Here is a 57,671-nt window from a genome sequence, read left to right as displayed (position 1 = left end):
GGCCAAGGCTCATCAAACCGATGATTACCAGGCTCGGTAGCCAGCGGCCGCCATAGAGACGGGCCATCGGTACGCCGATCAGGATGCTGGACACAATGAATCCCAAGGGTTCGAAGGTGCCGGCGAACACCACCAGCAGGGCGATGCAGATGCCGATCTTGGTCAGGGTTTCGCGATCCAGCGGCGGTTCGTCTTCGCTGTGGATGATCGGGGTCGGGCGAAACGCCATGTACAGCAGGGCGATGCCCATCAGGGCCAGCAACAATAATGGGAAGGCTCTTGGGCCGACGGGTTCATAGGAGAACGCTGCCTGGTACGGCCAGGCCATCATGGCCAGGCCGATGCAGGCCACCAACAGCGTGGAGGCAAAAATACGTTGTAAGAGCATGACAAACTCCTGGGCCACACCCCGGATAGCGCAAGGGCATGGCCACGAGACAGAGAGGCGATTACTGAATCAGGCCGAACTCTTTGGCCAGCATCTTGTAGTCGGCGACCTGTTTCTTCACATAGGTGTCCAACTCCGGCCCGGTCATGGCGAACGGGAACAGTTCACGCTGGTCACGCAGCTTGGCGAAGTCTTCGGAGGCCAGCAGTTTGTCGAAGGCGTCTTTCCACCAGGCGTATTCGGCATCGCTGACTTTTGGCCCCAGGTAGAAGCCGCGAACCACCGGCCAGACGATGTCGTAGCCTTGCTCCTTGGCGGTCGGGATGTCCTTCATTTCCGGCTCGTCGAGACGCTCGTTGGCAAACACGGCCAGCAGGCGCATGTCACCGCTCTGGATGTGTGGCATGGAGTCGGAGATGTCGGTACTGCCGACCTGGATGTGGCCACCGAGCAGGGCGGTGGCGATTTCGCCGCCGCCTTCGAGTGCCACGTAGCGCAGGTCACGCGGGTTGATCCCGGCGGCCTTGGCGATCAAGGCGGTTTGCATCCAGTCCTGGCTGCCGACGGTGCCGCCGGAGCCGATCACCACTTTGCTCGGATCTTTCTTCAGGGCCTGAACCAGATCGTCGAGGGTTTTGTAAGGCGAGTCGCTTTTCACCGCGATGGCCCCGTAGCTGGTACCCACCGCTGCCAACCAGCGCACGGCGCTTTCATCGAAACGGCCGAACTTGCCTTGAGCCAGGTTCAGCAACGAACCGCTGGACCAGGCCACCAGAGTACCGGCGTCGGCCGGACGCTGGGCGACCACCGCGTTGTAGGCCACTGCGCCGACACCGCCGGGCATGTAGGTCACGCGCATCGGCTTGGTCAGCAGTTTCTCGTTCACCAGCGCGCTTTGCGCCAGTTTGCACGTCAGGTCAAAACCACCGCCCGGAGACGCCGGGGCGATGCATTCGGGACGCTTGGGTTCGCCCGATTCGGTGGCGAGCAGCGGGCCGGCGAACAGCAGGCAACTGGCGGTGAGTGCAACGTTACGCAGTGAGAAGTTCATCGATTGTCTCCACAGGAGTTGTTGTTGTGTTGGAGCTGTTGTGGGTTGAATCCATTACCAAAGGGCAACGCTATAGCTCACCAGCACCCGTACTTCATCAGCGTCGCGGGCGGAGTAGTTCGAGCGATAGGTGGCATTGCGCAGGCGCACGGCAACGTCCTTCAGGGCGCCACTTTGCACCACGTACTTGATCTCGGTGTTGCGTTCCCATTCCTGGCCGGTGTCACCGTTGTTGAGCTTGATGTTGTCACCGCTGATGTAGCGGCTCATGAAGCTCAGGCCGGGAACCCCCAGGCTGGCGAAGTCGTAGTCGTAACGGGCTTGCCAGGAGCGTTCTTCGGCACCGGCAAAGTCGTTGATCTGTACGAAGTTGACCAGGTAGGGGTCGGAACCGTCGACGTAGGGGAACGCGCTGTCGCCAGACATGTACTGGTAGCCGGCGCTGATTTTATGCCCGCTCAAGGCATAACTCACCAGGCCGTTGAGGGAGTTGTTGTCGATTTCACCGCCGCGTGCCTGTCCCGAGTCATCGCTGATGGCCAGCCGCAGGTCGGTGCCGAACGTGCCCGGTCCGAACGCTTGTGAGGCGACCAGGCCGAGGAAGTGCTGGTTGTAGACTTCGCCCAGTTGCGCGAAGTGGTAGCTGCCGGTGATCTTGTCGGTGAGCTTGTAGTCAACGCCACCGAAGTCGAAATGCGTGCCCGGTACGGTGCCGGCGAAGCGGCTGTTCTTGTTGTTGAGGGCAATGTCCTCGAAGTCGGTGCTGTCGCGGTCCTTGGCTTTTTCCAGACGCCCGCCGGTGAAGGTCAGGCGCTTGAACTCCTTGGAACTGAGCATGCCGCCTTCGAAGGTCTGCGGCAGGATGCGCCCGTCGTTGGCCTTGAGGATCGGCAGTTCCGGAATCAGGCTGCCGATCTTCAGTTCGGTGGCGGAGATTTTCATTTTGCCGGTCAGGCCGAGTTTCGAGTACTCGTCAGCGGCACGCCCGTCATCGTGGACCGGCAGCAAACCGGTACCGGTGCGGTCGGGGCTGGAATCGAGCTTGATCCCGAGCATGCCCAGCGCATCGACACCAAACCCCACGGCGCCATCGGTGTAGCCCGACTCGAGATTGAGCATGAAGCCCTGGGCCCACTCGTCACGTTTGGATTGCTGGGCGCTGGTTCCGCTGCGAAAGTCGCGGTTGAAGTACATGTTGCGGGTTTCCAGGGTCGCGCTGCTGTCTTCGAAGAAGGCAGCCTGACTGACAGGCGAAAAGCCGGCGACGGCGGCGGCACTGGCCAGGGCGGTGGTACCAAGGCGGGAGAAGCGAGCAGGCGTAGAAGCCTGAGGCTGTGTAGACAGCATCGTGAAACACTCCATTTATTGTTCTTATTGGGGCGAAAACGCATCGAGGCGTTTTTCGTTCACTACTCTCAAAAATACGGCAGTCGAAACTGTCCGTGGCTGGACTCTAACGGGCGAACCTTTCGCTAACCTTTCAGAAGACTTTCACGGTTTTCGGGCTTCACAGCGGCGGATGCGGCTGTAAACTCCGCGCCAAAGAGTGGTGTCGACCATCCCCGGAATGAGGTAAGGATTCATGCGTGTTCTTCTCGTCGAAGACCATCTGCAGTTGGCCGAAAGTGTCGCCCAGGCGCTCAAGAGCACGGGGTTGACGGTGGATGTGCTGCACGACGGGGTGGCTGCGGACCTGGCCTTGAGCAGCGAAGACTATGCGGTGGCGATCCTCGATGTCGGCCTGCCGCGCATGGACGGTTTTGAAGTGCTGGCGCGGTTGCGCAGCCGGGGCAAGAACCTGCCGGTGCTGATGCTGACTGCTCGCAGCGACGTCAAGGATCGTGTCCACGGGCTCAACCTGGGGGCCGACGATTACCTGGCCAAACCGTTCGAGCTGACCGAGCTGGAAGCGCGGGTCAAGGCGCTGTTGCGCCGCAGCGTCCTGGGGGGCGAACGCCAGCAACGTTGCGGCGTGCTGGTGTATGACCTGGACACGCGGCGATTCACCCTGGGCAATGAGTTGCTGACCCTGACCTCGCGCGAGCAGGCCGTGCTCGAGGCTTTGATTGCCCGTCCCGGCCGGGTGATGAGTAAGGAGCAACTGGCCGCCCAGGTATTCGGTCTGGATGAAGAGGCCAGCCCCGATGCCATCGAAATCTATGTCCACCGATTGCGTAAAAAACTCGACGGCCACTCGGTGGCCATCGTGACCTTCAGGGGCTTGGGTTACCTGTTGGAAAGCCGCGATGCATAAGCCCAGGAGCCTGCGCTGGGGGTTGCTGTGGAACCTGGCGCTGTTGCTGGTGGTGCTGATGATCGCCAGCGGCTTGAGTGCTTACTGGAATGGTCGCGAAGCGGCCGACACGGCCTATGACCGAACCTTGCTCGCCTCGGCGCGCACTATCGCTGCCGGGCTTTCCCAGCGTGACGGCAGCCTCAGTGCCGATGTGCCTTATGTGGCGCTGGACACGTTTGCCTACGACAGCGCTGGGCGGATTTACTATCAGGTGAACGACATTCACCAGCAGCTGATTTCCGGCTACGAGAACCTGCCCGGACCGCCGCCCGGTACGCCGCGAACCGATGACTACCCGGCACTGGCACGCTTCTATAACGCCACCTACCTGGGGCAGAACGTGCGCGTGGTAAGCCTGCTCAAGGCGGTGACCGAGCCGAACATGAACGGCATGGCGGAAATCCGCGTGGCGGAAACCGATGAGGCACGGGTCAGCATGGCGCGCAGCCTGATGGCCGACACGTTGCTGCGTCTGGGGATGCTGGCGGGCGGCGCGTTGTTGCTGGTGTGGTTCGCCGTCAGTGCCGCGTTGCGCCCGTTGGAGCGCTTGCGCACGGCGGTGGAGGAACGCCAGCCCGATGACCTTCGGCCGCTGCCGCTGGTGCAAGTGCAGCGCGAGTTGTGGCCATTGGTACGTGCCCTGAACCATTTCACCGAACGCCTGCGTGTGCAGTTCGAGCGCCAGGCGCAGTTCATCGCCGATGCGGCCCACGAACTGCGCACACCTTTGGCGGCACTCAAGGCACGCCTTGAGTTGGGGCTGCGGGCAAACGAACCGCACACCTGGCGCAGCACGCTGGAGGATGCCGCCCAAGGCACTGATCGCCTGACTCACCTGGCCAATCAGTTGTTGTCGCTGGCGCGGGTCGAGAACGGGGCACGGGCGATTGCCGAAGGTGGGGCGCAGATGCTCGACCTGAGTCAGTTGGCTCGCGAGCTGGGCATGGCCATGGCGCCGCTGGCCCATGCACGGGGTGTCGCGCTGGCGCTGGAGGCTGACGAACCAGTATGGCTGCGCGGCGAGCCGACGCTGTTGAACGAGTTGCTGAGCAACCTGGTGGATAACGCCCTGGCCCATACCCCGTCGGGCGGCAACGTGATTTTGCGCGTCAGCGCCCCGGCCATACTTGAGGTCGAGGACGACGGACCGGGGATTCCGCTGGAGGACCGTGGCCGGGTATTCGAGCGCTTTTACCGACGCAATCAACAGGTCGCCGGGTCGGGGCTTGGCTTGGCTATTGTCGGTGAAATCTGCCGGGCGCACCTGGCGCAAATCAGCCTGCATGACGGTGCGCAGGCCGGCTTGAAGGTGCGGGTCAGCTTTATCGCCGGGTAACGGTTGTGTGCCGGTTACCTGGGCAAGTAACCAAGCCCGGCCTGGGTCTGTCTGCCGAAAGACTTGAAACCCACTTCGCGAATCAGCCGTTAGAGCAACCGTTGCCCATTACGCTATAGCGCAAGATATGCCGTTTTCCGTTTGAGTCTTCATATTCCATGCGCGCCGGTACAACTTCGCAGACATTGGGAACTTCGCTCATGGAGATAACTTTGGCGATATCCAGGTCAGTGGAGTAAGTGTATTCCTCTACCGGGACCGAATGGCGGGCGACATCAGTCGGGACCTCGTCTGCCATGGCGGTTGCGCACAGACTGCCGAGGGCCAGAACCAATAAAGCTTTCATTTCAGATTTACCTTTCTAAGGTCGAGTGGGGTCACGCAGCCTTTGTGGGGCTGCGTGTGGAACTTGATTGCAGGGTGCTGGATTAACGGCCTTCGTGGGGGCTGTAACGTGGTTAATCACATTGCCTTGTTGGCAGGGCGGATTTTAGGCGCCTGGGTTACGCACATATAGGTGCGCTTTTGATAAAGACTGTTGGCATATTCTGTAACAATCAGAAAAAGTTTCTCATTAGCTGAACGGGTGATGTGTGTGCGCAAAGGCCGTGCGGCGCGTCGTTGCGTCCGTCGGCAAGCTGGCTACCTCGGGGGTTGGCGCTGAAACGGGGCTGGCGTCCCAGCCCCGGTTTACAAGGGGTTTGCACATGCCTCGGTGTTTTGTAGGGGGTTGTTACTACCATCGTCGAATGGTTCTATAAGCCCGCCTCGGGCTACAACCCAGGTCTACAAAAACAACTATTTCACCGAGGTAAGAAAGATGAGTGCGGCTTCTCTGTATCCCGTTCGTCCCGAGGTTGCGGCCAACACGCTGACTGATGAAGCGACCTACAAGGCCATGTACCAGCAGTCGGTCGTCAACCCGGACGGCTTCTGGCGCGAACAAGCCAAGCGCCTCGACTGGATCAAACCTTTCACCACGGTGAAGCAGACCTCTTTCGACGACCACCATGTCGACATCAAGTGGTTCGCCGATGGCACCCTGAACGTTTCCTATAACTGCCTGGACCGTCACCTCGCCGAGCGCGGCGATCAGGTCGCGATTATCTGGGAAGGCGATGATCCTTCCGAGAGTCGCAACATCACTTACCGTGAACTGCACGAGCAAGTCTGCAAGTTTGCCAACGCCCTGCGCGGCCAGGATGTGCATCGCGGCGACGTGGTGACCATCTACATGCCGATGATCCCGGAAGCCGTGGTCGCCATGCTGGCCTGTACCCGGATCGGCGCGATTCACTCGGTGGTGTTCGGTGGTTTCTCGCCTGAAGCCCTGGCAGGTCGCATCATCGACTGCCGGTCCAAAGTGGTCATTACCGCGGACGAAGGCTTGCGTGCCGGCAAGAAAATCCCCCTCAAGGCCAACGTCGACGATGCGCTGACCAATCCGGAAACCAGCAGCATTCAGAAAGTCATCGTGTGCAAACGCACCGGTGGCGACATCAAGTGGAACCAGCATCGCGACATCTGGTTCGAAGACCTGATGAAAGTGGCGGGCACCGTGTGTGCGCCGAAAGAGATGGGCGCCGAAGAAGCCCTGTTCATCCTCTACACCTCCGGCTCCACCGGCAAGCCCAAGGGTGTGCAGCACACCACCGGTGGCTATCTGCTCTACGCCGCGCTGACCCATGAGCGCGTGTTCGACTACCGTCCGGGTGAAATCTACTGGTGCACCGCCGACGTCGGCTGGGTCACCGGTCACACCTATATCGTCTACGGCCCGCTGGCCAATGGCGCGACCACCTTGCTGTTCGAAGGTGTGCCGAACTATCCGGACATCACCCGGGTGGCGAAGATCGTCGACAAGCACAAGGTCAACATCCTCTACACCGCACCGACCGCCATTCGCGCGATGATGGCCTCGGGCACGGCCGCTTGCGAAGGCGCTGACGGCAGCAGCTTGCGCCTGTTGGGCTCGGTGGGCGAGCCGATCAACCCGCAAGCCTGGGATTGGTACTACAAGAACGTCGGACAGTCCCGTTGCCCGATCGTCGACACCTGGTGGCAGACCGAAACCGGCGCCACCCTGATGAGCCCGCTGCCGGGGGCGCACGCACTCAAGCCAGGTTCCGCGGCGCGGCCGTTCTTCGGCGTGGTGCCGGCACTGGTGGACAACCTGGGCAACATCATCGAAGGGGCCGCTGAGGGTAACCTGGTGATTCTTGATTCGTGGCCGGGCCAGGCGCGTACGCTGTATGGCGACCACGACCGTTTCGTCGATACCTACTTCAAGACGTTCCGCGGCATGTACTTCACCGGCGACGGTGCTCGTCGCGATGAAGATGGCTACTGGTGGATCACCGGTCGCGTGGACGACGTACTCAACGTCTCTGGCCACCGCATGGGCACCGCCGAGATCGAAAGTGCGATGGTCGCTCACCCGAAGGTCGCCGAAGCGGCGGTGGTCGGTGTGCCGCATGACATCAAGGGGCAGGGCATCTACGTCTACGTCACCCTCAATGGCGGTGAAGAGCCGAATGAAGCGTTGCGCCTGGAACTGAAAAACTGGGTGCGCAAGGAGATCGGTCCGATTGCCTCGCCGGATGTCATCCAGTGGGCGCCGGGCCTGCCGAAAACCCGCTCCGGGAAAATCATGCGCCGTATCCTGCGCAAGATCGCCACCGCCGAGTACGAAGGCCTGGGGGATATCTCCACCCTGGCTGACCCGGGTGTGGTGCAGCACCTGATCGATACCCACAAGACCATGAACGTCGCGTAACGCTCGTTCCCGAGTCTGCGAACCCCGCCAGGCCTTGCGCTTGGCGGGGTTTTTTTATGGGGTGGGGCGCCGAAAGCTGTTCGCTAGCAAACTCGCTCATGCCGGGAGGTGTATAGCCCGTGTAGGCACGGACTTGTCAGGTGCCCGGATCTTGAGCGAATAAATATCGATTTGTGAGTCGGGCGTTTCCGAGCGTTACCCGTGGGTTGAAATGTGTCACTGCTCGCCTGATTTCGGGGTAATGGGAAACGCCAGGCCCCGTTTTAGTGCCCTTGCAGGCCGTGTGAAAAATAAGACATTACGCTGAGCTTGCCGGATTAGAAGGGTTTGCGAATAATAGGCCCGCTATTTGCAATATAGATCGGTTCAATGTCTTTTGCTCTTGCATAAACCTCAAGGGCTGTCAATGTGCTCGAACGGCTTTCTCGGTGCTTCTGTAATATGTTGTCGCATTGAAGAAATATCGGCCTCGGGCCTGTCGTTAGAATGCCGATCACTCGCTCGTCGTAGTCCGTGTTGAAGTCAGCGCGCGATTGCCGGGACGCAGCAGCTTTATTTCGTTTCACCCATTCGCATATTGGGCTGTTGCTCACTCTGCCGTTTTCGCCCTTTACCGATGGAGTCCAAAGATGAAGAAACTCGTGCTTCTTGGCGCCCTGGCACTGTCCGTGCTGTCTTTGCCAACGTTCGCCGATGAAAAGCCTCTGAAAATTGGTATCGAGGCGGCTTACCCTCCGTTCGCGTCCAAGGCGCCGGATGGCAGCATCGTTGGTTTCGACTACGACATCGGCAACGCCCTGTGCGAAGAGATGAAGGTCAAGTGCGTCTGGGTCGAGCAAGAGTTCGACGGTCTGATCCCGGCACTCAAGGTGCGCAAGATCGACGCGATCCTGTCTTCCATGTCGATCACTGAAGATCGCAAGAAGTCCGTGGACTTCACCAGCAAGTACTACAACACCCCGGCGCGCCTGGTCATGAAGGCCGGTACCCAGGTCAGCGATGGCCTGACCGAGCTCAAGGGCAAGAACATCGGTGTGCAGCGCGGCTCGATCCACGAGCGTTTCGCCCGTGAAGTCCTGGCGCCACTGGGGGCTGAAATCAAGCCTTACGGCTCGCAGAACGAAATCTACCTGGACGTGGCTGCCGGTCGCCTCGACGGCACCGTGGCAGACGCTACCCTGTTGAATGATGGCTTCCTGAAGACCGACTCCGGCAAAGGCTTCGCGTTCGTGGGCCCGGCATTCACCGACGTCAAGTACTTCGGTGACGGCGTAGGCATCGCGGTGCGCAAGGGCGACAAGGCTGATCTGGACAAGATCAACGCGGCCATCGCCGCCATTCGCGAGAACGGCAAGTACAAGCAAATCCAGGACAAGTACTTCGACTTCGACATTTACGGCAAGTAATACGTCGCAGCGATAAGTCCGAAATGGCGCAAGCAGCAGGGGCTCTGAGGTTTGCGCCATTTTTTCATCCCAACTTTCGAGGACCTGAAACATGTTGAAAGGCTACGGGGCTGTCATCCTCGATGGCGCATGGCTGACGCTTCAGCTCGCCTTGTCGTCCATGGTCTTGGCCATTGTTCTGGGTCTGATCGGGGTCGCGCTACGCCTGTCGCCGATACGCTGGCTGGCCTGGCTGGGCGACCTGTATTCCACGGTGATCCGCGGGATTCCCGATCTGGTGCTGATCCTGCTGATTTTCTACGGCGGCCAGGACCTGCTCAATCGTGTGGCGCCATTGCTCGGCTATGACGACTACATCGATCTGAATCCGCTGGCGGCCGGTATCGGCACCCTGGGCTTCATCTTTGGTGCGTACCTGTCGGAAACCTTCCGTGGAGCGTTCATGGCCATCCCCAAAGGCCAGGCCGAAGCCGGCATGGCGTACGGCATGAGCAGCTTCCAGGTGTTTTTCCGGGTATTGGTGCCACAGATGATTCGCCTGGCGATTCCCGGCTTTACCAATAACTGGCTGGTACTGACCAAGGCAACCGCGCTGATTTCGGTGGTCGGTCTGCAAGACATGATGTTCAAGGCCAAGCAGGCGGCGGATGCCACTCGCGAGCCTTTTACCTTCTTCCTCGCAGTGGCGGCAATGTACCTGGTGATCACCAGTGTCTCGTTGCTGGCATTGCGTCACCTTGAGAAGCGCTACTCGGTAGGCGTAAGGGCGGCTGATCTATGATCTTCGACTACAACGTCATTTTGGAGGCGCTGCCGCTCTACCTCGGTGGCCTGCTGACCACCCTGAAACTGCTCGCACTGTCGCTGTTTTTCGGCCTGCTGGCGGCGCTGCCGCTGGGGTTGATGCGTGTCTCCAAGCAGCCGATCGTCAACATGAGTGCCTGGCTCTTCACCTACGTGATTCGCGGTACGCCGATGCTGGTACAGCTGTTCCTGATCTACTACGGTCTGGCGCAGTTCGAAGCGGTGCGTGAGAGTATTTTCTGGCCATGGCTGTCCAGCGCGACGTTCTGTGCCTGCCTGGCGTTCGCCATCAATACCAGTGCCTACACGGCGGAAATCATTGCCGGCAGCCTGCGGGCCACGCCCAATGGTGAAATCGAAGCGGCCAAGGCCATGGGCATGTCGCGCATCAAGATGTACAAGCGCATCCTGCTGCCGTCGGCCCTGCGCCGGGCACTGCCGCAGTACAGCAACGAAGTGATCATGATGCTGCAGACCACCAGTCTGGCGTCCATCGTGACCCTGATCGACATCACCGGTGCCGCGCGTACCGTGAACGCTCAGTACTACTTGCCGTTCGAGGCCTACATCACCGCCGGTGTTTTCTACCTGTGCCTGACCTTCATTCTGGTGCGCCTGTTCAAGCTCGCCGAGCGTCGCTGGCTGGGCTACCTGGCTCCGCGGAAGCACTGATATGGAACGTATCGATCACGCTTTGACGTGGAGCCATCTGGGCAGCGAACGCCGGATTTCGGTGTTCCGCTTCGGCAGCGGCGAGCGCAAGGCCTATATCCAGGCCAGCCTGCACGCCGACGAATTGCCGGGGATGCGCACGGCCTGGGAGCTGAAAAAGCGCCTGACCGAACTGGAAGCGCAGGGCGCCCTGAAAGGTGTGATCGAACTGGTGCCGGTGGCCAACCCATTGGGGCTCGGGCAATTGCTGCAAGGCAATCATCAGGGGCGCTTCGAAGCCGGTAGCGGCAAGAATTTCAACCGCGATTTCGTTGAGCTGAGTGCTCCCGTGGCTGCCTTGCTGGAAGGGCGCCTGGGGGATGATGCTCACGCCAATGTGCAACTGATCCGTCAGGCCATGGGCGATGTGTTGGCCGCATTGCCACCGGCCAGCAGCCAGTTGCAGGGCATGCAGCGTGTGCTGCTCGCTCATGCGTGTACGGCGGATGTGGTGCTGGACCTGCATTGCGATGCCGAAGCGGCGTTGCATATGTACGCCTTGCCGCAACACTGGCCGCACTGGCGTTCGTTGGCCGCGCACCTGAATGTGCGGGTCGGTCTGCTGGCGGAAGACTCCGGTGGCAGCTCGTTTGACGAGGCCTGTTCGCTGCCGTGGTTACGTCTGTCCCGGCAGTTTCCCGATGCGCAGATTCCATTAGCCTGCCTGGCGACTACCCTCGAGTTGGGTGGTCAGGCTGATACCGGGCGCCCGACGGCCTGCGCACACGCCGAAGGCATTCTGGCGTTCCTGGCGGAGCAGGGGCTGATCAGTGGTGAATGGCCGAAGCCTTCCCATGAAGCCTGCGAAGGCCTGCCGTTCGACGGCACCGAATTGCTGTTTGCACCGCACCCCGGTGTGGTGAGTTTTTTGCGTCAACCTGGTGAGTGGGTCGAGGCCGGTGACGAGATTTTCGAGGTGATCGATCCTTTGGCTGATCGGGTCAGCACGGTATGTGCTGGTACGGCCGGTGTACTGTTTGCCGTTGAACGGCTGCGGTATGCCCAACCCGGTTTCTGGCTGGCCAAGGTGGCGGGGCGCGAAGCGCTGCGTCACGGGCGCTTGCTCAACGACTGACTGTTTTTGTGAGAACCGACAGCATGTACAAACTTGAAGTCCAAGACCTGCATAAGCGCTATGGCAGTCACGAAGTGCTCAAGGGCGTGTCCCTGAAAGCAGCGGCGGGCGATGTGATCAGCATCATCGGCTCCAGTGGCTCCGGCAAAAGTACCTTCCTGCGTTGCATCAACCTGCTTGAGCAACCCCACGCCGGCAAGATCCTGCTCAACAACGAAGAGCTCAAGCTGGTGGCGAACAAGGATGGCGCGCTGAAGGCGGCCGATCCCAAGCAGCTGCAACGCATGCGTTCGCGCCTGTCGATGGTGTTCCAGCATTTCAACCTGTGGTCGCACATGACCGCGCTGGAAAACATCATGGAAGCGCCGGTGCACGTACTCGGCATGTCCAAGGCTGAGGCTCGTGAAAAGGCCGAGATGTACCTGGCCAAGGTCGGCGTGTCCCATCGCAAGGACGCCTACCCTGGTCACATGTCCGGCGGTGAGCAGCAGCGTGTGGCGATCGCCCGTGCGCTGGCGATGGAGCCTGAGGTGATGCTGTTCGACGAGCCGACTTCGGCGCTGGACCCTGAGCTGGTCGGCGACGTGCTGAAAGTCATGCAGGCCCTGGCCCAGGAAGGCCGGACCATGGTGGTGGTGACCCACGAAATGGGCTTTGCCCGTGAAGTGTCGAACCAACTGGTGTTCCTGCACCAAGGCGTTGTCGAAGAAAGCGGCAACCCGCGTGAAGTGCTGGTCAATCCACAGTCCGAACGCTTGCAGCAATTCCTCTCGGGCAGCCTGAAGTAATCGCTCCCGTTATGCACCCAATTAGGTCATGCTGCGCACCGCGCGCCAGATGGTCTAATTTGGTTGCAGCCGCCTTCGGCTTTTAACACTGTTTTCGTTTCGGATTGCCCGCCATGACTGCCCATCGAATTGGTTTCCTGATTTGGCCCAGCACTAAAGCCTTGACGCTGGCGCTGGCCGAGGAGGCCTTGCGTGTTGCCCAGCGCGTGCATCCGGAAGTGGTTTACGAGTTGGTGTTCCTGCAGGCCGAGCCGCCGGCCGAAGGGGCCTGGCAGCTGCCCGGCGAGGCCTGGACCGGCAAGCTGGAAAATTTCCAGAAGGTGTTTCTGCTCGCCGATGAGCCGCCGACCGCATTGACCCCGGCCCTGAGCAGCGCGCTCAAGCAACTGGTGCGTGCCGGCTGTGTGATCGGTGGTCTGTCGGCCGGGGTGTATCCCCTGGCTCAGCTCGGATTGCTCGATGGTTACCGTGCAGCGGTGCATTGGCGTTGGCAGGATGATTTCGCCGAGCGTTTCCCCAAGGTCATTGCCACCAGTCATCTGTTCGATTGGGATCGTGATCGCCTGACGGCGTGCGGCGGCATGTCGGTGCTCGACCTGTTGCTGGCGGTGCTGGCCCGTGATCACGGTGCCGAGCTGGCCGGTGCGGTGTCCGAAGAACTGGTGGTCGAGCGCATTCGCGAAGGCGGGGAGCGTCAGCGCATTCCGTTGCAAAACCGCCTCGGCTCCAGCCATCCGAAGCTCACGCAAGCCGTGTTGCTGATGGAAGCCAACATCGAAGAGCCGCTCACTACCGACGAAATCGCCCAGCATGTGTGCGTGTCCCGTCGGCAGTTGGAGCGGATTTTCAAGCAGTACCTCAATCGTGTGCCGAGCCAGTACTACCTGGAGTTGCGCCTGAACAAGGCCCGGCAGATGTTGATGCAAACCAGCAAGTCGATCATTCAGATCGGCTTGTCCTGTGGCTTCTCTTCCGGGCCACATTTCTCCAGCGCCTACCGCAACTTCTTCGGCGCCACGCCGCGTGAAGACCGTAACCAGCGCCGCAGCAGCAGCCCATTCGAACTGTCATCGGTACCGTCGGAGCGCGGGTAACGGCGCAGGTCTTGATGACTTGGGGGGATGACTTTCCCCCAAGGTGTCGCGGGTATGACAGGTGCAAAAAAGCGCTGTTGATGCCCAGATCAAGATGGAATGGCTTTTCAGCGCATCTCGCAGCAAAGGCTCGGCAAAGGTGCGGATATCCTAGAGGCGTTCGAACGCCTGATCGACTTGATTGGCGTTGAGCATTTTCAGTCTGGCGGACCTGCTGTCCTCCAGGCGTTTGTATCGTACTGATCCTTGAACGTTGAGAAGGCGCCAGGCAAACCCGTGATGAAAGATCGGGGTACGGTAGATGTTACGGGCGGACACACGGCTCGAAATCAAATCCCGGTAGCCCTGCCTCTAACCTGTGCGGCAGTTTAAACTGCGCCTTTGCGACGCTATTTGTCGCATTGCCGTAAACCCGGTCAAAAGCGGGTTTTGCGCTATAAGAAGTTGTCGCTTGGCGGCAAGGCCAAGCTCGAAACTGTCCTTACAATCCTCACCAAGCTCGCCAGTTTCAGGCGGGTGTTTCTCATCAGGAGACTCCGATGTCCGTTGAGCACGCTGCGGTACAACGCGCCGATTTCGATCAGGTAATGGTTCCCAACTACGCGCCTGCCGCCTTCATTCCTGTGCGTGGCGCCGGTTCCCGCGTTTGGGACCAGTCTGGTCGCGAGCTGATCGACTTCGCCGGCGGGATTGCCGTTAACGTATTGGGCCACGCGCATCCGGCGTTGGTCGGTGCCTTGACCGAGCAGGCGAACAAGCTGTGGCACGTGTCCAACGTTTTCACCAATGAGCCGGCCCTGCGCCTGGCCCATAAGCTGATCGACGCGACCTTCGCCGAGCGTGTGTTCTTCTGCAACTCCGGGGCTGAAGCCAACGAGGCCGCGTTCAAGCTGGCCCGTCGCGTGGCCCATGATCGTTTCGGTAGCGAGAAGTACGAAATCATCGCCGCGCTCAACAGCTTCCACGGTCGTACCCTGTTCACCGTCAACGTTGGTGGCCAGTCGAAGTACTCCGATGGTTTCGGTCCGAAGATCACCGGTATCACCCATGTGCGGTACAACGATCTGGCTGCGCTCAAAGCTGCTATTTCCGACAAAACCTGCGCCGTGGTGCTGGAGCCGATCCAGGGCGAAGGCGGTGTATTGCCGGCCGAGCTGGCTTACCTGCAAGGCGCTCGCGAGCTGTGCACCGCGCACAACGCGCTGCTGGTGTTCGACGAAGTGCAAACCGGCATGGGCCGCAGCGGCAAACTGTTCGCCTACCAGCATTACGGCGTGACGCCGGACATCCTGACCAGCGCCAAGAGCCTGGGCGGCGGTTTCCCGATCGCGGCCATGCTGACCACCGAAGACCTGTCCAAGCACCTGGTCGTCGGCACCCACGGCACCACCTACGGCGGCAACCCGCTGGCGTGTGCGGTTGCTGAAGCGGTGATCGACGTGATCAACACCCCTGAGGTGCTCAATGGCGTCAACGCCAAGCACGACAAGTTCAAGGCCCGCCTGCAGCAGATCGGTGAGCAGTACGGCCTGTTCACTCAGGTGCGTGGCCTGGGCCTGCTGTTGGGTTGCGTGCTGAACGATGCCTGGAAAGGTCGTGCCAAGGACATCTTCAACGCCGCCGAGAAAGAAGGCTTGATGATTCTGCAAGCCGGTCCTGACGTGATTCGCTTCGCGCCAAGCCTGGTGGTGGAAGACGCCGACATCGAGCAAGGTCTGGACCGCTTCGAGCGTGCCGTGGCCAAGCTGACTCAAGCCTGATTCGGGCTGCGTGACTGCTCGGCGCCTATGCTTAGGGATGGGCGTCGAGACACATTTTCTGTGCCGGGCCTGCCCGGTATTTTTTTCCGTCGACCGATCGGATCGACCTGTTCTTGATTAAGGAGTGACACCATGCTGGTGATGCGCCCTGCGCAAATGGCTGATCTGGGCGAGGTACAGCGTCTGGCTGCGGACAGCCCGATTGGTGTCACGTCCTTGCCGGACGACGTTGAACGCCTGAGCGACAAGATCGCCGCAAGCGAAGCATCGTTTGCCGCCGAAGTCAGTTTCAACGGTGAGGAAAGCTATTTCTTCGTGCTGGAGGACACCGCCACCGGCAAATTGGTGGGCTGCTCGGCCATCGTGGCCTCGGCCGGTTATTCCGAGCCGTTCTACAGCTTCCGTAATGAAACCTTCGTGCACGCCTCCCGCGAGCTGAAGATCCACAACAAGATCCACGTGCTCTCCCAGTGCCATGACCTGACCGGCAATAGCCTGCTGACCAGCTTCTACGTGCTGCCGGAGCTGGTGGGTTCGGCCTGGTCGGAACTCAACTCCCGCGGTCGCTTGTTGTTCGTCGCCAGTCATCCTGAGCGCTTCGCAGACTCGGTGGTGACCGAGATCGTTGGGTATAGCGACGAGCATGGCGACTCGCCGTTCTGGGATGCCATCGGTCGCAACTTCTTCGACCTCAACTACGCCGAGGCCGAACGTCTGTGCGGGCTCAAGAGCCGGACCTTCCTGGCCGAGCTGATGCCGCATTACCCGATCTACGTGCCGCTGCTGCCGGATTCCGCCCAGGAGGCGATGGGCCAGGTGCATCCACGGGCTCAGATCACCTTCGACATCCTGATGCGTGAAGGCTTCGAGACCGATCACTACATCGACATCTTCGACGGTGGCCCGACCCTGCATGCGCGCGTCTCGGGCATCCGCTCGATTGCCCAGAGCCGTGTGGTGCCGGTGAAGATCGGTGAGCCGGTCAAGGGTGCCGGTCGTCAGTACCTGGTGGCCAATGCCCAGTTGCAGGATTACCGCGCCGTCATGCTTGAGCTGGACTATGCGCCGGGCAAGCCCGTGACCCTGGATCTGGAAGCCGCCGAAGCCCTGGGTGTCGGTGAAGGTGCCAGCGTGCGCCTGGTAGCGGTTTAACGCCTGCTGCCCTGCCTGGAAAGAGTCCTGGAAAACAGCGAGTTTCACGGGTGGCCGTTACCGGCTGCCCGTTTGAGGAGATAGCATGATCGTTCGTCCCGTACGCAGCAGCGATTTACCCGCTCTGATCGACCTGGCCCGCAGCACCGGCACCGGCCTGACTACTTTGCCGGCCAACGAAGAGCGCCTGGCGCATCGGGTTGGCTGGGCGGAAAAGACTTTCCGTGGTGAAGCGGAGCGCGGTGACGCGGACTACCTGTTCGTGCTCGAGGATGACGACGGCCGCGTGGTGGGGATCTCCGCCATTGCTGGCGCCGTCGGTCTGCGTGAGCCCTGGTACAACTTTCGGGTCGGCCTGACCGTCAGCGCGTCGCAAGAGTTGAACATTTACCGCGAAATCCCGACGCTGTTCCTGGCCAACGACCTGACCGGTAATTCCGAGTTGTGTTCGTTGTTCCTGCACGCCGATTACCGCACCGGCCTGAACGGGCGCATGCTGGCCAAGGCGCGCATGCTGTTCATCGCCGAGTTCCCACAGATGTTCGGTAACAAGATCATTGCCGAGATGCGTGGCGTGTCCGATGCCGCGGGCCGTTCGCCGTTCTGGGAAAGCCTGGGTCGGCACTTCTTCAAGATGGAATTCAGCCAGGCCGACTACCTGACCGGCGTGGGCAACAAGGCCTTCATCGCCGAACTGATGCCGAAATTCCCGCTGTACACCTGCTTTCTCTCCGAGGACGCACGCCGCGTGATTGGCCAGGTCCACCCGGACACCGAGCCGGCGCTGGCCATGCTCAAGAGCGAAGGCTTCAGCTACCAGGGTTATGTCGACATCTTCGACGCAGGCCCGGCCGTGGAGTGCGAAACCGGCAAGATTCGTGCGGTGCGCGACAGCCAGGCGCTGGTGCTGGCCATCGGTACCCCCGGTGATGACGCCACCCCATTCCTGATGCATAACCGCAAGCGCGAAGACTGCCGGATCACCGCCGCGCCAGCGCGCTTGGCGGCCGGTACCCTGGTGGTCGATCCGCTGACCGCCAAACGTCTTCAACTCAACGCCGGCGACCAGGTGCGTGCCGTGCCGTTGTCTGCTGCCCGGGAGTCGAAATAATGAATTCGCTATACATCGCAGGTGAGTGGCTGGCCGGTCAGGGCGATGCCTTCGAATCGCTGAACCCGGTGAGCCAGCAAGTGCTGTGGTCGGGGCAGGGCGCCAGCGCCGCTCAGGTTGAAAGCGCCGTGCAAGCTGCGCGTCAAGCGTTCCCGGCGTGGGCCAGGCGTACCTTACAAGAGCGTATCGACGTGCTGGAGGCCTTTGCCGCGAGCCTGAAGAACCACGCGGACGAACTGGCCCACTGCATCGGCGAAGAAACCGGTAAACCACTGTGGGAAGCGGCGACGGAAGTGACCAGCATGGTCAACAAGATCGCCATTTCGGTGCAGAGCTACCGTGAGCGGACCGGCGAGAAGAGCGGCCCACTGGGCGATGCCACGGCAGTGCTGCGCCACAAGCCCCATGGCGTGGTCGCGGTGTTCGGGCCTTACAACTTCCCCGGTCACCTGCCTAACGGTCACATCGCGCCCGCGTTGCTGGCGGGTAACAGCGTGCTGTTCAAACCCAGCGAGCTGACACCGAAAGTCGCCGAACTGACGGTCAAGTGCTGGATCGAAGCCGGCCTGCCGGCAGGCGTCCTGAACCTGCTGCAGGGCGCCCGTGAAACCGGGATCGCGCTGGCCGCCAATCCGGGGATAGACGGCCTGTTCTTCACCGGCTCCAGCCGCACCGGCAATCATCTGCATGCGCAGTTCTCCGGTCGTCCGGACAAGATCCTGGCGCTGGAAATGGGCGGCAACAATCCGCTGGTGGTCGATCAGGTGGCTGACCTCGATGCTGCGGTGTACACCATCATCCAGTCCGCGTTCATTTCCGCCGGTCAACGCTGCACCTGTGCTCGTCGCCTGCTGGTCCCGCAAGGTGCATGGGGCGACACGCTGCTGGAGCGCCTGGTGGCGGTCAGCGCAACGATTGAAGTCGGCGCGTTCGATCAGCAACCGGCACCGTTCATGGGCTCGGTGGTTTCGCTGGCAGCGGCCAAGGCACTGATGGATGCGCAAGCGCACCTGCTGGCCAATGGCGCTGTCACGTTGCTGGCAATGACTCAGCCGCAGGCGAATGCCGCCTTGCTGACGCCAGGTATCGTGGATGTGACCGCGGTGGCGGAGCGTCCTGATGAAGAGCTGTTCGGTCCGCTGCTGCAAGTGATTCGCTACGCTGATTTCGAGGCGGCGATTGCCGAGGCCAACGACACCCAATACGGCCTGGCCGCAGGCTTGCTGTCGGATTCCGAAGCGCGTTACCAGCAGTTCTGGCTGGAAAGCCGTGCCGGCATCGTCAACTGGAACAAGCAGCTGACAGGTGCTGCCAGCAGCGCGCCATTCGGTGGCGTGGGTGCTTCGGGCAACCATCGCGCCAGCGCTTACTATGCAGCGGACTATTGCGCGTACCCGGTGGCCTCGCTGGAAACGCCGAGCCTGACGTTGCCGAGCGCGCTGACCCCTGGCGTGCGGATGTCGTAAGACCGCATCGCGACTCGGTGTTGAAGAACAGTTACTGATGCCTATAAAAAACAGATTCGTGGAGCCTCGCTGATGAAATCCTGTGAAGTCAATTTTGACGGTCTAGTGGGGCCGACCCATAACTACGGCGGTCTGTCCTACGGTAACGTTGCGTCCCAGAGCAACAGCCAGCAATCTTCCAATCCCAAGGAAGCGGCGCTGCAAGGCCTGGCGAAAATGAAAGCGCTGATGGACATGGGCTTTGTCCAGGGCGTGCTCGCGCCTCAGGAGCGTCCGGATGTCGGCGCTCTGCGTAACCTGGGTTTCAGCGGTACCGACGCACAGGTGATCGAGCAGGCGGCCAAGCAGGCGATGCCGTTGCTGGTTGCCAGTTGCTCGGCGTCGAGCATGTGGGTGGCCAACGCCGCGACGGTCAGCCCAAGTGCCGACACTGCCGATGGTCGTGTGCACTTCACTGCCGCCAACCTCAACTGCAAATACCACCGCAGCATCGAACACCCGACCACCAGCCGTGTGCTGGGGGCGATGTTCGCTGACCAGAAGCATTTCGCTCACCACGCCGCCCTGCCGGCGGTGGCTCAGTTCGGTGACGAAGGCGCGGCCAACCACACGCGTTTCTGCCGTGATTACGGCGAAGCCGGTGTCGAGTTCTTCGTGTTCGGTCGCAGTGCGTTCGATACCCGTTATCCGGCGCCGCAAAAGTACCCGGCCCGTCAGACCCTGGAAGCGTCGCAAGCGGTGGCCCGCCTGCACGGCCTGAGCGATGACGGCGTGGTCTATGCCCAGCAGAATCCATCGGTCATCGACCAGGGCGTGTTCCACAACGACGTGATTGCCGTGGGTAACGGTGAGGCGCTGTTCTATCACGAGGACGCGTTCCTCGATACCGAGCAGATGCTGGCCGAGCTGTCGACCAAGCTCGCCAAGCGGGGCGGTCAGTTCAAGGCAATCTGCGTGCCGCGCTCGCAAGTGTCGGTTGAAGACGCCGTGCGCTCTTACCTGTTCAACAGTCAGTTGTTGTCGCGCGCCGATGGTTCGATGCTGTTGATCGTGCCGCAGGAGTGCCAGAACAACGAGCGCGTCTGGCAGTACCTGCAGACCCTGACCAGCTCCGGCGGCCTGATCCGCGAGGTGAAGGTGTTCGACCTCAAGCAGAGCATGCAGAACGGCGGCGGGCCAGCGTGCCTGCGACTGCGTGTCGCGCTCAACGAAACCGAGCTGGCGGCGGTCAACCCAGGGGTTATCATGACGGCGCCGTTGTACGGCTCGCTGACCCAATGGGTCGAAAAGCACTACCGTGACCGCATGACCGAAAACGATCTGGCGGACCCACAATTGTTGCTTGAGTGCCGGACGGCACTGGATGAACTGACGCAAATCCTTAAACTGGGCGCGGTTTATCCATTCCAGATCAATTGAAAGCCCGCGTCCTGTTCCCAACGAGCAGGGCGCGCCGCTATATCTCCAGATGAGAGCGTAAACATGAGCGATACCCTGAAGCTGATCCTTGAAGACACCGACGGCACTCAACTGGAAACCTCCTGCACCCGCGTGGCGGTGATGTGGCAAGGCAAGGAACTGTGGATTCAGCACGATGGCCGTGGCCAGTTGCTGATCGGCGTTGATGTCGAAGAAGGCGATGCTGAATACGCCAACCTGCTGCTTCGCCCATTGGCGACTAATCTGGTAAGTCTGCAACTGGAGATGGAACCGGCTGAAATCGGCGACGAAGACCACGTGCACGGTCCGGATTGCAACCACGATCACTAAGGAATTGGCTCTATGCTCGCCCTCGGCAAACTGCTTGAACTGACCCTCGCCGGCCGTGAACCGGCGGAGAAAACTCAACTGACTGTCGAAGGCGTGCGGATGCGCTGGCTGAGTGAAGGTGCGCTGGAAGTCCGCCCACCCCAAGCGCGTGACAATGGCCTGGACCTGCTGTTGTCGGCCGGTATCCACGGCAATGAAACAGCGCCGATCGAATTGCTCGATCGCCTGTTGCACGACATCGCCCGCGGTGACTTGAAGCCGTGTGCACGTATTCTGTTCCTGTTCGGTAATCCCGAGGCCATGCGCCGCGGCGAGCGCTTTATCGAGCAGGATGTCAACCGGCTGTTCAATGGCCGTCACGAACTCAGCAGTGGCTACGAAGCGCTGCGCGCCTGTGAGCTGGAGCGCCTGGCGGCGAGCTTTTTCAACCTGCCGGACCGCGACCGTTTGCACTACGACCTGCACACCGCGATTCGCGGCTCGAAGATCGAACAGTTTGCGTTGTACCCCTGGAAAGAGGGGCGCCAGCATTCCCGCCGGGAACTGGCCCGTCTGCGTGCAGCCGGGATGGAAGCGGTGTTGTTGCAGAACAAGCCGTCCATCGTGTTCAGCTCGTACACCTACGACAAGCTGGATGCCGAATCCTTCACCCTGGAGTTGGGCAAGGCCCGGCCGTTCGGCCAGAACGAAGGGGTCAACGTTTCGCGCCTTGAAACCCGCCTGAAGCAGATCATCGAAGGCACTGAGCCGCCGATGGCGCAGGAAGGCCTGGAGGGTTTGCAGCTGTTCAGCGTGGCACGGGAAGTCATCAAGCACAGCGACAGCTTCCAGCTGAACTTGCCAGCGGACATCGAGAATTTTTCGGAGTTGGACGTGGGCTATGTACTGGCGGAAGACATTGCCAATACCCGCTGGGTCATCGAAGAGCAGGGCGCCCGGATCATTTTCCCCAACCCCAAGGTGAAGAACGGTCTGCGCGCCGGCATCCTGATCGTGCCGACTGGCGACGAAAGCCTCGTCTGAGCCAAACATAGATCAAATGTGGGAGCGGGCCGGGCGGCGTTCCGCAAGCACGCTCCCACAAGTGTTGTGTTTAGACGGCTAGCGCGTGTGGCTCGCTACGATGCAGGGTACGCATCTTGTGCAGCGTATCGGCGCAGGTCTTCGCCGCTTCCTGGCCCTTGTGCACAAAGTGCTCAAAGAAGAACTTCTGGTGTTCTTCGCCGGCATGGAAGTGATGCGGGGTCAGCACCACCGAGAACACCGGGACTTCGGTTTCCAGCTGAACCTGCATCAGGCCGCTGATCACCGACTGGGCGACGAACTCGTGGCGGTAGATACCGCCGTCAACCACCAGGCCTGCCGCGACGATGCCGGCATAGCGGCCGGACTTGGCCAGCAGCTTGGCATGCAGCGGGATTTCGAAGGCGCCGCCGACTTCAAAAAAGTCGATGTCCGATGCCAGATAGCCCTGAGCGATCATCTCGCTGACGAAGCCCGTGCGGCTTTGGTCAACGATTTCCTTGTGCCAGCATGCCTGGATGAACGCTACGCGCTCGCCTTGATGGTTTTTGCTCTTGCTATCGATTGCGGTGGGTTGCATCTGTTCTGACTCCTGTTTGAGTAAAAAACAGGGCGATATGAATCGAAGGGGATTTGAGGGTGCGTGCAGGTCGAACGTGCAGTGACTGCGCGTTGCCATGGACGGCCCTTTGGTGCCAATCCCGTTCTCTCTTCATCCGGACTATGACCGTCGGCCCCGGGATCACACCGGGTCTGCTGACCTTGTTGTCACTCACGGCCCAAAGCCTGAGTGACATCAAGCGCTCGCGGGCTATACGCATTGCGCGCAATTACCGCCGGTGGGGAGTTGCACCCCGCCCTGAGAACGTTTTGCCGACAGTTTTTCTGGCGGCGAAGCGTTTTTAACACATATTGCGGGGCTGCGCATCGCTGCTTTCTGATGATATACATCAGTTTTTCCGTTGGCCTGAACCGCCTTTTCCTGCGCCCAGCCTTGATTAATCGAGGGGGTGGCCGCAGTAAACCCTCATCTGGGCAATCTTCTTTATCAGCAGCGACGCGAGCGTCCTATTCCGAGGCCTGATTCATGAGTGTTATTGATCTTCGCAGCGACACTGTCACCCAACCGACCGCAGGGATGCTCAAGGCAATGGCCACGGCAGCCACCGGCGACGACGTCTATGGTGAGGATCCGACGGTCAATCGCCTGGAAGCCGAACTGGCCGGTCGACTGGGGTTTGCCGCCGCGTTGTTCGTGCCCACGGGCACCATGAGCAACCTGTTGGGCTTGATGGCCCATTGCGAACGTGGCGATGAGTACATCGTCGGCCAGCAGGCGCACACCTATAAGTACGAAGGCGGTGGTGCGGCGGTGCTGGGGTCGATCCAGCCGCAACCGCTGGAGGTGCAGGCCGATGGCTCGCTGGACCTGGCTCAGGTCGCGGCGGCCATCAAGCCGGATGATTTTCACTTCGCCCGGACCCGCCTGCTGGCGCTGGAAAACACCATGCAGGGCAAGGTGTTGCCGTTGCAGTATCTGGAGCGGGCGCGAAGCTTTACCCGTGAACAGGGGCTGTTGCTGCACCTGGATGGTGCCCGGCTGTACAACGCAGCGGTCAAGCTGGGAGTTGATGCCCGGGAAATCACTCGGCACTTCGACTCGGTGTCCGTGTGCCTGTCCAAAGGTCTGGGCGCCCCGGTGGGGTCGGTGTTGTGCGGTTCGGTCGAGATGATCGGCAAGGCCCGGCGCTTGCGCAAGATGGTCGGCGGCGGCATGCGTCAGGCCGGCATTCTGGCGGCTGCGGGCTTGTATGCGCTCGATCACCATGTGCAACGCCTGGCCGATGACCATGCCAACGCGCAGTTTCTGGCCGAGGGCCTGCGTGCGGCCGGTTACGACGTCGAGCCGGTACAGACCAATATGGTTTACGTGCAGATGGGCGATAAAGCCGACGCGATCAAGGCTTTTGCCAGCGAGCGCGGGGTAAAGCTCAGTGCGGCGCCACGGTTGCGCATGGTCACCCACATGGATGTGAGTCGGGCGCAGGTCGAGCAGGTGATCGCGACATTCGTCGAGTTTTCCGGTAAATGACAATGCTGGCCGTCCAATTGACGGTTTCTATCGTATAAACACGCTGTACCGCGCGCGCAGGGCCGATATAATGCGGCCCTTTGCCGTCGCTTCGTCCGTTGACGAAACGCACAGGCCTTTGGCCGCAGCCTCCGTGGAAGAACCTAATGAAAAGCGCAGAAATCCGTGAAGCCTTCCTTCGCTTCTTCGAAGAGCAAGGCCACACCCGTGTAGCCTCCAGCTCTTTGATTCCGGGCAACGACCCAACCCTGCTGTTCACTAACGCGGGGATGAACCAGTTCAAGGACTGCTTCCTGGGCCAGGAAAAGCGCGCGTATACCCGCGCCACCAGCAGCCAGAAGTGCGTACGCGCCGGCGGCAAGAACAGCGACCTGGAAAACGTCGGTTATACCGCTCGTCACCACACCTTTTTCGAAATGCTGGGCAACTTCAGCTTCGGCGATTACTTCAAGCGTGATGCCATCACCTACGCCTGGACCTTCCTGACCGGCGTGCTGATGCTGCCAAAGGAAAAGCTCTGGGTGACCGTCTACGCCTCCGATGACGAGGCCTATGACATCTGGACCCAGGACATCGGCGTCCCGGTCGAGCGCATGATCCGCATCGGCGACAACAAGGGTGCGCCTTACGCCTCCGATAACTTCTGGACCATGGGCGATACCGGCCCGTGCGGTCCTTGCACCGAGATCTTCTACGATCACGGCGCCGATATCTGGGGTGGCCCACCGGGCTCGCCGGAAGAAGACGGCGACCGTTACATTGAGATCTGGAACAACGTGTTCATGCAGTTCAACCGCACCGCCGATGGCGTGTTGCATCCATTGCCAGCCCCGTCGGTCGACACCGGCATGGGCCTGGAGCGGATCAGCGCGGTGATGCAGCACGTGCACTCGAACTATGAGATCGACCTGTTCAAGAACCTGCTGAGCGCTTCGGCCAAGGCTATCGGTTGCAGCAATGACGACCAGTCTTCGCTCAAGGTCGTTTCCGACCACATCCGTTCGTGCGGTTTCCTGATCGCCGACGGCGTGCTGCCGTCCAACGAAGGTCGTGGCTATGTCCTGCGCCGGATCATCCGTCGTGCGTGCCGTCACGGTAACAAGCTGGGTGCGACCGGCAGCTTCTTCCACAAGATCGTCGCGGCCCTGGTGGCCGAGATGGGCGAAGCCTTCCCGGAACTCAAGCAGCAGCAGGCCAACATCGAGCGTGTGCTCAAGGCCGAGGAAGAGCAGTTCTCCAAGACCCTGGAGCACGGCCTGAAGATCCTCGAGCAGGACCTGGCTGAACTCAAGGGCACCGTGGTGCCGGGCGACGTGGTGTTCAAGTTGTACGACACCTACGGTTTCCCGATGGACCTGACCGCCGACATCGCCCGTGAGCGTGAGCTGACCATCGACGAGGAAGGTTTCGAGCGCGAGATGGAAGCCCAGCGCGTGCGTGCCCGTTCGGCCAGTTCGTTCGGCCTGGACTACAACACCCTGGTCAAGGTTGACGTGGCCACCGAGTTCACCGGCTACACCGATACCCGTGGTTTGGCAAAAATCGTTGCGCTGTATAAAGATGGCCAGTCGGTCGACGTATTGAGCGAAGGCGATGAGGGCGTGATCGTTCTCGACAAGACGCCGTTCTACGCCGAGTCCGGTGGCCAGGTCGGTGATTGCGGTTACCTGCAGGCGGGCAGCGCGCGTTTCGACGTGCGTGACACCACCAAGACCGGCGGCGCCTTCCTGCACCACGGTATCCTGGATTCGGGCAGCCTGGTCGTCGGTGCGCCGGTCGAGACCCACGTTGACGCCGAGGTGCGTCACGCCACGTCGTTGAACCACTCCGCGACTCACTTGCTGCACGCCGCATTGCGTCAGGTGCTGGGCGATCACGTTCAGCAGAAAGGCTCGTTGGTCGACAGTCAGCGCCTGCGCTTTGACTTCAGCCACTTCGAAGCCATCAAGCCTGAGCAGATCAAGGCGCTGGAAGAAATCGTCAACGCCGAGATTCGCCGGAACTCCGAGGTCGAAACCGAAGAGACCGACATCGAAACCGCCAAACGCAAGGGCGCCATGGCGCTGTTCGGCGAGAAGTACGGCGACGACGTGCGGGTACTGAGCATGGGCGGCGACTTCTCCGTTGAACTGTGTGGTGGTATCCACGCCAACCGTACCGGCGACATCGGCCTGCTGAAAATCATCAGCGAAGGCGGTGTGGCGTCCGGCGTGCGCCGTATCGAAGCACTCACCGGTGCCGCGGCGCTGGCTTACCTGAACGCTGCGCAAGAGCAGCTCAAGGAAGCGGCCAGCCTGGTCAAGGGTAGCCCTGACAACCTGATCGACAAGCTGTCGGCTGTGCTTGAGCGCAACCGTATGCTGGAGAAGCAACTCGAGCAGTTGCAAGCCAAGGCCGCCAGCGCGGCGGGTGACGACCTGTCGGCTTCTGCCCAGGACGTCAAAGGCGTGAAAGTACTGGCCGTGCGTCTGGACGGCCAGGATGGCAAGGCGCTGCTGGCGCTGGTCGATCAACTGAAAAACAAACTCGGCCGCGCAGTGATCCTGCTCGGCAGTGTCCATGAGGAAAAGGTCGTGCTGGTTGCCGGTGTGACCAAAGACCTGACTGGCCAACTCAAAGCCGGTGATTTGATGAAGCAAGCCGCTGCGGCAGTGGGCGGGAAGGGCGGTGGTCGTCCGGACATGGCGCAAGGCGGTGGTACTGACGCTGGTGCACTGGACGCGGCCTTGGCCCTGACTGTTCCATTTGTAGAGCAGGGTTTATAAGGCAGAGTGCCTGGCCCGCAGTCTAGTGGCGGGCCAAGCAGCTGTTTGAGTGATTATTGGGCGCCCTTCATGGGCAGAGGCGGCTTTGAAATGGCTTTGATCGTACAGAAATTTGGAGGCACCTCGGTCGGCACTGTCGAGAGAATCGAGCAGGTCGCCGACAAGGTTAAGAAATTCCGCGATGCCGGCGATGACCTGGTGGTTGTGCTGTCTGCAATGAGCGGCGAAACCAACCGTCTGATCGATCTGGCCAAGCAAATCAGTGGTGAGGATCAACCGGTTCCCCGTGAGCTGGACGTTATCGTCTCCACCGGTGAGCAGGTGACGATTGCACTGCTGGCCATGGCGCTGATCAAGCGTGGCATTCCTGCGGTGTCCTACACCGGTAACCAGGTGCGGATTCTGACGGACAGTGCGCACAATAAAGCGCGTATCTTGCAGATTGATGACCAGAAGATTCGCGGTGACCTGAAGGCGGGTCGCGTGGTTGTAGTCGCCGGTTTCCAGGGCGTCGACGAGCACGGCAACATCACCACCCTGGGGCGTGGCGGTTCCGACACCACTGGCGTGGCACTGGCAGCAGCCCTGAAAGCTGATGAATGTCAGATCTATACCGACGTCGATGGTGTATATACCACTGACCCGCGTGTTGTGTCCGTGGCCCAGCGCCTGGACAAGATTACCTTCGAAGAGATGCTGGAAATGGCCAGCCTCGGTTCCAAGGTGCTGCAGATCCGTGCGGTCGAGTTCGCCGGCAAGTACAACGTTCCGCTGCGCGTACTGCACAGCTTCAAGGAGGGTCCGGGCACCCTCATTACTATCGATGAAGAGGAAACCATGGAACAGCCGATCATTTCCGGCATCGCTTTCAATCGCGATGAAGCCAAGCTGACCATCCGTGGCGTGCCAGACACCCCGGGCGTGGCCTTCAAGATTCTCGGCCCTATCAGCGCCGCGAATATCGAAGTCGACATGATCGTGCAGAACGTTGCGCACGATAACACCACGGACTTCACCTTCACCGTGCACCGCAACGACTACCAGGCGGCCCAGGCCGTGCTGGAGAACACCGCTCGCGAGATCGGTGCCCGTGAAGTGGTGGGTGATACCAAGATCGCCAAGGTATCGATCGTCGGCGTTGGCATGCGTTCCCACGCAGGCGTAGCCAGCCGCATGTTTGAAGCCCTGGCCAAGGAAACCATCAACATCCAGATGATTTCCACCTCGGAGATCAAAGTCTCGGTAGTGATCGAAGAGAAGTACCTGGAGCTGGCTGTGCGCGCGCTGCACACAGCCTTCGAACTGGACGCACCGGCCCCACAGGGCGAGTGATGCGTTGCCCGGAGGGCGCGGCCTGACCGCGCCCTTTATTTTTTTGAGTGGTGCGCGCAAGCCTGTTCTTTTGCGCGCGCTAGTCAATACTTAGGCGTGAAGAGCTGCGACCGCTCCGGTTGCAGGTCGAGCGCTTTTTTTTTGCAGACTGTTGTCCCTGAACTGAAATGCGTGAGGAGAAAGGTATGCTGATTCTGACTCGTCGGTGCGCAGAAAGCCTGATTATTGGTGATGGCGAAATCACCGTAACCGTGCTCGGCGTTAAAGGAAATCAAGTGCGCATCGGCGTTAACGCACCCAAAGAGGTCGCGGTTCACCGTGAGGAAATCTACCTGCGTATAAAGAAAGAGAAGGACGAAGAACCAACTCATTAATTTTTATCGATTTTTATGTTTGCAAACGGGGAAAAGGTTGGTTAAGATACGCCCCGTGTTGCGGAGAGCTGGCCGAGTGGCCGAAGGCGCTCCCCTGCTAAGGGAGTACACCTCAAAAGGGTGTCGGGGGTTCGAATCCCCCGTTCTCCGCCATTATTTGTTTAGCACGTTGTAATCAGGCTTCTTCGGTAAGTTGTTGAAATTACTAGAAAAAGTGCTTGGAAAAAAGATTCGACGGACTATAATGCGCAGCACCAAATGCACTCGTAGCTCAGCTGGATAGAGTACTCGGCTACGAACCGAGCGGTCACAGGTTCGAATCCTGTCGAGTGCACCATTTAAAGGGTTGTTTGCAGTCATGCAGGCAACCTTGTTTCAATCAGTTGTGATCTGGTTTAAAAGCACATATGCACTCGTAGCTCAGCTGGATAGAGTACTCGGCTACGAACCGAGCGGTCACAGGTTCGAATCCTGTCGAGTGCACCATTTAAAGGTTGTTTGCAGTCATGCAGGTAACCTGGCTTCAACCAGTTGTGATCTGGTCTAAAAGTACACATGCACTCGTAGCTCAGCTGGATAGAGTACTCGGCTACGAACCGAGCGGTCACAGGTTCGAATCCTGTCGAGTGCACCAAACACCAAAAAGCCTGCGTCTAACGCGGGCTTTTTGCTGTCCGGGATTTGGCTTTTGCATATCCTTTCTCGTTGAGCGCGGTCTGTGCGTTCCGGGTTCCTTTTCCGCTGTAGTGCCAGTCTCGTCTGCTCGTCTTGTCCAGTGTCCCGGCTACGCTTTCTGCGTCCCGCAGGCTCACGCCAAAAAATACTCATTGATTGATGGTCGCTTCGCGACGTTCTGTCTTCAGGGCGGTCTAGTCTGAGGGGCGTGGCGAGATTTTTCGGTGCGGGTGTGTTTTCTTTTCAGAAAGAGTCGTCGCAGTTTCACAGGTGTGGAGAGTGCTCAGGTTTATCTCGCAAGCGCTTGTTCTGGGCTGGATTTTTTAACGTTTAAAAACGCCAAGCGGTGTATCATTGCGCCCGTCAGCCCCGCCGGGGCTTTTGGATTACCTCCATGGACTTACCCAGTAGTTACTCACTATTTCGTTTTACCAATCATGAATTGACTGATTGATCCTTCCGGCGTGCCCCGCTGCTGGGAGTGGAGTTCGCCTATGACTGAAGTTGAAGTAAAAAAAACGCAAGAAAGCTTGCAGGATCGCCTTGCTCAAGTCGTTGAGCTGCTGCATCGCCAGCGGGTGGTCGAAGACCTGACTCACCGTCAGGAAGGTGCTCATCACGATCGGGTCGAGAACCTGGTCCACCGGCAGAACCTCGTCGAGTTGCAACGCAAGCTCGATGATCTGCACTCCGCCGACGTTGCCTACATCCTTGAAGCGCTTCCGCTCGTCGACCGCCTGACGGTCTGGCAGTTGGTCAAGGCCGAGCGTGACGGCGACATCCTGCTTGAAGTCTCCGACTCCGTTCGTGAAACCCTGATCGCCGACATGGACGATCACGAGCTCCTGGCAGCCGCCAAGGAGATGGACGCCGACGAACTTGCTGACCTGGCTCCCGAGCTGCCGCGAGACGTCGTCCACGAGCTGATGGAGGCCCTCGATGGCCAGCAGCGTGAGCGTGTCCGCTCCGCGTTGTCCTATGACGAGGAGCAGGTCGGCGCCTTGATGGACTTCGAGATGGTGACGATCCGTGAGGATGTCAGTCTTGAAGTAGTCTTGCGTTACTTGCGTCGCCTCAAAGAGCTGCCGAGCCATACCGACAAACTGTTCGTGGTGGACTATGACGGCGTGCTCAAGGGCGTCCTGCCGATCAAGCGACTGTTGGTCAACGATCCCGACAAGCAGGTTTCGGAGGTCATGGCCAGCGACCCGGTGAGCTTTCACCCGGATGAAGATGCCTATGACGCCGCCCAGGCCTTCGAGCGTTATGACCTGATTTCGGCCCCGGTGGTCGACAAGAACAACAAGTTGATTGGTCGTTTGACCATCGATGAAATGGTCGACCTGATCCGTGAAGAGAGCGAAACCGAAGTGCTCAACATGGCGGGTCTGCGTGAAGAAGAAGATATCTTCGCCTCGGTCTGGAAGTCCTTGCGTAACCGTTGGGCGTGGCTGGCGGTCAACCTGATCACGGCGTTCGTTGCCTCGCGGGTGATCGGGTTGTTTGAAGGTTCTATCGAGAAGCTGGTGGCCCTGGCGGCATTGATGCCGATCGTAGCGGGCATTGGCGGCAACTCGGGCAACCAGACCATCACCATGATCGTCCGCGCCATGGCGCTTGATCAGGTCAGCACCGGCAATACCTCGCGCCTGATGCGCAAGGAGTTGGCGGTAGGCTTGATCAACGGCCTGGTCTGGGGAGGTGTCATTGGCGTGGTGGCTTACCTGCTTTATGGCAGCTGGTCGCTGGGGGTGGTGATGACGGCCGCCATGACGCTCAACCTGTTGCTGGCGGCGTTGATGGGGGTCTTGATCCCGATGACCCTGGCACGCCTGGGGCGCGATCCTGCCATGGGCGCCAGTGTGATGATCACGGCGATGACCGACAGTGGTGGTTTCTTTATCTTCCTCGGGCTGGCGACGATTTTCCTGCTCTGAGTCATTGAGGCGTGACCTTGCTCGAATGAGCGGGGTCGCGCACCTTCAATTTTTCCTGGATAAACCTGATGCCGATGGCGACTGAGCGTGCCGACGAGCAGACGAGTGCCTGAATGCCAGGCAAAAAAAAGCCAGCCCATGGCTGGCTTGAACTCTCGGGATGGAATCAGGCTGGGTTTGCGGCCATTTCTGCGTCATGGGCAATCAGTGAAACCAGCGCGTTTTGCTGGCGGTGGGACAGTTGGCGGAAGCGTTGCAGCAGTTCGCGTTCGTGCAATGACAGCTCGGGGCTGTCCAGGCGCATGCTCAGCTCTTCGCCCAGCGCGCCTTCCTGAATAAGACTCTGCTCCAGTCGCGCGATGATTTCGGAGTTCATGCTGCGATGATGGTTGCGTGCCACCTCGGCAATGCGTTCACGCATTCCGTCTGGCAGGCGTACGACGAATTTGTCAGCCGTACGGCTGGAATAAATTGCCTGTTTCAATGGGCGCATATATTTAACCGGTTAGTTCAGGGGAGCGGTTCTCGGAATTGGCCGCGGGATGTCAGTAGGACAAGCTCGACCGCCAAATGTTCAACCTGAATTGATAAGAGGCCCGCATCATGCCTCAAATAAGCCAGATCCTTGGCGCCAATTCTGTGACAAATATTGAACCGGTGGCAGGCATTATGCCAGCACCAATTATCAGAAATGCGGACTGGTTTGAAAACACTCAATCCATCCGAATGACTGATCGCATCCTTTTACCTGACAGGCGGGTTCGTACTTTGTTCCTTGCCTTATACAGAATAGTGGCATGTAGCCGATTTGCTAGGGCGGGCAGGTAATGGGGGGAGAGGGCGGCATGGGTGGGAGACTGATTTATCTGATGGGGCCGTCTGGGTCTGGCAAGGACAGCCTGATCGACGTGGCTCGCGATGCTTTGGCGCGCCTGGATTGTGTCGTGGCGCGCAGGGTGATTACCCGATCGCCCGAGTCGGTCGGAGAGGCAGCCATTGGCGTTACACCCCAGGCTTTCGCTGAACTGGCGAGCCAGGGCGGCTTCGCGCTGAGCTGGCACGCCAACGGGCTGGATTACGGTATACCCGTGCAGATTGATCAGTGGCTGGCTGAAGGGCATCACGTGCTGGTCAATGGTTCAAGGGGGCATTTGCCACTAGCCAGGGAGCGCTATCCAGCGCTGCTGCCCATTCTGTTGACCGTCAGCTCTGAGGTGTTACGCAGGCGCCTTGAGCGGCGAGGGCGTGAAAGCGCGATGGAGATCGAGGCCCGGCTTGAGCGTAATACCCTGTTCGCCAGTCGTGCCGACGAGGATCAAGCGCAAGGCATATTCCTGCTGGATAACTCCGGTGAGTTGTCGTCGGCGGTGAGTCGCTTGCTCGATCTATTAAGGCGCGAAGGTATCCACGAAACGCAGCTGGAGGAGTGATGGGGCGCCAGGCTCCGTGTTGCTATCAGGAGATTGTCGGGCGGATATGATTGCCTACACTTAAAAAGCCCCACAGACGACATGACAAAACCGGGGTTGCCCGTTAACATGCTCGCCGTCCATCGCGCCGCATGTCCTTGCGGCCGGCCAGTGTCTCAGTAGCTCAATTGGATAGAGCATCCCCCTCCTAAGGGGAAGGTTGGCAGTTCGAACCTGCCCTGGGACACCATATTCTTCAAGGCTTTCGCCGGTTATTCCTACCAGATCAGGGAAGCGCTACCAGCAGCGTACCAGCGTCAGCAAAAAAGGCCCCGCACTGAACTATCAGGCGGGGCCTTTTTTGTTGGCGCTGAATTAACCGGTTAACCCTTCCTCGCACATACAAGTCAGCGATTCGCGATCGTCATTGAAGACGCTGACCGACCATCTCCACCAAGCTGTGGTGTCGTTTCTTTAAACGACACCCTCCACCTTTGAGAGCTCGACAAGCCGTGTTGATTCCTACACAGAGTGTCGTTTTCTACACGACTATTTGGCGGGTTGCTGTATCGCCCCTCGATTTAGCCCTACACCGTTGTACCTGGTCATGTCGGTTCGCGTTTGACCAGGTGCGCGGTCTTGCCTCGGTTTGAAATGGGGGCAAGTCGAGCTGCTGCCGAAGTCGCGCTTGAAACGCGGAAGTGAGCGCGAACCATCCTCGGTTTGGAACAGCAGATGGCCTGTTGATCCTGCACGGGTTTCGCGATTTAAAATGCCAAAACCCATAGTGCGCATTATTCCGATTTCAAATCGGAGAACGTTGGGCGATACCGTGGCAACCACGCTGGCAACATTCATGGTCTGTCCTCCATTGGGGAGTCGTAGGTCGCCCGAAAACCCGCCCCCACAGCACAGCGGCGCCCTCTGGGGGCATAACAGGGCCGGCAGTGCGAGGTGGTTGATGTAGTGGCCCCGCGTCTGGCGCCACTCCAGGCTGGCAGCGCTGGCGTGTGGACTGGTTGCGAGTTGAGTAGGGCGCTCGATGCGGTTGACAGCCACCAGGTGGGCGAGGGCGACTAGCCACTTTTGGCGAGTCGGTACCGGCCATGGTCGGAGGCATGTGATCGAGCAGACCAGAAAGGAGACTCATGGCGTCCCTCTGTCGCGATTGTCCGCCATCCAATGTGTGACTGGTTTCAAAAAACGGGGGAACGGGGGAACAGTGGGAACAGCCAATGTTTCCGGGGGCTTGAGCGGGGGGACTTGTACCCCAGTGTTTTTTTTGGGGAACAGAAACAGCCAGAACAGCGGAAAGATCGACCGAGAAGGCAGCTCATCAGCAAGACCAAAATGCGGCGCAGTCTCCGCGTTGGAGGGGGGTCGTTTTGAGGAATGACACCCCCGTATATTCCCGTTGTAATTGGTCGAGATGAAATGACGGATCACCTCCGCGTTTAAAACGCGGGAGCGAGCGCGAGCTATCACCGGTAAAGACTGGCAGATAGTCGAGTTAACCAGGTCAAATGCTTAGTTAACCGGGCTACAGGCCACGGCTCACAAGGCTTTCAGCCCAGTTAACCAGCCGAGTTAACCAGTTAACCTAGGAGTTAACCGAGTAAATTAGTCGGTTAACTCCTAGGTTAACTGCCTGAAAGCCCCGGCCCGCCTGGCTCTCAGCCGATTTGATCACTCAATTCAAGCGGCTAACCAGTTAACCGAGTAATTTAGTCGGTTAACTCCTTAGTTAACCGCTCTGAAGGCCACGGCCCGCTTGGCTCTCAGGCGAATTGACGGATAGCCGAGTTAACCTGCTAAAACGCTTAGTTAACCGGGCTGCAAGCCACGGCCCATAAGGCTTTCAGCCCAGTTAACCAAGCGAGTTAACCAGTTAACTAACTTTGGCGGGGTGCCGCTAACGAATTTGTGCGAGTCTTCGCACCCGTGTCTCGACCAAATTGCCAGGGTCCCCGGCGCGTTTTGGGGAAGCTCTAGCGAAGCACTGCACATTTCGCCAAAGGCATTTGCCGACTCTTAGCAACCGGAAGTGACGGGCAGAAGCCGGCTAGAAGCAGTCACTCCTCCCAATAAATAATTCTGTTCCCTTTTCTACTATCAAGGACGGAGGCTTATGGTTTTCTGGTCAAACCGCACCTAAAGCAATTTGCCACTATTGGCCTATACTCGCTCGACCGCGGTGTTTTCAAGGAGAGATCTCAATGGCTGTACCATATTCAAATGGGCTAGTCGCTCCAATTGCCGACGATTTTGAAAGTTGGCTCGGCGAAAGAAGCCGGTGGTTACAGACAGCTGCCAAGAATCTAATCGAGACCAAGAAGCCCCCAACAGAGGACCAGATCATAGAGCTTGCCCGGCTTTGTATGGTCGAATCCAAGAAGGAAGAGGATCCAGGCTTCGGCATTGTATCGCCTGGCTCGTTGGCACTTGCTGCCAGCCGTCCTGCCATCCGCATTGAAGGGATCTCAGAAGTCCATGGGTTGAATGCGATCAAATCAGGCGCAGCACTACCCCTTGGCCCTGGCAACATTACAGTGTTCTACGGTCAAAATGGTTCAGGAAAAAGCGGATATGCACGCCTTCTGAAACAGGCATGTGGCTCACGCTCAAAAGACGAAATTCACCCAAACGTCTTCATCGAAGAACCTGAGGCTTGCAGGGCTAATTTCCAAGTCTCGGCAGGAGGAAAGAAAGGAACAATTGAATGGACGCTTACCCAGGGGGCAGATCCTTTACTTCGTCACGCCCAGATATTTGACTCCAGAACGGCTAGCCAATATATGGGCAAAAACGAGGCCAGCTACGAGCCAAGCCAAATGAAATTTGTGGCGTCATTGATCGGCGTCTCAGACAAGGTTAGTCAGCACCTTACTGCATCGAAGAATGCTTTGCTTAGTGTACTGCCACAATTCCCAGCGGACTTGGAAGTCACTGAGGAGCGTAAGTGGCTCGCGAATATTAAGCCTGCAACGACTACAGCAGCTATCGACAAATTCTGTACGTACACACCCGAGCACGACGCTGAGCGGATTATCACAGAAGGTGCACTGGCCCAGAAAGACGTGGCGGGGCGACTGGCCTCAATCACGAAAGAAAAGCAGGGGTTGGCAACAGTTCGGCTAGCTATGAGCCAACTCAAGGACAAGCTCTCCAACGAAACATCACAGATCATCGTAAGTGCCAATGCTGACGCAAAGGAAAAGCGACAAGCCGCTCAGAAATTTGCTCAACAACTCTTCTCCGAAACTCCACTCGAAGGAGTCGGGGAAGCGGTGTGGCAACAGTTATGGGCCCAAGCTCGATTGTTCTCTCAAAATCATGCTTACCCTGGTCAACCGTTTCCTGTTGTGGGTGAGCAAGCAAGGTGTGTGCTTTGCCAGCAAGAGCTCAATGAGGATGCTAGCCATCGGTTGAGCCACTTTGAGCAGTTTGTCACCGAAGGTTTGGAGCTAGCCGCAAAACAAGCAGAAGACAAACATAAGGGTTTTGTCATCGCCTTACCCCAATCGCCGAAAGAACAGGACTGGTTAGCTCATATGGCCCTGATCAAACTGGATCAACAGCAGGCCATCGATCTGCATAAAACCTTGGTGAAAAGACGTTCCGATCTCGAGACCGTTGATCAAATCGAAAATGTTGCCCTATTTGACTGGTCACTGGTAGATCAGGCACTGGCACAAGTAACCGAGCAGTTAGGCGGCGAAGAAAAGTCGCTGACAGAGCTCTCTCAAGACGGCAAACGGCAGCAAATGGAGGCACAACTCCTTAAGCTGAAGGCCCTGCAGTGGCTGTCGCAAAACAAACCAGCAGTGCTGGCAGAACGTGATAGGTTGTTGGCTGTTGACCAGTACGGGAAAGCCATCCGGCTTGCTGCAACCAACACGCTTACGACCAAGAACAACGAATTGGCGAAATCCGAAGTGGAGGCGGGATATCAAACTCGCTTTGCCGCCGAACTCAAGCTACTGGGTGGCTCGAGGTTGCCTGTAGCCCCCCAAAGCAAAACCGTCGGTAAAGGCAGGACAACATTCGGACTGACGCTGGTTGGCGCGAAAGGAACCCGCCCCCCAGAACAAATTCTCAGTGAGGGCGAGACAAGAATTGTGGCCTTGGCTGCATTTCTAGCGGATATTACTGGCTCAAATCAAGTGGCCCCGTTTATTTTCGACGACCCTATTTCCTCGCTCGATCAAGATTTTGAAGAGCGGGTTGTCGCGCGACTCGTAGATTTAGCGCAGACCCGCCAGGTCATCATCTTCACCCACAGGCTGTCGCTGGTGACACTTCTGGAGTCTGCAGTGAAGAAAGTGAAAGAACATCCAGATATCCCGGACATCGCCTTTGATGTTCAGACGCTGCGACGTCTCGACAAAACATCCGGTATTCTGACCGGACATAGTGCTCGAGACTCGAAACCAAAGCCGGCCATCAACAAGCTCCTGAATGAGAGCTTGGCCCGACTCAAGAGGCACCAGGCAGAAGGCGATGCTGAAAGCTACGACCTCATGGCCAAGAGTGTTTGCAGTGACTTCCGAATCATCGTGGAGCGCACTGTTGAGGTGGTGATGCTGAACAGCGTCGTGCTGCGATTCCGCAGGGAAGTGATGACCAAGGGGCTACTGAGGCAGCTAAGCAACATCACTCAGGAAGATTGTGATCTGATCGACGACTTGATGACACGATACTCTGTGTATGAGCATTCTCAGGCAGACGATCTTCCAGCAGTACCCCCCGAACTCATTCAACTCGAAACCGATATGCGGGCCCTTGCGGGCTGGATAGAGGCCTACTCGAAGCGAGTAACCTGACACACATTGCTAGACCCGCGAGTGCTGGTTTACCTATTCCCTATGGCATAGGGCGACCGGAGCGAAGGTTCCACTTCTCTCTGGTCGAGCCCTCGTCATCGATGACGAGGGTCAGGTCGATCAGGTGAGTTCGGTCATAGCGCCGGATGGACTTTGGCAAGCTTCGCAACGTACCAGGTGGGCAAAGGATGGCGGTGCAACCTAGCTGAAATCGCAATCAGCACTTCCCAGGTAGTGTTGTGCCAAGCGAAATCCTCTGGGGAGGCGGCCTGACTCGGCACCTTCACAGAAGCCTCAACCTCATCAGCTGGCGTCTGCCGAAAGCCGGTCAGGGCTCGTGATATGCCAATCGCATTCACATAAGCATCGGACCCCGTCAGCATCTCCAGTGCCTTTTGAGGGAACCACCTTTCCTTGGTCACCCCTTCAAGATTTGGAATAATCTCCGCACTCAGTTGATCGAGGGCTTCCTGATCGCCCAATAGAGCAGCCATGGTTCCCAGGAGCGGCACCAAAGTCGTGGTTTTGAAGAATCGACCTCTTTGGGTTTCTTTCCCGAAGAACAGGGCCATGGCATCTTCAAGATCATCTGTATCCACTGGCATGATCCTGTTCTGATGCAGAGCGGCGTCAAAGCGATCAATGCACTCACGCACTAGGAGTTGGGTGCTGGCTGTATCACCCACGGCCATGATCGCGGTCATGGCTATCGAAAGGTCAATGGCTTGTCCGTCATAGACGGGTAGCAAGCATCCATTGTGCGCGTTGATGAAGGAGACCAAGCACCCGTGCATACCTCGGAGTGTTGCGGTATCGACCTTCAGAGACTGGAGCAACAGCAGTGTGGTGCCCAACCGGCCAAGCTCATCGCAAATCAAGTCGATGTAGAGCACCTGATCGGGCCGGTAGCGGAGCATCCTTCTGCGGTTCAGGAGTGATGGCATCACGCGCTCGTAGTACCGTAACAAGGCGTTCGCATGTAGCCGAGCAAGCGTTTCGAAACGTTTGAGGAACTGGGTGTCGGTCTGCAGGCCATGCGTTATCGATTCGCTCCAGAGGCGTAGCAAAAGGTACTCCCCTGCAAGCACGCCTGGTTTCTGATTCCCCTCGCTTTCGCCCCAGGCGAGAAGCACAGCCCACCCCATGCCCGCCGCCGCTGCCCGTTTGTGGAAGCGGTTCGCACGCGTATTTTCTGATACGTCTTTTTCATCCTCAAGTACTGCCATGCAGTCATCAACAAACCGAACGAACCTGGAGAATGAAGCCTTCGTATCCTCAAGCCCGGCTAAGGCCGCCCTCAGGTTGGATTTTCCTTTTCCGAGCAGCAAGGCATCGTCAAAGAGGTACTCCTCGATGTAGGGACTCAACTGATCCATGCCCCAGAAATCCAGCGAGCATAGAGGAGAGAACTCGGCGACCTCTTTCGAGATTGCCGAGTAATCAGATTGGGCGTCTTGCTTGAGGATGCCATTTGAAACTAGGACGATTCGCTTTTTTAGGCCCTGCAGAGGCTCTTGTAACCGATTCCGGACGTACTCGGTGTACGCCTGGCGGATGGAGGGCGAGATGGCCTGCTGTGTGCCGTAGAAGTCATTCCGGTTCACATTGCCGAATTTGATGATGAACAGGAAGACTTCCGTCTGCCCCTGAGCATCCTCCTTGGTGGACATGACGTCGACACCACCCTGATTCACGCCAATCTGAGCACGGCTGTGCACCGAATGCCCCATCGCTTGGAGAAGCTCTGGAAGGAGTGCATCCAGCTCATCGCGCTCCCGAAGCCCTGAAAGGTAATGTGAGAGAACCAACTGGATACTCATTCGTCAGCTCCCTTCCATAGGCTCATGATTTTCTGGTCATACACCAGCGGGTCGGCGATCCAGGTTTGAGGCAGCTCCACGCTCATTTCCTGCGTGAACATGGGGATCATCGTCTCGACGGTCTTGTGATCGTTCTGATACTCCACAGACACTTGGTTGGAATATTTGAAATGCTGTGCGGTCACGAACATCTCGAACAGAGATTCGCCGTGAGCCCTTTCCATCTCCGCCCGATTTTCGTTCCGGCGAACGTAGCTGATGCTCCGCCGCATGTCCGATGACATCTGTAGCTCAGTGAGGTGGGGCAGGGCGTCCAAAGCGTTGCATTCGGCGGACAATCTTTCGCCTAGGTGTTTGGCGGGCATTGACTGAGTGAGCGGTGAGGACTCTGCTTCAAGGAGACGCTTGCAGGTAGCAGGATACTCTGTCGCCAAAAAATCGATTACCACGGAGGTCGTTGCCGAAATCAGAGGGCTTGAGGGCAGGTCTTCGTTCAGGCTCAACACCCAGCCGAGAGCTACTGGTACAGGAACGTTTAGGGTACACAACCTGCGAGCAACAGCGCAGGTGGATGCCTCTGTGGCCCCGGACAGCGCGAATCTCACCAACTTGGGATGTTGTAGGTACTTGACGCTGACCTCATGCACCAATGCCCTGCTGAGCGTGTGATGGCCCTTGTCACCGATCCATTCGCAGGCAGCCAGGACAAACAAGTCAGTAGACGCAATCTGATGAAGGCAGTCCTTTGCTTCTTCTACCAGGATATCGGCCTCAACCCCTGAGGTTTCCGCTTCGTGCCAGAGGTTATAGAACTCATCCAGCAATGCCTGACCATCCTGATGTAGGTTAGCTCTGTAGAGGCGCAGGTAAAAATCGTTGAACCGGATCATGTCCATGTGAGTTTGCTCCGAGGGCGTCGGTAGGTGCGCGTTAGGATGATACTTCGCCACCCGTAGCTGCTCCAACGCTGATTCCTCAGTAAAGCAATGACCGGTAGAGAATCGTAGAGCAACCAATGACTACAATCGGTCGTTTGAATCGCCCCGGATCTCTTGAATAGTGAACGTGCTCTTTTGGCCGATTGCAGCTTCTCGCTACGTTTGCCCGCTGGTAACTGAAGTTCATCCAGTTTCTTTCTCGGGAAGCTGTCAACCTTGTCAACTTACTTGACAAGGTTGACAGGTATTTTGAGCGTCTGTTCAGGGTAAGCGGTCGTCGTTTGGACGCACGCCGCACCCAGTATCGGCGGGGGCTGAGCGAAAAGCGTCTGCGCGTTGCACGCACCCAATAGCTTGAAATTCAGGGTTTTCTTGTCAACCTGTCAACTAACTTTCAGAACCTGCCGCTAACGCAATCACGCGAGTCTTCGCACCCGTTCCTCGACTTATTTGCCAGGGTCCCCGGCTTGTTTCTGGGAGAGACAGACCGCCGCTGGATGTGAAACTCATCGAGCTTGATGGCCAAACCTATTGAACCACGGATAACTGTGTCTTCTGACCTTGTAATTAGATCTCGGATACAGTCAGCGCTGAAGCTCCAGCTCGGCTTGGCACTGGTGACGATTCCAGTTCTGCCAGGCTAATACCTCATTTTTATACGTTGTAGGGCAAACAAATCTAGGTCGAATCAGATGAACGTCGCTGGGCTCTTGAGCAAATACATAGCGATCCGCATGCTCGATAATGATCTTCCGTATGAGCTGGAATGTCCCTAAGTCAGGTATCGTACCTCGGTCCCAAACTCGCCTTCCTATGCAGGTGTAGAGAAGGTGTTTCGGACTCAACGGAAGGATTATGTCCCCGTTCTTAACTCCCCAGCCTCCAGCAAAGTCATAGTTTTTTGAGTCCTGGAAATTAAGACGAACAAGCGGATTATCAGTTGTGGGCCATGACATCCCAGGTGGAGCATGCAAGATGGTCCACTTTTGGCGGGGCAATCGACCTATTGTTTGTGTAAGCAAGTGTCTCATTTGCCATATCCATAGTCGTCTACCGACGATGGTTTCTGCCTTTATCTGCCCGCCGCCATGCGGCAAAGGCTCGATTGAGATATTGAATAAAGAAAGAGCATCATTTTCCCCCAAGCTATTTGGTAGTGGCTCGCTTTTTCTTAATGCCTCTTCCATTTTATGGACGGATTTTTGCATCGTCTCGTCCATCAAGCTCTTCAATGTCTCGTTCTGTTTACGGATGAATTGTCTGAGGCTAGCAGGGGTGCGGACATCTAAGGCCACCGCGAAACGTACCAACCGTCTCCAATGCTCTGGTAATAACCGCTCTTCTCCGCAAACTCGGCGAATGGCTTCTTCAGCGGGACCTTCAAATTCACAGTCGAGCCAACGCTCGAACTCATCTGTCTCTTCTTGTCCTGCAAGGTAGGTGTAAAGGTGTTGGTGAAAAGCGATTCCCTTTAGGGATTGCTTCCTCCAAAGTGGAACATTTTCACTCGCAACCAATAGTCGATAAGTGGAAATTTGGCCTGCATTGGCCCATTGCTTTAGGTATAGCCTCGGAACGTAGTGATTGTCTTTGCGCAACTGCTGCACTTCTAGAGTTCTCCGACATGAGGATCAGGCCCAGCGCGATAATATCTGGAATACGAACCAGCACCTGTCTTAGAGCACAGAATATTCCGCTTTCGGTTTGAGGTAACCCCAGGAAAGGTAGCTTTCAACCAGTGCGATATTTTTCATATGTATTGCCATGACTTTAGCATGGCGTACTCAAAAGCATGACCTATACTTGGCATAATTTATTTTTTGGCTCTAGCCAATGTCTCTACGATTTTCTCCAGCAAATCGATTTCGCCTTTTTCCATCTTGCGAGTTTCAATTAGTTCAGTTGTCTGATCCTTATCCAGGACGTTACCTTTTGAAAAGTACGAGTCATGTTTAATCAGCTCCATAAGTTCAATGGTTGCACCTGAATTTTTTGCCATCCCTAACAGTGCACTCACCTCCTCTCGCTTCCTAGCAATAGCTTCGTAGTAGCGAAATTCATCCATGGCAGATCGATACTGCCTTAAAAAAAAGAAGGCTACAAATTCGATGAAAAATAATATTCCAAATTTCGGCGCCAAGGAAAACAGCAGAGTATTTGGGTCTGTGGGAAGATCAAGCCTGGCAGTTTGAGAGTAAAAAAAAGCCAGACCGGAAAATGCCACCAATACGCCTACCAACAAGTAAACCCCAGACCTTCCGTAGATGCCTTTCGCCAAACCTCGAGAGTTTACTGCATGGCTTAATAGCAATTCTTTCCCAGTTAGTAAGGCGGCGTCAACTACAGTATCTACCTGGCCCGCATCAACACCAACATTACTAGGGGTGGCTACAACATAATCTCCTCCAATGTTTATTACAGAAGGCTGTGTTCGTTGCTGACGATTAGCTCGTATGAGCTCAAGAGGCAGGAGTCCAAATATCAATTTGAAGAATACTGGAAATATTAGAATCAACCCCGCAGTTATTACATCCCAATAATACTCTTGCAGAAATAAATGCATTTGATCAACATTCATTACCGAGAGAAAAATTACTCGCCCCGCTATCGCAGTGGCAATTAACATCCAGAGATATACTTCAAGCGCGCGAAGCATCTTCAGCTTTCCGCGCTCAACATTATAATCGTCCGTAAATCTTGAATTGTGCTGCATGATCTTTTTATTCCACGTCAGAGTTGATCGCGATACATCAGTTCTAAGCCATCTGGTTTACACAAATCATCTTCTCGCGCCATTTACTCCATTGCGGTAACAACAGTATGTCGGGGCCCCAGTAACGGCGTAGGGATACAGCGACGTGTTCGCACGTTACGGACACATGCATAAACTGTCCATAGCTTTTGATGTCAATGTGGCATTACTTAAAAAGTATTGCCTCTTCGTAGCGGAAAGCTAGGAGCGACCGATACCGACCCGAATGCACTTTTCATGATGGAATTTCTAGATGCATGCGCCGACGATCATCAAATGGGTCATTGGACAAGTCGGATGCAAATTGGCAAACAAGAGCAAGACGCGATGGCGCTGACGGCAATCTGCGATACGCCAACCTAAACCAAGCTTCTACCGACATGGCCGGGTTGGCTGGTTGTCATAAGCAAGGCTGGATAACCCATAGAATCAAGGCCTCGCGCCTGTAGACCAAACAACAACCAACTACTGAAAATGGGTGGTACATACACAAGACACGGCCCGAATTACCCCAAGGCCCACCCCCTAGGCGACCCCAAAATGGACAGAGCGGAATCAGATTCCGGGTTGGCGACGTCAAGTCAATGATTGAGGTCGTCACCAACCCCTGACATGAACTGCCAAGCATAGAGCGGTATGGTGCACCTTCAACTATTGCGGCGTGCTAGCCGATTCTGCAATAAGAACCAACACATGTTCAGGGCAAAGGATCGGCCCAGCCTCGCCATCTGATTTTCTGGAATGCCGATGGGGCGGTGCGCGCCAGGGCTGAGCAGCCCGAAGACCCCGGCGAGGCCCTTCTCTTCTTCGACGGTGATCTCGCCGCTGCTGCGTAGGAAACCGATGACCTCACCCCATTTTGCCGGGTTGTACGTCGCGGTGTTTTGCAACTGATGGGAGACTTCAGCTGCGACATCCACTGCCAAAGTCTCAAGAGCCACCCGCGCGTTGGTCAGTGCTGCGTTGTAGTCTGAAGGACTGGAACGAAATGCCTCGGCCGAATCGTTGATCTTGTCGATGATAGCTTCGCGTTTCGGAACTCCCGAATTACGCAGCGCTATGACTAGATCGTCTTCCAAGGGGGCAGCGTCGGCGATGGAGGGGTCTGCCTGCAGCAGCTTCTTATCCTGAACAATGTATCCGTCAATCAGTAGGCATTGGGTCAGGTCGTACATGCGCTCGTCGAATACGTGCTTTGGCGACACTTTGGTGCGGAGACTTCCTGGCGTTGCGATGATCTCCTGAAGCACCAGGAGCAAGGTTCTAGGGTCTTGGTCGCGCACGACGTTTATCAGGCACATCAACAAGTGGGCTGGATAAAGAGGCTGATGCTGAATGCCGTATTTGCTGAAAAGAGCGACGGACACTGCCGTGCCCTGTATTTCTAGAAACTGTGCAAGCGAGTAGCGGGATCGCTGGCTGATCATGTGATACCTCCGTCACGGGAACAGCTTTAAGTATGCCGGCGGTGTAGGTGGCTCGAATAGCAAAAGATCCGGCGTGTGGCCGCCGGCGGAGCAATGCTCAGAAGACCTATTTTAAGGATTGCGTCTAGCCGATTGCTGGCAGTCATGATGTAGTTTTTGGTTGCATGCAACAGAGGCTGGGTCTGCCGATGAAACCTGACGCTCAGCGATAAGGCGCGCTTTTAAATCCTCACCTATGGTTGTTTTCTAAAAGACCTTGCAGCCCTTGTTCTGTAAGGGCTCCAGAGGATTACCAGAATCTCCGGATCTAACACCGGTCTACCTGAGCCGTGACCGAATTGAACCCCTATCTAACGGCATTCAACGAAAAATGCTCAGTCTGGCCACTCGTTGAATACTGGCGGGATTGCTCAATACGTCGATGTTGGTGTTGGTGTGGTGTACGAATGAAAAGGCCGCCAGGGGTGAACCCAGCGGCCTACGGTCACCTCAAAGCCAGGGAATTAATCCGGCGCAACTGCGTACTTGCCGGCCAGTTCCAAGGCCACCACATCATCCACTGCCGAACGCTCGAAGACCTCCATCTGAGCAGTTTCGACGTCCTTCTCGCTGATCTGGCGTAGCAGCGCATACCGGCGTTCACGTCGACCATGCGCAACTCGGCGCCCGCGTGGGCGGCATTGCCGGAAATGGCGGCGTGCTCAGAGAGGGAGCGCTCGCCACTGGACAGGGTGAGCAGGCGCCAGCTCAGCTTGGCCCGACCTTCGCGCTCGCGGGTCATGGTGCCCTTGCCTTGACCGTTGGCCAGCGAGTAGGCCATTTCCTGGACACGCTTCGGATCGGCGCGCTTGATTTCGTCCAGCGGCAACAGGGTGTCATTGCGACCGGCAGCCTCGATCTCCAAGCCACCCTTGGTCATGTCCCAACTGGCGGCGAACACGCCCGGGTCGCCCCACACCGACGAACCAATCAACTGCGCCAGGGACTTGCCGCTGGAGCTGTCGCCCACCAGGTGCACACCACCGCCCAGCACGCCAACCAGACTCAGCAGTGGTCCAGCCAGTGCGCAGCCGATAGCCAGGGTCAGCACCGGGTTGCCCGCGCACTTGGCGGCGACTTCGGTTTGCCAGAGCGCCAGCTCGCCGCGCACGCTGAACAGGTTCTGGCCTTTGCCGCTGGCTTGATAACGCACCTTGTCGCTGCCGAGAGTGCGCCCAGGCAAGACAAAGGCGCCCGACTCATGCCAGCCCGGACGGCCCGTGGTGGCGAAGACTTCTTCCGGACGCTGCTCCAGCAGGTACTCCATGAAGGCAGCGCGCTTTTTCAGCGCGATGATGACGCCCATGCCGAACAGCTGGCGGCGGGCATCCTCGCCACTGCCACCGAACACCTCCATGGGAATGATCCATTCCTTGATGCCGCTGTCGGTGAACAGGCGCAGCAAGCGTCCCTCGCTGCTGTCGTCGCTGTTGGTGGTCCGGGCCGTCACGGTCAAGCGCATTCAAAATCTGGGCGTCGATAGCTTCGGCCTCGGCTCGCAAAGCTGTTAGCAGAGGCTCATCGTTCTTCTTTGCCTGACGAGCTAGCTGGCTGGCAGCCGTCGCTTCCTGCGTCGACTTCTCAGCGGCGGTGCTGCCTTGAATATCACCAGTGGCCGTTGCCCGGGCACGCGCCTGAACCGCGATTTGCAGCGCCATGTCAGCGCTCTTTGCTGCGCCTTCGTGCTTGGTCTCAATGTCAGTAATGGAGCTATGCACACGCTCTACGCCGTCCCTTAGCCGTGCAATCTCTGTCGCAAGCTCTTGGTCTCGCTTGCTGTTGGCCGCAATTTGCTTGTCGGCGTTGAGCAGCGTGGAAAGGCGAAGGATGTCTTTGCCAAGGTACAAAGCTTGCCGATTGAGATTCGTGGCGGCCTGTTCCAGGTCCGCGACCTCGTCCTGCAGATGGAGTCGCTGTTGCCACTGTTCTTGGGAGCAGTCGTCACAGTTTAAGGGGAGACTATCGAGCGTATTCCGCAACGACTCGATCTGCACCTTGAGCTCTTTATGGCTAACCACCAGTCAACCGACTGAAATCCACGGCCCGCTTGGCTCTCAGGCGAATTGACGTTAGCCGAGTTAACCTGCTCAAATGCTTAGTTAACGGGCTACAGGCCACGACTCATAAGGCTTTCAGCCCAGTTAACCACCCGAGTTAACCAGTTAACTAACTTTGGCGGGGTGCCGCTAACGAATTTGCGCGAGTCTTCGCACCCGTATTCGGTCGAAACTGCCAGGGTCCCCGGTGTGTTTCTGGAGAGGGCACGCCGCCATCGAGGGGCACACCACTGACCGATGGTTGGTGGTGTCCACGGTAACAAAAAGGCCCCGAGCACCCCAGTGGGCCAAGTTGTTGTGCCACCGCTGCGAGCAAGCGCTCGCAGCGATGGGCTTGGCTTCCTGATGCCCTTGCTAAGCGTTAGTCGTAATTGATGATTCCGAGCTGTTTTGCCATGAACAGTTCGTTTCGTTCTACGATTTCCTCGACGACCTTACCTTCTTCGTTAAAACGGAAGTACGTCAGGGCCGTCCAGGTCAGGCTCTTGCCTTCTACGTTAAAGCCATGCCATGTATTCGATCCGGTGGCGTAATGCGTCAATGCGACCACAACAACGTCATCAGTGACGACTTCCTTACTAAACGTAGTTTTGATTGTCTGATACCGGTCGAGAACATTTATGCTCAAGGCTCGCTTGAAGTTCTCCAAGCCGCAAATTGGAGCATCACAGTCCGGTCGATGCACGATCACGTCGGCATCAAAGTACTCGGAAACTCTCTCGGCATCTTTTCCGTCAACGCAGTATTTAAAGTAACTTTTAACGGTTTCGAGGTTTTTGATGCTCATATAACACTTACTCCGCTTATGTTGATGAAAATCGAAACTATAACAAGAACTGAAAAGGGAGAATCGGCAAGGCTCATGTGCTTTCTAGTGGAAGTTTAAGATTGCACCTGGCTGAGCAATGTCGATTCACTGCGGCAATAAACCAAGATGCATGGCATAAGTAGGGCGCGTGCCTGCAACGCTTTACGTCAATACGTCTTGAGTCTCTTGGCAGTGCTCAACCGAGCGTTCGTGTGGAGAGGGCTGTTTCGCTTGGACAGATTCTAGGGGGGGTTATGATATTCGTAAATCTAGAATATATTGGATGTGGTATCGACAATTGGAATATCACATGAGTTTAGACAGACTGGAAAAATGGGCGACGGTCAGGCATTTCCGCTTGGCTATAGCTCTGTTTGAATATGGCAGTGTCGTGCACGCTGCGCGCTCGCTCAACCTCTCACAGCCAACGGCGAGCAAATTGTTACAGGACCTCGAGGAGGCTGTGGGGGCTCAGCTCTACATACGGAACCGTCGGGGCGTTACGCCTACAGAGCTTGGCCGGGCCTTTGTAGAGCGCAGTCGTATGGTTCTTGCACAGCTAGACCACGTTTCCCAAGCAATCGATGCTCTTGGAAAGGGGCATGCCGGGCGTGTCGCTATAGGAAGTGTGTTAACGGGATCAAGTTATCTCGTGCCAGCGGCGATTGCACGACTTTGGAAAAGCCGGCCAAGCGTCCGCATTAAAATCGTCGAGGGAGTGAGCGGCGAACTTATACCCCGGCTCATCTCGGGGGAACTGGACTTCCTAATTGGGAGGCTTTCCGATGTTAGCTCAAGTGTTGTTGTCTCTCAGGAAGCTCTTTTTAGCGAGAACGCAATTATTGTTGCGCGGCGTGATCACCCTCTCGCTCAGCAACCCAAGGTAAAGCTCGAAGAGTTCGCACGTGAGGCATGGCTTCTTCCACCAGTAGAGACTACTTTGCGGAAGCAGTTCGATAGTATTTTCTACCGAGAAAATGTTGATCCACCGCATGCAACTATAGAGACAGTATCTTTCTTTAATATACTTTGGCTGCTAAAGCAGACGGATCTTCTTGGGATATTACCTCAGTCGGTGGTTTTTGATCCGGCACACAGTAGTAGTCTTGTTCGTCTCCCCGCTTTCGAACCTTTGATTTTGGAACAGATCGGTATTTCTCGCCTAGTGGGTACTACATTGTCACCTGCTGCTTGCGCTTTAGTGGAAGCACTAAGAGACGTAATGCGTAGCACCTCAACAATTGGGGGAGACTTTCCGGGGAAGACTGATCTTGGTTCTCTGTAATGAATGCAGTGAGTTGTGTTCAGCCAGTCGCCACTGGTACGGGCGGGTCAAGACGGATGCAAACCGTGGTCAGGTAAGTGCAATTGCGCAGTAATGCTGACTGCTGTCAGCAATACCCCGTGCCAGCACCACGCAATACGTTTCTGTCGATTGGTCCGCGAGTCAAGCCACAGGACGGTATAGGCGCTTTTGAATCCTCTCGTAATGTTTCTTGAAAGGCAGTGCAGGCCTTGTTCTGTAAGGCTTGCAGAGTATTACCAGAATCTCCGGATCTAACACCGGTCAACTTGAGGCGTGACCGAATTGAACCCGTATCCAACGGTACCCGGAGATACCTTCGGGCCCCCGTCTCTGTCTATGCGCTAACCGAGACCCGGCTGCTTCCGGCCAAGACGCAACGGTTTATCGAGTTTTTGCGCGATAAGCTCGAGTGTGTCTAAGGAGCCTCGGTGATCACGGTTCTGCTCCTCAGATACTTTAGGCCAGCGCACATCTAAAGAGACAGGAGCGCCGTTCAAGCAATGAAAATGGTTATGCTTCGGTCTCGATTTAATGTCTGAGTTGGGCCGAAAGCAACCCCACTGTGAGCGCCATGCACGCAATTGTCAGGGGGCCTGGCGTGTTTCTGGAGAGGGTAGGCCGTTGCTTGGTGTGGCGCCGCGCTCTTCAAGCCTGGTGGTGTTCGAGCGTTCACAGCGGATGCGATCGTGCGGATCTCCTATTCAAACTGCAGAAGCAATGCGAGGGTGGTTCCTACGCCACCCTCGCATCCTTTTACCCGCGCGACGCCTCAGACGCTGCCAAGAACAATGTCGCTAGACAGAAGATCAATCCCGACCAAGGTAATGGTCGTGACGTCTCCGCCAGTTTCGGCAACCGTCACGATGCTGTCTGCGCCGCTGTTGTCGATCTGGACAACGGCGTTCTGGTCGCCGTTGAGCACCAGGGTGTCTCGCAGGTTGGCGCCCGCATCGAAGCCGGTGACCTGGTACAGGTTCTCATCGAATGACAAATCGACGTTGAAGGCATCACGCTCACCGCCCGTACCCACCAGCGTGTAGTCGAAGGCGCCGACCAAGTCGTTGGCGAACAGGTTGGCGTCAAACGTACTCGTCGCCGAGTCCCCATCCTTGTCCGTCAGCGTCGCATTGAACGCCAGCTTGATATCGCTGGCCAGGCTCTCGCTCTGCTGAATGAACTGGATCACCGGGATCTTGATATCGCCCCGGCCCATCGTGAGCTGAACAGCGTCGATCAGCGCCGTACCCTCCTTCTCAATGAGGAAGGACACCTGCCCGCCGGCCTCTGGAGTCAGGCTGTTCACTTCGATGAGGTTCGAAAACGTGCCATCCTCATAGTAGATCCTGTAGTACAGGTCCTCGGTCGCCGTGTTGTAACCCGCCACGGAGTTGTCGATGAAGACCTTCATGCCCGTCAGCAGGCTCTCCGGATTGACGACGAAACTTTCATCGGCGGCGCTGATTGCCACCAGGTTGTCTCCTTGGAAAACGTTGTTGGCGACGCCGATGCCGGAGGTACTGACGTTCATGGCCGCCGGGTCGATGTACGACGGCAGAGGGGTGGTCTGTAGCGCGGCTTCGGTGGGGTCGGGTGCTCCGAGCCCGATGCCGGTCAGGATATCCGCAGTCGACGCAAGCGCCTTCGCGGAAAAGAACACAATCTCCTCGGATGCCGAAGGAATAGCCGGGTTATCCGTCTCCGGAATTAACAATGTGCGCACTGGATCCGGACCGCCGGCAGCCAGCGAGCCGTCGGCACTGCTGAGAACGATCGTCGAGCTGAAGCCTTGCACCAGATCCAGTGCATAACTGCCATCGGCGAAGGCGGTCAGCGTGTAGTCGACGGTGGTATTCGCCGTGGCGGCGTTGTTGTCGAAATCACCGGTCAACGTCCCGGCAAACTGGTACGCGCCATTGGCGTCCGGTGAGGGCACCAGCTCGGTGAGCGTGCCGGTCCCGGTCGTGGTCGTGTTGTCTGGCCTGACGAGGGTGAACTGGCCATTGACCAACGAGATATTCAGACCGGTCGCCCCCAGCCCGTCGGCGCCGGCCGAATTATTCCAGAACCCGGTTTGCGGCAGGACGCTACCGGTCCCGATCAGGTTGCCGAATGCGAGTGTTGGGCCATCATCTTCGAAGATGATTTTGGAGCCGATTTCGGCGGTCGAAACAGCGGTTTGGAGCAGCGTGAAGCCACCGATATCAAAATCGGCGTGGGTATTGCCCCTGGCATCGAGGGCCGCCCCGTTCTCGACGAGTACGCGGTTATGATCCGCCGCCGTGGTGTATTCAATCTGGTAGCCGGCTTTAACGCCGGTGATGGTTGCAACCCCACCGGTGAAGCTGATGGTAATGGCCGGATCATTCACTGATCCGTTTGAATTCTCGATCACCTGCCCGGTGCTGATGTTGAAGACGCGAACATTGGTGATGCCAACCGGCGTGTCATTCGCATAGCCGTTGATGAAATTCACGCCAGGTTCAGCCGCGGTGCTGAATGCGCTGATTTTTACGACAGCACTCTTGCCGCTTTGCAACTGCACGACGTCGAAATTGGCCATCCTCGCATTGAAGACGGCGGTAAAGTCGATGTTGGATTCAACATCTGCTTCGTTCTGACTAAGGTTGGGAATGGTCACATCCTGCCTGGCGCCCGTGACGAACGAAAAGCGGATGCCGTCCTGTTCCGTAATCATCTGGTTGTTGGTGCCGAAGGTGGTCGGGTTAGCCGCCTGGCTGGTAATGATCGTGTCGCCAGTGTTTATATTGGCGCCGCTTGACTGGTCTGCGGGGTCCTTGCCGGTGGCGATGATGGTGGGATCCGTGATCCGCAAGACACCAGCGTCATCGACAACTGTCGGGTTCGCCTTCGTGAACATCAGGAAGAGGTTCGCACCGGAGGGCACACCGGCCAGACTGAATTCCAGGTCCTGACTGGCTCCGACGAAAACAATACCCGACAGATCGACAGCATCGTCGGGGTTGCTAGCGTCCGGATGCTCGAGCGGTTCGAACTGCACGACCCAGATCTTGCCGCCCGTGGCCGGCGATCCGGTTTCTTCAATATAGGCAGCGAACACGACCGCGCCGGCTGGCCCCCCGGCTCGCCCCACAACGATGTTGTTATTCGTATCCGTATAGAGAAGGATATTGACGCCATCGAGGGTATCCAGTCCGCTGTCCAGGCCATTGAGCGGTGCGCCAAGGCTGTCGGTGAAGCTGATATCGGTAATGTTTGCTCCGGGCGCAGCGTTGATGCTGAACGCATTGCTGCCCGTATCGCCCACCGCCCCCGTATAGCCACTCAAGGCGGCAGCCGTTACGGCACCGGCCCCAAGCGCGGTCAACCGGGTAGAGAAGATCGAGGGCAGGGACGCCACCAGAATGTCATTGTCGTCAGCGTCTCCCGCGGGGCTTGCAGTGGCGGTGCCGTTCTGCAGCCCGGCGGTTTCGTCCAGCGTAACGTTCACGCCGGTCGCCAGGACGCTCGGAGTGCTGGCCGCGATGGTGGCGGTGGTGACGGTCGGAACGTATAGGGGAGCCGGATCGCTCACGAAGGTAGAAGTACTGTCGTCGCTCGTTAGCGATGAGTTTTTTGTGCGAATAGACATGATGTTCTCCCGAGCAATTTCAGTGACCGCGGCCTGACCGTGGGCCTATTTCTGGTACATGCGACAACTATGGATAAGCGCCACAGGTTGCACATCGGCCGATACTCCCAGGCGGGGTGGGAGTTTCAGACTACTGGGGAGGGGGGGACGGAATGTCGTGAAGGAGCGGCGCCGCATAGTCTGTTTGTGAATGAGGACATGGCGGCGGTGCTCAAGGCCGCCCGGGCTTTAACCGCCAGCGCGTCGTGCTGAATTTGAGCCAGCTCAGGCGGCTGTGTGCGCACAGGCGGTAGGTAAGTCAATACCACTGTCATGGTGCTGACGGCAATTAGCGATACTCCAACTTGGGCTATCCCTTCGCAGGCAAAGTCTGCTTGGCAAGTTGTGATAAGTAAGGCCGTGCACCCTTTAGAATCAAGGGATCACAGCTATGCGCGAAGGCAGCCACGGACGTCATCGAAAGGACTGCGGCGATCAGAAGGGCAAATAGTTTCATCAGGCGAACGCCATGCTCATGTTGTTTTTAGGGTGAGCTTTCTCACCTTAAGCATGATGCGGCCAATTGCCTCTATTTGGTGCTTAACATCACATTACCCGGTTAGGCCCATCCAGCCATGGATGCCCACGTAAAGGCCAACCCCAATGATCAACATGCTGGACAGGTATGGCGCACGACGAGCAACGGTGCCCATCCACGGCCAGCGGTTGGAGGCTTGTCTGGCACCAACAGCCGCTGCAGCACCCACAGCGACCAACGTGATCGCCAAGCCGATGCTGAAGCACAAGACGAGCATACCGCCCAATGCCACCTCTTTAACCTGAAGGCAGAGCAGCAGAACGGTAATGGCAGCCGGACAAGGAATCAAACCGCCCGTCAATCCGAACATGACAATCTGGCCCGTGGTGACCTCTCGGTTGGTGAAGCGCTTACGGATATCGTTGGCATGCGCACGTTCATGCGCATCCTGATAACCGTCAATCGACAGTTCCAGACCTTCCAGCTCGGAATGCGTATGTCCGTGATCATGCTCCTGGTACTCCAGGTCGTAATCATGGGAATGCCCTGCATGCCCCAGGCTCAAGCGAGCGCTAAATTCATGAGGTTCGGGGATATCGACCGTCGACTCCAGGAAGCTTTCGCGCTCGACGAATGAAAACATTTGAGTGCTGCCGTCTGGACGGGTAGTCGTCAGGCGAACATCCGAGGCGGGCCAGGCATGCCCGGTCAATGCTTTCATGCGCCAATGCGCTGGCATGCCTTGTTCAAAGATCGACAGTTCGACGCGGCCATGACCGGTATCGATGCGATGGGTTTCATCATGGTGACTGTGATTATGCTCGCCGTGGTGGTGGTCATCAGCTTGCTCGAACTTGAACATTTGCTCGCCACGCCAGGTACGCCAGAGCATCCACAGCGCAATCACAATGATCAGCGCGCAAGAGGCAAGCTGGAAGTAAGGCTCAGTGGTTTCGGCGTCCAGACCTTTACCCAGGTACATGCCGCCAATGGCGACCAGCCACACCACAGCGGTGTGCGAAAGCGTAGCGGCCAGGCCCAATAACACCGCCTGTTTTACCGAACCACGGATGGCCACAATGAAAGCTGCCATCATGGTTTTTGAATGGCCCGGTTCCAGGCCATGCAAAGCACCAAGCAAGATAGCGCTCGGGAAGTACAGCCAGGCGTGAGAGCCACCCTGTTGCAGCAGTTCAGCGAAATTGGGCATGTCAGTCTTAGAGATACTTGGTGATTTGTTTGAACGCTTCCAGCGGTGCGCGCTCGCCATTGTTCAAGGCCGATACGGTGTCCTCGAGGCAGTGGTCGATGTGATCCTGGATCAATGTGCGCTTCGCTTGGCACACCGCTTTCTCGACAGCATGCAGTTGCTGAGCAATGTCCACGCACTCACGACCCTCTTCGATCATGGTAATGATGCTGCGCAAGTGACCGTCTGCACGTTTAAGGCGCTTGATGATCGCCTCGTGACTTTGATGGGTGTGGGGATGGTTGTGTTCGTGCTCACTCATGACTTGAGCCTCAGGCTTCAATGAATTACGTCGGCACCATATCCCCCTGGGGGGGATGTAGTCAAACGCATGAAAGTCCTGAAATCGCGTCAAAACACAAATACTTCGCTCTGCAATACACCGAGACTAATCGACCCTGGTACCTGAGAGGCGTCGCCTTCATCGTCGCACGTCAATGACGGTGCGAAAGGGCGTCCGAGCCTGTGGCCAATACCCATCAAAGGCAGTGGCTAGGCCTGCGGATGGAGTCTGGCACTCAGCGATAGGCGCTTTTAAATCCTCATCTGTGGTTGTTTCTTGAAAGGCATTGCAGGCCTTGCTCTGTAAGGCTTCCAGAGGATTACCGGAATCTCAGGATCTAACACCGGCCTACCTGAGTCGTGATCGATTTGAACCTGTATCTAACGGTCTCAACGAGCACCGCTCAGCTTGGCTGCCTCGTTGAGTCACCCATTTTCGGCGGTTGGTTGTTATGTGGTTGATAGGCGCGAGCCCCCGCCCCCGGCCGCCTGAGCTGGCTCAAATTCAGCTCGATGCGCTGGCCGTTAAAGCCTGGGCGGCCTTGAGCACCGGCGCCATGTCCTCATTCACAAATGGACTATGCGGCGCCGCTCCTTCGCATCATTCCGTCTACCCCTTCCCAGCAGTCCCCTCCCCAGTAGTCTGAAACTCCTACCCCACCTAGGAGTATCGGCCGATGTGCAACCTCCGGCGATTATTCATAGTTCTGGGATGCAGTAAAACAGCTCCACGGTCTGGACTCGATAACTGGATTTGCTCAGGAGGAAGTCATGAGTACGCGCAAGAAAAACTCATCGCTCACGAACGATTCGACCCCTCTAACCACTCCAACCATCACCACCGACCTAAGCGACTACGCACCCGGCAGCACCGCCATCATCACGGCCAGCGGCTTCGCCGCCGGCAGCACAGTGGCGCTCGAAGTGGAGCACGCCACCGGCGCCGGCGCAGATAACGTGTGGGGCACGTCCGATGATGTGCTCGATACCAACACCGGTGAGGGACATGATCCCTGGTACGTGATCGACGGCGGCGCCGGCGATCTCGACGGTCAGGTCAACGGCAGCCTCACGACCTCGTGGTACGTGAACCCCGACGACTCGGCAGGCGCGACATTCCTGCTCTCCGCGGCTTCTGCGGGTGCCGATGGTGTGTCCGGCACCGGTGACGATGCTATGGCAACCATGTCGTTTACTGACAGCGTTCCGGGCGTCCTGGTGACCGGTGTGAACGTTACATTGGACGAAACAGCCGGGCTGCAGAACGGCACCGCCACGGCAAGCCCTGCGGGAGACGCTGACGACAATGACATTCTGGTGGCGTCCCTGCCCTCGATCTTCTCTACCCGGTTGACCGCACTTGGAGCTGGTGCCGTAACGGCTGCCGCCTTGAGTGGCTATACAGGGGCTGCGGGCAACACGGGCAGCAATGCGTTCAGCATCGCTGCGCCCGGAGCAAGCATTACCGATATCAGCTTTACCGACAGCCTTGGCGCGGCGCTCAATGGCCTGGACAGCGGACTGCTCACCCTCGATGGCACCCCCATCCTTCTCTATACGGACTCGAACAACAACATCGTTCTAGGCAAAGCCGGCGGCGTGATCGTGTTCGCAGCCTACATTGAAGAAACCGGCTCGCCGGTCTCGGGCGGCAAGATCTGGGTCGTGCAGTACCAACCGCTGCAGCATCCGGATACCAGCAACCCCGACGATGCGGTCAATCTGCTGGATAAGGTGTTCATCGGAACCATTCAGGACTCGGCATTCAGTCTGGCCAATGTGCCCTCCGGCCAGAACCTGTTCCTGATGTTCACGAAAGCGAACCCGACAACTGAAATGGTCGATGGTGTCTCGCGGATCACGGATCCCACCATCATTGCCACCGGCAAGGACCCCGCAGACCAGTCAAGCGGCGCCAATATAAACACTGGCGACAGAATCAATACCAGCCATGGGGGTGGCCCGACCACCATCGGTACCAACAATCAGATGATTGTGGAACAAGAGGGCATCCGCTTTTCGTTCGTCACGGGCGCCAGGCAGGATGTGACCGTTCCCAACCTTAGTCAGACCGAAGCAGATGTTGAATCCAACATCGACTTTACCGACGTCTACAATACAACGTCGGCCAATTTCGACATCGTGCAGTTGCAAAGCGGCAAGAGTGCTGTCGTAAAAATCAGCGCATTCAACACCGCTGCTGAACCTGGCGTGAATTTCATCAATGGCTATGCGGGTGATACACCGGTTGCAATCACCAATGTTCGCATCATCAACATCAGCACCGGGCTGGTGATCGAGGATTCAGACGGATCGGTGAATGATCCGGCCATTGGCATCAGCTTTTCTGGCGGGGTTGCAACCATCACCGGTGTCAAAGCCGGCTATCAGATTGAATACACCACAACCGCGGATCATAACCGCGTGCTCGTCGAGAACGGGGCGGCCCGCGACGCCAGGGGCAATGATCACGCCGATTTTGATATCGGTGGCTTCTCGCTGTTTCAACCCTCTATTACGACCACCGAAATCGGCTCCAGGATTATCTTTGAGGACGACGGACCCAGTATCAGCACCACCGGTGAGGAGCTAACGCTGACGGTGGACGAAACAGTCCTGGCGATCAACGACACCCAGAGCTTTGCCGCCAACTTTAACTCGGCGTTTGGCGCCGATGGGGCTGGCACTTTGACCTATGCGCTGGGCGTGGTGGCCGGAGCCTCCGGGCTGACCGACACCGCCAGCGGTGAGGCAGTCAACCTGTCGCTCAATGGCGCAGTAGTGGAGGGTAGGACCGCCACGAGCAACGCGCTGGTGTTCACCGTCAGCGTCGCCGCCAATGGTGATGTCACCCTCGACCAACTTCGGGCGGTGGTCCATCCCGACGCCACCGATCCCGATGATGCGACGAGCCTGACTTCGGACGACCTGGTGACGCTGACGGCGACCACGACCGACGGCGATGGCGACAGTGTCCAGGCGACCCTCAATATTGGGCAGAACCTGGTGTTCGAAGATGATGGACCGAGCATCAGCACCACCGGTGAGGCACCAACACTGACGGTGGATGAAACAGTCCTGGCGATCAACGATACCCAGAGCTATGCCGCTAACTTCAACTCGGCGTTTGGCGCCGATGGGGCTGGCACCCTGACCTATGCGCTGGGCGTGGTGGCCGGGGCCTCTGGGCTGACCGACACCGCCAGCGGTGAGGCAGTCAACCTGTCGCTCAATGGCGCAGTGGTCGAAGGCCGTACGGCCACGAGCAACGCGCTGGTGTTCACCGTCAGCGTCGCTGCCAATGGTGATGTCACCCTCGACCAGCTTCGGGCGGTGGTGCATCCCGACACCAGCGATCCCGATGATGCGACGAGCCTGACCTCGGATGACCTGGTGACGCTGACGGCGACCACGACCGACGGCGATGGTGACAGTGTCCAGGCAACCCTCAA

General features: G+C 57.8%; 40 protein-coding genes, 5 tRNA genes, 2 pseudogenes and 1 riboswitch (1 of these 48 running past the window's edge). Of the genes and pseudogenes, 31 read left to right on the top strand and 16 right to left on the bottom strand.

What is annotated here, in order from left to right; genetic code table 11:
• The 3 genes from CKW07_RS21590 to CKW07_RS21580 form a co-directional block, all read right to left on the bottom strand.
• Positions 1-388, bottom strand: partial view of a tripartite tricarboxylate transporter TctB family protein gene (locus CKW07_RS21590; RefSeq protein WP_095146955.1) — the 5' portion only. Its footprint begins 71 nt before the window's first position; only the first 388 of its 459 coding nucleotides appear in the window; it begins with the start codon at positions 386-388; the stop codon falls past the left edge of the window.
• A gap of 61 nt (positions 389-449) precedes the next feature.
• Positions 450-1,439: a tripartite tricarboxylate transporter substrate binding protein gene (locus CKW07_RS21585; RefSeq protein ID WP_095146954.1), complete on the bottom strand. Its 990-nt coding sequence runs from the start codon at positions 1,437-1,439 to the stop codon at positions 450-452.
• Positions 1,440-1,493: 54 nt separating this feature from the next.
• Positions 1,494-2,786: an OprD family porin gene (locus CKW07_RS21580; RefSeq protein ID WP_095146953.1), complete on the bottom strand. Its 1,293-nt coding sequence runs from the start codon at positions 2,784-2,786 to the stop codon at positions 1,494-1,496.
• 235 nt (positions 2,787-3,021) lie between these two features.
• Between CKW07_RS21580 and CKW07_RS21575 the strand changes: the two genes are divergently transcribed.
• Both CKW07_RS21575 and CKW07_RS21570 read left to right on the top strand, forming a co-directional pair.
• Positions 3,022-3,693: a response regulator gene (locus tag CKW07_RS21575; protein WP_095146952.1), complete on the top strand. Its 672-nt coding sequence runs from the start codon at positions 3,022-3,024 to the stop codon at positions 3,691-3,693.
• Positions 3,686-5,071, top strand: a complete 1,386-nt coding sequence (locus CKW07_RS21570; protein ID WP_095146951.1) for a sensor histidine kinase — start codon at positions 3,686-3,688, stop codon at positions 5,069-5,071. Before CKW07_RS21575 ends, CKW07_RS21570 begins: the two co-directional genes overlap by 8 nt.
• A gap of 82 nt (positions 5,072-5,153) precedes the next feature.
• Here CKW07_RS21570 and CKW07_RS21565 read toward each other — a convergent pair whose 3' ends face one another.
• Positions 5,154-5,417, bottom strand: coding sequence for a DUF2790 domain-containing protein (locus CKW07_RS21565; RefSeq protein WP_095146950.1), 264 nt, complete (start codon positions 5,415-5,417; stop codon positions 5,154-5,156).
• A 474-nt stretch (positions 5,418-5,891) separates the two neighbouring features.
• Here CKW07_RS21565 and acs point away from each other — a divergent pair, with 474 nt between their 5' ends.
• From acs to astE, 14 genes are all read left to right on the top strand, one after another.
• Positions 5,892-7,847, top strand: a complete 1,956-nt coding sequence (gene acs / locus CKW07_RS21560; RefSeq protein ID WP_095146949.1) for an acetate--CoA ligase — start codon at positions 5,892-5,894, stop codon at positions 7,845-7,847.
• Between the two features lie 629 nt (positions 7,848-8,476).
• On the top strand, positions 8,477-9,253 hold the full coding sequence (locus CKW07_RS21555; RefSeq protein ID WP_095146948.1) for an ABC transporter substrate-binding protein: 777 nt from the start codon (positions 8,477-8,479) through the stop codon (positions 9,251-9,253).
• Between the two features lie 91 nt (positions 9,254-9,344).
• Positions 9,345-10,034, top strand: coding sequence for an ABC transporter permease (locus tag CKW07_RS21550; protein WP_095146947.1), 690 nt, complete (start codon positions 9,345-9,347; stop codon positions 10,032-10,034).
• Entirely contained in the window at positions 10,031-10,729 is a 699-nt protein-coding gene (locus CKW07_RS21545; protein ID WP_095146946.1) for an ABC transporter permease, read from the top strand. The genes CKW07_RS21550 and CKW07_RS21545 overlap by 4 nt, the downstream gene beginning before the upstream one ends.
• A 1-nt stretch (position 10,730) precedes the next feature.
• The gene (locus CKW07_RS21540) at positions 10,731-11,843 is read left to right on the top strand and encodes a M14 family metallopeptidase (protein ID WP_095146945.1); all 1,113 of its coding nucleotides are present in this window, start codon (positions 10,731-10,733) and stop codon (positions 11,841-11,843) included.
• A gap of 23 nt (positions 11,844-11,866) precedes the next feature.
• A complete protein-coding gene (locus tag CKW07_RS21535) occupies positions 11,867-12,631 on the top strand; it encodes an ABC transporter ATP-binding protein (RefSeq protein ID WP_095146944.1) in 765 nt (254 codons plus the stop codon).
• A 113-nt stretch (positions 12,632-12,744) separates the two neighbouring features.
• Positions 12,745-13,725 (top strand): transcriptional regulator ArgR, encoded by a 981-nt coding sequence (gene argR / locus CKW07_RS21530; RefSeq protein ID WP_095146943.1) that lies wholly within the window; start codon positions 12,745-12,747, stop codon positions 13,723-13,725.
• A gap of 539 nt (positions 13,726-14,264) precedes the next feature.
• Positions 14,265-15,485, top strand: coding sequence for an aspartate aminotransferase family protein (locus CKW07_RS21525; RefSeq protein WP_095146942.1), 1,221 nt, complete (start codon positions 14,265-14,267; stop codon positions 15,483-15,485).
• 132 nt (positions 15,486-15,617) lie between these two features.
• Complete coding sequence (aruF, locus tag CKW07_RS21520) at positions 15,618-16,637, top strand: arginine/ornithine succinyltransferase subunit alpha (protein ID WP_095146941.1); 1,020 nt, start codon at positions 15,618-15,620, stop codon at positions 16,635-16,637.
• A gap of 85 nt (positions 16,638-16,722) precedes the next feature.
• Positions 16,723-17,748, top strand: a complete 1,026-nt coding sequence (gene astA / locus CKW07_RS21515; protein ID WP_095146940.1) for an arginine N-succinyltransferase — start codon at positions 16,723-16,725, stop codon at positions 17,746-17,748.
• On the top strand, positions 17,745-19,214 hold the full coding sequence (gene astD / locus CKW07_RS21510) for a succinylglutamate-semialdehyde dehydrogenase (RefSeq protein WP_176465360.1): 1,470 nt from the start codon (positions 17,745-17,747) through the stop codon (positions 19,212-19,214). The genes astA and astD overlap by 4 nt, the downstream gene beginning before the upstream one ends.
• A 72-nt stretch (positions 19,215-19,286) precedes the next feature.
• On the top strand, positions 19,287-20,633 hold the full coding sequence (gene astB, locus CKW07_RS21505) for an N-succinylarginine dihydrolase (protein ID WP_095146938.1): 1,347 nt from the start codon (positions 19,287-19,289) through the stop codon (positions 20,631-20,633).
• Between the two features lie 63 nt (positions 20,634-20,696).
• Positions 20,697-20,984: a topoisomerase II gene (locus tag CKW07_RS21500; protein WP_095083556.1), complete on the top strand. Its 288-nt coding sequence runs from the start codon at positions 20,697-20,699 to the stop codon at positions 20,982-20,984.
• Positions 20,985-20,996: 12 nt separating this feature from the next.
• Positions 20,997-22,007, top strand: a complete 1,011-nt coding sequence (gene astE / locus CKW07_RS21495) for a succinylglutamate desuccinylase (protein WP_095146937.1) — start codon at positions 20,997-20,999, stop codon at positions 22,005-22,007.
• 70 nt (positions 22,008-22,077) lie between these two features.
• On the opposite strand, the gene CKW07_RS21490 is transcribed toward astE, so the two are convergent.
• The gene (locus CKW07_RS21490; protein ID WP_095146936.1) at positions 22,078-22,587 is read right to left on the bottom strand and encodes a 6,7-dimethyl-8-ribityllumazine synthase; all 510 of its coding nucleotides are present in this window, start codon (positions 22,585-22,587) and stop codon (positions 22,078-22,080) included.
• Positions 22,588-22,706: 119 nt separating this feature from the next.
• Positions 22,707-22,878, bottom strand: a riboswitch (FMN riboswitch).
• 216 nt (positions 22,879-23,094) lie between these two features.
• Between CKW07_RS21490 and ltaE the strand changes: the two genes are divergently transcribed.
• From ltaE to mgtE, 9 genes are all read left to right on the top strand, one after another.
• Positions 23,095-24,099, top strand: coding sequence for a low-specificity L-threonine aldolase (gene ltaE / locus CKW07_RS21485; RefSeq protein WP_095146935.1), 1,005 nt, complete (start codon positions 23,095-23,097; stop codon positions 24,097-24,099).
• Positions 24,100-24,245: 146 nt separating this feature from the next.
• Positions 24,246-26,864: an alanine--tRNA ligase gene (alaS, locus tag CKW07_RS21480; RefSeq protein WP_095146934.1), complete on the top strand. Its 2,619-nt coding sequence runs from the start codon at positions 24,246-24,248 to the stop codon at positions 26,862-26,864.
• 90 nt (positions 26,865-26,954) lie between these two features.
• Complete coding sequence (locus CKW07_RS21475; RefSeq protein ID WP_095083544.1) at positions 26,955-28,196, top strand: aspartate kinase; 1,242 nt, start codon at positions 26,955-26,957, stop codon at positions 28,194-28,196.
• Positions 28,197-28,381: 185 nt separating this feature from the next.
• On the top strand, positions 28,382-28,570 hold the full coding sequence (gene csrA, locus CKW07_RS21470) for a carbon storage regulator CsrA (RefSeq protein WP_010226667.1): 189 nt from the start codon (positions 28,382-28,384) through the stop codon (positions 28,568-28,570).
• Between the two features lie 62 nt (positions 28,571-28,632).
• Positions 28,633-28,723 (top strand) — tRNA-Ser (locus CKW07_RS21465).
• A 107-nt stretch (positions 28,724-28,830) separates the two neighbouring features.
• Positions 28,831-28,907: transfer RNA gene (locus tag CKW07_RS21460), tRNA-Arg, on the top strand.
• A gap of 72 nt (positions 28,908-28,979) precedes the next feature.
• Positions 28,980-29,056: transfer RNA gene (locus CKW07_RS21455), tRNA-Arg, on the top strand.
• 71 nt (positions 29,057-29,127) lie between these two features.
• A tRNA-Arg gene (locus tag CKW07_RS21450) sits at positions 29,128-29,204 on the top strand.
• Between the two features lie 535 nt (positions 29,205-29,739).
• Positions 29,740-31,182, top strand: a complete 1,443-nt coding sequence (gene mgtE / locus CKW07_RS21445; protein WP_095146933.1) for a magnesium transporter — start codon at positions 29,740-29,742, stop codon at positions 31,180-31,182.
• A 166-nt stretch (positions 31,183-31,348) separates the two neighbouring features.
• Here the strand turns inward: mgtE and CKW07_RS21440 are convergent, their stop codons facing one another.
• Positions 31,349-31,675, bottom strand: coding sequence for an Arc family DNA-binding protein (locus CKW07_RS21440; RefSeq protein ID WP_095083540.1), 327 nt, complete (start codon positions 31,673-31,675; stop codon positions 31,349-31,351).
• 352 nt (positions 31,676-32,027) lie between these two features.
• Between CKW07_RS21440 and phnN the strand changes: the two genes are divergently transcribed.
• From phnN to CKW07_RS21415, 3 genes are all read left to right on the top strand, one after another.
• Entirely contained in the window at positions 32,028-32,612 is a 585-nt protein-coding gene (gene phnN, locus CKW07_RS21430; RefSeq protein WP_095147001.1) for a phosphonate metabolism protein/1,5-bisphosphokinase (PRPP-forming) PhnN, read from the top strand.
• A gap of 152 nt (positions 32,613-32,764) precedes the next feature.
• Positions 32,765-32,841: transfer RNA gene (locus CKW07_RS21425), tRNA-Arg, on the top strand.
• A gap of 1,966 nt (positions 32,842-34,807) precedes the next feature.
• Positions 34,808-37,414: an AAA family ATPase gene (locus CKW07_RS21415; RefSeq protein ID WP_095146931.1), complete on the top strand. Its 2,607-nt coding sequence runs from the start codon at positions 34,808-34,810 to the stop codon at positions 37,412-37,414.
• A 134-nt stretch (positions 37,415-37,548) separates the two neighbouring features.
• On the opposite strand, the gene CKW07_RS21410 is transcribed toward CKW07_RS21415, so the two are convergent.
• From CKW07_RS21410 to CKW07_RS21380, 7 genes and pseudogenes are all read right to left on the bottom strand, one after another.
• Entirely contained in the window at positions 37,549-39,234 is a 1,686-nt protein-coding gene (locus tag CKW07_RS21410) for a hypothetical protein (RefSeq protein WP_095146930.1), read from the bottom strand.
• On the bottom strand, positions 39,231-40,130 hold the full coding sequence (locus CKW07_RS21405) for a hypothetical protein (RefSeq protein WP_095147000.1): 900 nt from the start codon (positions 40,128-40,130) through the stop codon (positions 39,231-39,233). The genes CKW07_RS21410 and CKW07_RS21405 overlap by 4 nt, the downstream gene beginning before the upstream one ends.
• Before the next feature lie 626 nt (positions 40,131-40,756).
• Complete coding sequence (locus CKW07_RS21400) at positions 40,757-41,779, bottom strand: DUF4238 domain-containing protein (protein WP_095146929.1); 1,023 nt, start codon at positions 41,777-41,779, stop codon at positions 40,757-40,759.
• A gap of 206 nt (positions 41,780-41,985) precedes the next feature.
• Positions 41,986-42,885: a hypothetical protein gene (locus CKW07_RS21395; protein WP_095146928.1), complete on the bottom strand. Its 900-nt coding sequence runs from the start codon at positions 42,883-42,885 to the stop codon at positions 41,986-41,988.
• A gap of 686 nt (positions 42,886-43,571) precedes the next feature.
• Positions 43,572-44,351 carry a hypothetical protein gene (locus CKW07_RS21390; protein WP_095146927.1) on the bottom strand — a complete coding sequence of 260 codons (780 nt, stop codon included), beginning with the start codon at positions 44,349-44,351 and terminating at the stop codon, positions 43,572-43,574.
• Between the two features lie 619 nt (positions 44,352-44,970).
• Positions 44,971-45,846, bottom strand: a pseudogene (locus CKW07_RS21385) (DUF927 domain-containing protein); the annotation flags it as partial.
• Positions 45,847-46,808: 962 nt separating this feature from the next.
• Positions 46,809-47,234: an ester cyclase gene (locus CKW07_RS21380; protein ID WP_095146926.1), complete on the bottom strand. Its 426-nt coding sequence runs from the start codon at positions 47,232-47,234 to the stop codon at positions 46,809-46,811.
• Between the two features lie 331 nt (positions 47,235-47,565).
• Between CKW07_RS21380 and CKW07_RS21375 the strand changes: the two genes are divergently transcribed.
• Both CKW07_RS21375 and CKW07_RS25780 read left to right on the top strand, forming a co-directional pair.
• Positions 47,566-48,540 carry a LysR family transcriptional regulator gene (locus CKW07_RS21375; protein ID WP_176465359.1) on the top strand — a complete coding sequence of 325 codons (975 nt, stop codon included), beginning with the start codon at positions 47,566-47,568 and terminating at the stop codon, positions 48,538-48,540.
• Between the two features lie 341 nt (positions 48,541-48,881).
• A pseudogene (locus CKW07_RS25780) lies at positions 48,882-48,980 on the top strand (LysR family transcriptional regulator); the annotation flags it as partial.
• 350 nt (positions 48,981-49,330) lie between these two features.
• On the opposite strand, the gene CKW07_RS21365 reads toward CKW07_RS25780, so the two are convergent.
• The 3 genes from CKW07_RS21365 to CKW07_RS21350 form a co-directional block, all read right to left on the bottom strand.
• Complete coding sequence (locus tag CKW07_RS21365) at positions 49,331-52,171, bottom strand: DUF5801 repeats-in-toxin domain-containing protein (RefSeq protein ID WP_176465358.1); 2,841 nt, start codon at positions 52,169-52,171, stop codon at positions 49,331-49,333.
• Positions 52,172-52,761: 590 nt separating this feature from the next.
• Positions 52,762-53,898, bottom strand: a complete 1,137-nt coding sequence (locus CKW07_RS21355) for a nickel/cobalt efflux protein RcnA (RefSeq protein WP_095146923.1) — start codon at positions 53,896-53,898, stop codon at positions 52,762-52,764.
• Between the two features lie 7 nt (positions 53,899-53,905).
• Positions 53,906-54,199, bottom strand: a complete 294-nt coding sequence (locus CKW07_RS21350) for a metal-sensing transcriptional repressor (RefSeq protein ID WP_095146922.1) — start codon at positions 54,197-54,199, stop codon at positions 53,906-53,908.
• A 1,196-nt stretch (positions 54,200-55,395) separates the two neighbouring features.
• Between CKW07_RS21350 and CKW07_RS21345 the strand changes: the two genes are divergently transcribed.
• Positions 55,396-57,671: DUF5801 repeats-in-toxin domain-containing protein (locus CKW07_RS21345; RefSeq protein ID WP_371850666.1), on the top strand; the 2,276-nt coding region annotated here is incomplete at its 3' end.

It is taken from the genome of Pseudomonas sp. Irchel s3b6, assembly GCF_900187415.1.
GTDB lineage: Bacteria > Pseudomonadota > Gammaproteobacteria > Pseudomonadales > Pseudomonadaceae > Aquipseudomonas.
This window is presented reverse-complemented; position numbering and strand designations above follow the sequence as displayed.

What these genes read in the sequence shown, in the direction of transcription:
- CKW07_RS21585 (WP_095146954.1), bottom strand. Translation starts at nt 1,439, where the DNA reads ATGAACTTCTCACTGCGTAACGTTGCACTCACCGCCAGTTGCCTGCTG.
- CKW07_RS21580 (WP_095146953.1), bottom strand. Translation starts at nt 2,786, where the DNA reads ATGCTGTCTACACAGCCTCAGGCTTCTACGCCTGCTCGCTTCTCCCGC.
- CKW07_RS21575 (WP_095146952.1), top strand. Translation starts at nt 3,022, where the DNA reads ATGCGTGTTCTTCTCGTCGAAGACCATCTGCAGTTGGCCGAAAGTGTC.
- CKW07_RS21570 (WP_095146951.1), top strand. Translation starts at nt 3,686, where the DNA reads ATGCATAAGCCCAGGAGCCTGCGCTGGGGGTTGCTGTGGAACCTGGCG.
- CKW07_RS21565 (WP_095146950.1), bottom strand. Translation starts at nt 5,417, where the DNA reads ATGAAAGCTTTATTGGTTCTGGCCCTCGGCAGTCTGTGCGCAACCGCC.
- acs (WP_095146949.1), top strand. Translation starts at nt 5,892, where the DNA reads ATGAGTGCGGCTTCTCTGTATCCCGTTCGTCCCGAGGTTGCGGCCAAC.
- CKW07_RS21555 (WP_095146948.1), top strand. Translation starts at nt 8,477, where the DNA reads ATGAAGAAACTCGTGCTTCTTGGCGCCCTGGCACTGTCCGTGCTGTCT.
- CKW07_RS21550 (WP_095146947.1), top strand. Translation starts at nt 9,345, where the DNA reads ATGTTGAAAGGCTACGGGGCTGTCATCCTCGATGGCGCATGGCTGACG.
- CKW07_RS21545 (WP_095146946.1), top strand. Translation starts at nt 10,031, where the DNA reads ATGATCTTCGACTACAACGTCATTTTGGAGGCGCTGCCGCTCTACCTC.
- CKW07_RS21540 (WP_095146945.1), top strand. Translation starts at nt 10,731, where the DNA reads ATGGAACGTATCGATCACGCTTTGACGTGGAGCCATCTGGGCAGCGAA.
- CKW07_RS21535 (WP_095146944.1), top strand. Translation starts at nt 11,867, where the DNA reads ATGTACAAACTTGAAGTCCAAGACCTGCATAAGCGCTATGGCAGTCAC.
- argR (WP_095146943.1), top strand. Translation starts at nt 12,745, where the DNA reads ATGACTGCCCATCGAATTGGTTTCCTGATTTGGCCCAGCACTAAAGCC.
- CKW07_RS21525 (WP_095146942.1), top strand. Translation starts at nt 14,265, where the DNA reads ATGTCCGTTGAGCACGCTGCGGTACAACGCGCCGATTTCGATCAGGTA.
- aruF (WP_095146941.1), top strand. Translation starts at nt 15,618, where the DNA reads ATGCTGGTGATGCGCCCTGCGCAAATGGCTGATCTGGGCGAGGTACAG.
- astA (WP_095146940.1), top strand. Translation starts at nt 16,723, where the DNA reads ATGATCGTTCGTCCCGTACGCAGCAGCGATTTACCCGCTCTGATCGAC.
- astB (WP_095146938.1), top strand. Translation starts at nt 19,287, where the DNA reads ATGAAATCCTGTGAAGTCAATTTTGACGGTCTAGTGGGGCCGACCCAT.
- CKW07_RS21500 (WP_095083556.1), top strand. Translation starts at nt 20,697, where the DNA reads ATGAGCGATACCCTGAAGCTGATCCTTGAAGACACCGACGGCACTCAA.
- astE (WP_095146937.1), top strand. Translation starts at nt 20,997, where the DNA reads ATGCTCGCCCTCGGCAAACTGCTTGAACTGACCCTCGCCGGCCGTGAA.
- CKW07_RS21490 (WP_095146936.1), bottom strand. Translation starts at nt 22,587, where the DNA reads ATGCAACCCACCGCAATCGATAGCAAGAGCAAAAACCATCAAGGCGAG.
- ltaE (WP_095146935.1), top strand. Translation starts at nt 23,095, where the DNA reads ATGAGTGTTATTGATCTTCGCAGCGACACTGTCACCCAACCGACCGCA.
- alaS (WP_095146934.1), top strand. Translation starts at nt 24,246, where the DNA reads ATGAAAAGCGCAGAAATCCGTGAAGCCTTCCTTCGCTTCTTCGAAGAG.
- CKW07_RS21475 (WP_095083544.1), top strand. Translation starts at nt 26,955, where the DNA reads ATGGCTTTGATCGTACAGAAATTTGGAGGCACCTCGGTCGGCACTGTC.
- csrA (WP_010226667.1), top strand. Translation starts at nt 28,382, where the DNA reads ATGCTGATTCTGACTCGTCGGTGCGCAGAAAGCCTGATTATTGGTGAT.
- mgtE (WP_095146933.1), top strand. Translation starts at nt 29,740, where the DNA reads ATGACTGAAGTTGAAGTAAAAAAAACGCAAGAAAGCTTGCAGGATCGC.
- CKW07_RS21440 (WP_095083540.1), bottom strand. Translation starts at nt 31,675, where the DNA reads ATGCGCCCATTGAAACAGGCAATTTATTCCAGCCGTACGGCTGACAAA.
- phnN (WP_095147001.1), top strand. Translation starts at nt 32,028, where the DNA reads ATGGGTGGGAGACTGATTTATCTGATGGGGCCGTCTGGGTCTGGCAAG.
- CKW07_RS21415 (WP_095146931.1), top strand. Translation starts at nt 34,808, where the DNA reads ATGGCTGTACCATATTCAAATGGGCTAGTCGCTCCAATTGCCGACGAT.
- CKW07_RS21410 (WP_095146930.1), bottom strand. Translation starts at nt 39,234, where the DNA reads ATGAGTATCCAGTTGGTTCTCTCACATTACCTTTCAGGGCTTCGGGAG.
- CKW07_RS21405 (WP_095147000.1), bottom strand. Translation starts at nt 40,130, where the DNA reads ATGGACATGATCCGGTTCAACGATTTTTACCTGCGCCTCTACAGAGCT.
- CKW07_RS21395 (WP_095146928.1), bottom strand. Translation starts at nt 42,885, where the DNA reads ATGCAGCACAATTCAAGATTTACGGACGATTATAATGTTGAGCGCGGA.
- CKW07_RS21390 (WP_095146927.1), bottom strand. Translation starts at nt 44,351, where the DNA reads ATGATCAGCCAGCGATCCCGCTACTCGCTTGCACAGTTTCTAGAAATA.
- CKW07_RS21380 (WP_095146926.1), bottom strand. Translation starts at nt 47,234, where the DNA reads ATGAGCATCAAAAACCTCGAAACCGTTAAAAGTTACTTTAAATACTGC.
- CKW07_RS21375 (WP_176465359.1), top strand. Translation starts at nt 47,566, where the DNA reads ATGAGTTTAGACAGACTGGAAAAATGGGCGACGGTCAGGCATTTCCGC.
- CKW07_RS21365 (WP_176465358.1), bottom strand. Translation starts at nt 52,171, where the DNA reads ATGTCTATTCGCACAAAAAACTCATCGCTAACGAGCGACGACAGTACT.
- CKW07_RS21355 (WP_095146923.1), bottom strand. Translation starts at nt 53,898, where the DNA reads ATGCCCAATTTCGCTGAACTGCTGCAACAGGGTGGCTCTCACGCCTGG.
- CKW07_RS21350 (WP_095146922.1), bottom strand. Translation starts at nt 54,199, where the DNA reads ATGAGTGAGCACGAACACAACCATCCCCACACCCATCAAAGTCACGAG.